A 57671-nucleotide genomic window follows, 5' to 3' on the forward strand; every position below is an offset into this window, starting at 1 on the left:
GGTTGGGGTGGGGTATTAATGGTGGTGTAATTGTATGAGTTGCCATCAAACCCACACTCCTTCCCTTCGTGAGAGGGGAAGGAGCAAAATCGCGCAGTGTTTGCCGGGGAAGGAGTAAAGCAAAACCTTTGTCACATGTGTGTGGCAGCTAAAGCACCTTCTCCAGGAAAGCCTGGGTTCTGGCGTGAACCGGCCGTTCCAGCACCTGTTCGGCAGCGCCGCTTTCAACAACGCGACCATCGACCATAAATACCACCTGATCCGCGACCTGGCGCGCGAAGCCGATTTCATGAGTAACGACCACCAGTGTTACGCCTGATTGCGCCAGTTTCTTAATCACATCCAGCACTTCGCCGACCAGTTCAGGGTCGAGGGCCGATGTCGGTTCATCAAACAGCATGACTTTAGGATTCAGCGCCAGCGCGCGGGCAATGGCGATACGTTGTTGCTGTCCGCCGGACAAATGACGCGGCCAGGCGTGGGCTTTCTCACGCAGGCCGACGGTGTCGAGCAGTTCACCGGCGCGGATGATGGCGTCTTTGCGACTCATCAGGCCGTGAACTACCGGCGCTTCGATGATGTTATCCAGCACCGTCATATGCGGGAATAAATTGAAATTCTGGAATACATAACCGACGTGTCTGCGTTGCCTGAGGATGGCGCGCTCTTTCAGCTCATACAGTGTATCGCCTTTGCGGCGGTAACCAATGTAGTCACCATCGATCTGAATAAAACCTTCGTCGACGCGCTCAAGATGATTAATCGTGCGCAACAGTGTCGATTTTCCCGAACCGGACGGGCCGAGGATCACGGTCACGGTGCCGGGTTCAATGCTCAGACTGACGTTATCCAGCGCTTTGTGCGCGCCGTAGTACTTGCTCAGATTATTGATCTCTATACGCCCGACGGTGGCTGCCTGAGGTTTGCGCGGGAACAGCTGTTCAACCGGGGCTTCCCTTGGGCGGTTAACGAATAAATCAAAGGCTTCAGACATAGTGCTTTCCCTTTATTAAGAACGGGCGACGCGCCACTGACGCAGGCGCTGCAAGGGGGTTGGAGCGACCTGGCGCACAGTGCCGCGGGAGAAATAACGTTCGACGTAATACTGTAAAACCGACAGCACGGTGGTGATCAGCAGATACCAGACGGTAGCGACCATCAGCAACGGGATCACCTGTTGCGTGCGGTTGTAAATCACCTGCACGGTGTAAAACAGTTCCGGCATCGACAGGACGTAAACAATCGATGTGCCTTTCGCCAGGCTGATCACTTCGTTAAAACCGGTTGGCAGAATTGAACGCAAAGCCTGCGGCAAAATAATGCGAAATGTGCGGCGGTAGGCCGGTAATCCCAGCGCGGCGGCGGCTTCGTGCTGGCCGTGTTCTACGCCCAAAATCCCGCCACGAATGATCTCTGCGGTATAGGCTGATTGCACCAGGGAAAGGCCTAGCACGGCGACGGAAAACTGATCCAGCAAATTAACCGTCGGGGTGCTGAAAAAGGAAACCGTGGTGAACGGAATGCCGAGCGAAAGGTTGTCGTAGAGATAGGAAAAGTTGTAGAGAATGATCAGCACCAGCAGCAGCGGCAATGAACGGAACAGCCAGATATACCCCCAGGCCAGCGCATTGAGCAAATAAGATTTAGACAGACGGGCGAGGGCCAGTGCGGTGCCGAAAATCACGCCGAACAGCGTGCCCAGCAGTGTCAGCAACAGGGTTTTTCCAAGCCCGGACAAGATCACCGGATCAAAAAACCACTGGCGAAATACGCCCCATTCCCAGCGGGAATTGGTGGCGATTGACTGGATGATACCTAAGAGAATAAATGCCGAAAATACCGCACCGGCCAGTCGCCACGGATAGCGCGCCGGTACCACTTTCAGCGGCGGATGATTCACAGTTGAAGGGGTATTTTCGCTCATGGAGTTCCCTTGTCGTTATGTCGCAGATGAGGTGACCGGCACCTGCGCTTTCAGTGTTTTGGTAAACGGCAGTCGCCCGTCATACGGCGGCCGGGAATAGACTTCCGGGTCGAGACGGGTATCGAATTGCGGCTGGTAACCGTGTGACAGATACAATCCGACCGCTTCAGGCTGGCGGAATCCGGTGGTCAGAAAGACCCGCCGGTAACCATACGCGGCAGCACGCCGTTCCAGTTCATGCAGGATTTTTTGCGCCAGTCCCTGACGGCGCAGCGCGCGGTGCGTCCAGATGCGTTTTAGCTCGGCGGTCTGTTCGTCGTAGCGTTTATACGCGCCCATCGCAACGGGCTCGCCGTTTCTCAGCAGAACAATGAAGGCACCATCGGGGGCGGAAAAAACACTGTCATCTTCCGGCGGCTGGCTCGAAAAGAAATCGCCGTAGCGTTCACGGTATTCACCGAATAATCCGTCGATGACCGGTGCAATCAGCGGGTCTTCCGGCACGGTCTGAATGAAAATATCTTCGCTCATCGTTTCTGCTCCTGATCAGTCGCCCAGTCCCGGCGGGTTAATTTCAGAGTGATCGATCTTCTCGACGCTTTCACCCCAGCGATCCAGCACTTTGATGTAAGCCCCGCTGGCAATGGCGCTGTTCAGCGACGCCTGTACGGCATCCACCAGACCATTCCCTTTTTTCAGCGTGACGGCGATATTGGCAGTCTTCGGCCAGCCGCCAGGCACGGTGCCGACCAGTTTGGTTTTGCCGGTCAGCAGGGATTTATACGCGCCGGTCACGTTCGGGCCGAACGTCGCGTCAGCCCGGCCGGACTGGATCGCCAGCGTCGCGGCAGCGTCATCGGTGACATACAGCGGTTTCAGCGCCGGTAAGCCTTTGGCCTGATTCTCTTTGTCCCATGCCAGCAACACGGCTTCCTGATTGGTGCCTGAGCCGACAATAATGCGTTTACCGGCGATATCGGGTGCGGATTTAATGGAGGTGATTTTGCTGTCACTTTTCACATAAAAACCGAGGGTATCTTCGCGGTAAGTAGCGAAATCAAATTTGGTTTTGCGATCTTTGGTGACCGTGATGTTGTAGATTGCCGCATCGTATTTGCCGGAAGTCACGCCCAGCGGCCAGTCCTCCCAGGAAGCCGGAACCACTTTAAGTTTCAGGCCTAAACCGTCGGCGACCAGACGGGCAATATCCGCCTCGCTGCCGATCACAGTTTTATTATCACGGGCGTACAGCCCGAACGGCGGTGCGCTGCCGAGCACGGCCAGTGCAACGGTCAGCGTGCCCGGTTCAACAAACTTAAAATTGGCCGGGATTTTCGCCACAGCCTCCGGGCTTTTGGGTGTATTTACCGGCGTTTCATTGGCAACCAGATCAATACCCGGTGCGGCGTATGCGGCTGATGAAAAACTTAATATTGCCGCGATGGCGGTCGCTGTAAGGGTTGCGCTATGCTTCATCATCATTATTATTTTTTATCCTGCAATCTTATTTTATGGAGTGAGAACCGTGAGGTGACGTTTTCACTATTCCCGAGTGTTGCCGGGATGTAAAAGAACAAAATTAAATAATCAAAGAGATAAAATAGAAATGCCTCGCGACGGAAATTTTCCACGGAAAATGCCCGGAATATCCGGGCGTGAGAAAATAAAATCAGGAATGAAATGGTTACTCTCCGGCTAATTCCACCAGCGCTTTTTCCGCCAGTTGCTGGAAATAATTTGCGGCCGGGTAAATAGCCGATTCATCCGGGTTAAATTGCGGATGATGCAAGCCGAAGTGACTGGCAGAGCCGATGCTGACAAACGCACCCGGCACATGATGCAGATAAAAAGCAAAATCTTCTCCGCCCATTTGTGCCTGCGCCACCTGCGCGTCATAGCCAAATTCTGCGGCGGCCTGTAAAGCAAACTCTGCCCAGCGCGGCGTATTCACCACCGCCGGTGGCCCGGCAAACCAGTGCAATTCCGCCTGCGCGCCCAGCGCATCGGCTACGCCGGTGATGACTTTGCGGATGCGCTGTGGAAGGTATTCGCGGATCTCGCTGCTGTAGGTGCGCACCGTGCCTTCCAGTTCGACGGTTTGGGGTAAGACGTTCCAGGTATTGCCGCCTTCAATGCGGGTGACGCTGACCACCGCCGCGTCCTGTGCGCTGACGTTGCGGCTGACCACCGTTTGCAGCGCGGTCACGATATGGCTGGCGGTGACAATGCTGTCGGTGCCTTCTTCCGGATGTGCGGCGTGTGCGCCTTTACCGGTCACGGTTATCTGAAAGCGATCCACGTTGGCATAGAATGCTCCCCCTTTGGTCGCGAAGGTACCGACCGGCAGTTCAGGCGCATTATGTAGGCCAAAAATCGCATCAACGTTTTCCAGCGCACCGGCTTTAATCAGCTGCGATGCACCGCCAAAGCGTTCCTCAGCGGGCTGGAAAAACAGCCGTACGCGTCCGGGTAAGGTCTGTTCACGCGCCTTGAGCAAATATGCCGCACCGAGGATAACTGAGGTATGGAAATCGTGGCCACAGGCGTGCATTACACCGGGTTGCTGCGAACTGAATGTCACGCCGGAGGCTTCTTCAATCGGCAGGGCATCAATGTCCCCGCGCAGGGCCACAACGGGTCCCTGTTCCGGTCCGATTTCAGCCACAACGCCGGTTTTCAGCCCGAGCGATAAAATGCGGATCCCGGCGGCATTCAGCCATTGGGTAATCTTTTGTGTTGTCACAAACTCCTGATTGGATAATTCAGGATGCTGGTGTAATTCACGACGGTAAGCGATGAGTTTTTCTTCTAATCCGGATAATCCGGACGGGGTGCCGGATGAAATATTTTGTGTTTCTTGTGCAAGTGAAATGCTCATGGCGAAATAACCTTATTGTCTGAACAGAGAGAGTTAAACAGATGGAGCCATTCATTTCATGCTAGTCAGGCCAGCGGGAATAACGAAATACTCAGTCGCTATAATTTATAGTCGTTTTGCACAGCGGCCTGCATAGCAAAATACTGACTATAGAAACGTGATTTTATTATTTAGCTTTAACCTTATTTCGTGGAACTCTTTTTTATCACAACGGATAAAAAGGGATGCGCAGGTGAATTACCGACTGAGTTTATTAGATCAAAGCCCGATCAACGACGGGCAGACGGCTGCGCAGGCGCTAGACGCGACGCTGAATTTTGCGCTGGCAGCAGAAAAGCTGGGCTATCACCGCTTATGGGTGTCGGAACACCACGATACTGAAAAACTGGCGGGCAGCTCGCCGGAAGTGCTGATCGCCTGGTTGCTGGCACATACCTCCCGGCTGCGGATAGGTTCAGGCGGGGTGATGCTGCAACATTATAGTCCGTATAAAGTGGCGGAGAATTTTCATCTTTTATCATCGCTGGCGCCGGATCGTGTGGATATCGGCATCGGCAAAGCGCCCGGCGGTTTACCGCTGTCGACCAAAGCGTTGCGCGCCCATGCCCCGGCTGAATCAGCTCCCGGTTTCCCCGCCCAGTTACAACAACTGACGCATTATCTGACCCATCTGGATGACCATCTGGCGGGCACTGAAGCCCGTGCGTTGCCGCGTCCGCCGGTTGCACCGCAGCGGTTTTTACTCGGTGCCAGCAAAGAGAGCGCCCGTCTGGCGGCGTCGCTGGGCTGGAACTTTGTCTTCGCCGGTTTTATCAATGCTTCCGCTGAGGTGATGACAGAATCCGTGCTGGCTTTCCATGAATGTTCGGCCGGACAAGGGCAGGCGCTGGTCAGTCTGGCTGCGCTGGCGGCGGAAACCCGGGAGCAGGCTGCTGAGCGGGTGGCCGGGCGACATAATTTTCGTGTCACGGTGGGCGACCGGCACGTCACGGTCGGTTCCCGCGAACAGGCTGAAGCCTTTGTGCGCCAGTCCGGCGCGACGCAATACCATATCGAACAGCAGCAAATCAGCATACTGCACGGCACACCCGGCGACATCCATCAGCAACTGCGCGATATTCAGCGCCGCCTGTGCGTGAACGAATTTGTCATACACACTCCACTGACTGAAGCCGGTGCGCGGCTGAAGTCCATCGAATTGCTGGCTGGCCAGCGGTAAGGAGATTTCATGAGCCAATCAAAAAGTATCAAGCTGGGTCTGATGTTGCACGGTGCCGGGGGGCATATGAACTCGTGGCGTCATGAAAAAGCGCCGGCAGATGCCAGTGTCAATTTCCCGTATTTCCGTGATTTAGCCCTGCGTGCGGAAGCAGCCGGTTTTGATTTCCTGTTCGTGGCCGACGGCCTGCACATTAACGAAAAATCGCTGCCCCATTTCCTCAACCGTTTCGAACCGGTGGCCTTGCTGTCAGCGCTGGCCTCCGCGACCCACAGCATCGGGCTGGCGGGGACTATTTCGACCTCGTACAGCGATCCGTTTACCGTCGCACGTCAGTTGGCTTCGATAGACAATATCAGTCAGGGGCGGGCGGGCTGGAACGTGGTGACCTCACCGCTGGCCGGTTCGGCGAAAAACTTCGGTAAAGATCATCCTGAACATGCGCTGCGCTACCAGATTGCGGAAGAATATATCAGCGTTGTGCAGGGGCTGTGGGACTCATGGGAAGACGACGCTTTTGTGCGCGACCGTGAAAGCGGTGTGTTTTTCGACGCGGCGAAGCTGCATAGACTGAATCATCAGGGGCAGTTTTTCTCGGTGGAAGGCCCGCTGAATATTCAGCGTTCGCCACAAGGTCAGCCGGTGATTTTCCAGGCCGGCGCGTCGGATGCCGGTATCGCACTGGCCGGTAAATCTGCCGATGCCGTTTTCACTAACGCCCGTACGCTGGAAGAAGCGCAGGAGTATGCGGCAAAATTACAGGAACAGGTCAGCAAAAATGGCCGCCATCCGGTGGGTATTTTCCCGGGGATCAGCCCGGTTGTCGGCAGAACTGAAGAGGAAGCTGAGGCCAAATATCAATATCTGTTGTCACTGTTGTCTCTCGACGATGCGCTGGCCTATCTCGGACGATTCTTCGATCACCATGATTTCAGCCAGTATCCGCCGGACGGCCCGTTCCCTGAACTGGGTGATTTAGGGCAAAACACCTTCCGCTCCACCACCGACAGCATCAAGAAACTGGCGCGTGAGGAAAACCTGACGTTGCGGGAAATCGCGTATCAGACCACCTTGCCGCGTGGTGAATTCTTTGGCACGCCGGAACAGGTCGCCGACCGTCTGATCCGCTGGGTGGAAGAGGGCGGTGCCAGCGGATTTATCATCAGCGGGCCGGTACTGACCGAAGCGCTGGATGACATTACCCGTCTGGTATTGCCGGTGCTGGAAGCGCGGGGTTACTGGCATCCCTCACAGGCTCCGACGCTGCGCGAGCGTCTGAATATTCCGTTCCCGGCCAACCGTTACAGCGTGCATGAAACCCGGCGTGAAACAGTGAGCGAAAAATAGTTACAACATACTAAGGTTTTTCCCAGGCCCGCCACGGTAGCCCCGAGCGGGCTTTTTGCTTTGCAGGGCTGACGGACGGGCAGGTTTTTACGGTTCGGCAACCGCGGCAGGCTTGCCGGCATAAAAAATTAGGCGTAGGCTTTTCGCAATTAAAAAACGATCGGTCTAAATTATGTGTAGTGCGTTTTCCCCTGTACCTGAGGTGCCACTCAAACCGCGCCGCGGACGTCCGCCGAGAACGGCCCGGGAGTTTGAGGATACGCGCGAAGCCCTTATCCGTTCGGGGCTGGAAGTGATCACAGAAACGGGTTACCTGTCGGCAGGCATCGAGGCGGTGATCAAAAACATCGCCGTGCCGAAAGGCTCGTTCTATCACTATTTCAAAAATAAGCAGGATTTCGGCATGGCCGTGCTGACGGCTTACGGCGCTTTTTTCGCCCACAAACTCGACAAGTTTCTGCTCAGCACTGAATTGTCACCGCTGCAACGCATTGACGCATTTGTGACGCATGCCGGTCAGGCAATGGCGAAGTTTGAGTTCAGGCGTGGCTGTCTGGTCGGTAATTTATTGCAGGAATCCCCGCAGCTGCCGGATGATTTTTTGCAGAAACTCAAAACGATTTTGTATGACTGGGAAAGTCGTATCGCCCTCTGCCTGGAAGAAGCCCGTCAGGCGGGCGATATCGTATCAACCATGCCGACCGCGTCACTGGCACAGATTTTCTGGTCCGGCTGGGAAGGGGCGGTGATGCGGGCAAAACTGTTTCGCTCGGCCGGGCCGCTGGATCAGTTCTGGGCGTATTTCCGTCATACCCTTGTGTCACCTGTTCAATCCTGAATCTAAAAATAGCACCTGCAATCATTACGTGAGTCATCGCATACCTCACGACAAAAAACTCAAATCACCTGAAATATAAAGGGAAGAAAATGAAAGCATTGGTCCTGGAACAACAAGATAAGGCCACGCTGGCCGAAGTGAAAGAGATTGCGCTGCCGGATATGGCGGCAGGCGATGTGCGGGTGGATATCAGCTGGTCAGGGCTGAATTACAAAGATGCCCTGGCCATCACCGGTAAAGGTAAAATCATCCGGCAGTTTCCGATGGTGCCGGGTATTGATTTCGCTGGCCATGTCAGCCGCAGCAACGACCCGCGTTTCTCCGTCGGACAATCTGTCATTCTGACCGGCTGGGGCGTCGGCGAAACGCACTGGGGCGGTCTGGCTGAGCAGGCTTGTGTTAAAGGTGACTGGCTGGTCGCCCTGCCGGAAGGTCTGGCTGCGCGCAATGCCATGATCATCGGCACCGCCGGGTTTACCGCCATGCTGTGCGTCATGGCGCTGGAAGAGGCGGGCGTGACACCGGAAAGCGGCACCGTAGTGGTGACCGGTGCCAGCGGCGGCGTCGGCAGTACGGCGGTGGCCTTGTTGCATACGCTCGGTTACACCGTGGCGGCCGTGACGGGGCGTGGATCTACACATGATTATCTGCGTAAACTGGGTGCCGGCGAAATCCTCTCCCGTGATGATTTTGCCGAAACCCGTCCGCTGGAAAAACAACTCTGGGCCGGCGCGGTGGATACCGTCGGCGACAAGGTGCTGGCAAAACTGCTGGCGCAAACCAATTACGGCGGCTGCGTGGCGGCCTGCGGTCTGGCGGGGGGCTTCAACCTGCCGACCACCGTGATGCCGTTTATTCTGCGCAATGTGCGTTTGCAGGGGGTGGATTCGGTTTCAGTTCCCGCTGAACGTCGCGCTGCCGTCTGGGAGCGTTTACTGAATACGCTGCCGGACGATTTTTATCAGCAGGCTGCGACGGAAATTACGCTGGAACAAGCTCCGGCTGTTGCAGCCGATTTCCTGAACAATAAAATCCAGGGCCGGACGCTGGTGAAAATCGGCGGCTGACCGTTCCTGCCCGGTATTTTCGTGATACCGGGTGCTTTACTTCAATTTTTTCCCCGCTATAAAGAATTACCCCTGACCGGCCGATAAAAAGAACGTCCCTCTGAGAACAAAGAGAATGGAATTCCTTATTTTCCGAATGACGCACCGCGCGAACACAATCAAAAACGAATAACGACAGGCATGGGGAAAGTATGGATAATTTTCAGAAAGAAATTGATGAGAGAACCAATCTCACTTCATCAAACCGGTTTGAGCTTTTGCTGTTCCGTCTGGGGACATCGCCGGATGACGAGCAATCTGAGCTTTTTGGTATCAACGTCTTTAAATTGCGCGAAATCGTGCCGATGCCCACGCTGACTAAAGCGGCGGGTATGGCCTCCCCGATGATGGGTATGGCCAACATCCGTGGCGAAATCATTCCGGTCATCGACCTGCCTGCTGTGGTCGGTTGTGTGCCCAAAACCGGCCTGAACATTCTGCTGGTCACCGAATATGCACGCAGTACTCAGGCGTTTGCGGTGGAATCCGTTGATGACATTGTGCGTCTTGAATGGAGTCAGGTGCTGGCTGCCGAGGCGGGTGTGAAAAGCCGTAACATCACCAGTATTGCGCGTCTGGATAACGATAAATCCAGTAACCGTCTGGCGCTGGTGCTCGACGTTGAACAAATCCTCCATGACATTATTCCGAACAGTAATATCGACATGGATAAAAAGAAAACCAGCGCATTTAAACTCAAGCCGGGCACGGTGGCGATCGTGGCCGAAGATTCTAAAGTCGCCCGTCAGATGCTGGAGAAAGGGCTTAACATGATGGAAATCCCGGCGCAGATGCATGTCACCGGTCTGGAAGCCTGGAATAAAATCCGTAAAATGGCTGAAGAATGCAAAGCCCAGGGACTGCCCATTGCCGATAAAATTTCCTTCGTATTAACGGATCTGGAAATGCCGGAAATGGACGGCTTTACCCTGACGCTCAATATCAAGCGTGATGAATTCCTGAAAAATATCCCGGTCATTATTCATTCCTCCTTATCCGGCAGCGCCAATGAAGATCACGTGCGTAAAGTGGGTGCTGACGGTTATGTGGCGAAGTTCGAAATCAACGAGCTGGAAGCGGCTATTCATAAAGCGCTGGAGGCGAAGAAAATCGCACATGTGTAATCCGCCCCTGAGCCTGTAACTGCCAAAGCCCGCCCGTTGTGCGGGTTTTTTTATGGACAGAATTAATCATCAGGAACTGCCGCTTAAATTTTTACGCGCGCGGGCTTTAAGCACACCCATTGAAATAGCTGCCCCGAAGTCCTTACACATTTCAAAATTAATATTATCCGCCTCGTATCTACAATTTCGATAGTCGCATCGAAATTATCCATTAGAGCAAAGATAGCAATTGTTCTATTAATAACGTTAGCAGCGTGTTTAAGGTTTGCCATCGTAACGGGAAAGTTTATTTCCATGAAGCTGAAAAAGAATAGGGAGTATTAAATGTTTATCCGGCCACTTAAATTAACTCAGCACGTCGATGTGCAGGGTTCAGAAAAAGCGCCTGCGTTGGTACTTCTGCATTCTTTGGGAACGGATTTGCACTTGTGGGATTTGCAAATGCCGCGTCTGACGGAACGTTATCGTGTGATCCGCCTGGATATCCGCGGGCACGGATTAAGCGCGGTCGATTCTTTGCGATTTACCATGGCAGATTTGGCCGACGATGTCGTGGCGGCGCTCGATCATCTCCAAATCGATCAGTTCTATGTTGCCGGGGTTTCAATCGGCGGAACAATTGCGCAATGGATTGGATTCAAGATACCCAAACGAGTACAGGGAATGATTATTGTCGATACGGCACTGGTGAATGCCGCTCCGCCTTCGCTCTGGCGGGCACGGGCTGAAGATGTCTTTCACCACGGTGTTGAACACCTCGAGATGGGGATTTTAAGTAAATGGGTGACACCGAAATTTATCGATACGCCAGACGCAGACGGCCTGAAGCAGATGTTGCGTCGGACAACGGTTGAAGCTTTCGCAGGTTGTTCCTACGCCATCGCTGATACCGATCTGACAGATATGGATATTCCGGGGGTAAGGGCTGTGGTGGTGAGAGGGAGTGAAGATCAGCTTACGCCCCAGGACTACGCGCAACGTCTGGCTGAAAAGCGCAACGCCCCATTGCATATCATACCCGGCGCAGCCCATTTACCGAATTTTGAGCAACCCGAAGCGCTCACTGATGAAATCATCTCGTTCATTGAGAACAAGAATACGCATTAACACCCGGAGCAGGTATTCAGCGCGGGTCAGGGGGGCACGGGCGTCGTTAATGAGTCAATTTTGCAGGGCAGATGATGAAAAAATCTGAAGCGCAAACGGAGTAAATCCTATGAATCGTCGGTTATTTATTGGTGGAAGCCTGGGGTTGTGCGCAGGTGCTGTAATACTTCCGGCTGCGTTAAAAGGGGTTATGGCACAGAGGGATGTTATCGAGATGCAACTGGCGAATGGAACAGTGAGCATCCGTTTATTTCCTGATTTGGCACCCGGGCATGTTGAACGCATAAAATCGCTGGTAGAGGCCAGATTTTATGACGGCATGCCGTTTAGCCGGGTTATAGAAGGTTTTATGGCACAAACGGGTGACCCGATAAAAGATCCTGGTCTGGATTACCGGAGATTACCGGCGCTGGCCGCAGAGTTTAACCGCATGCCTTTTGAACGCGGTACCCTCGGCATGGCCAGATCACGGTATCCGCACAGTGCCAGCCATCAGTTTTTCATTACCTCCGCCAGAGCAGGTTTTTTAGACCAGAACTACACGGCTTTTGGGAAGGTCACGAGTGGCATAGAGTTAATTGATCAACTCCGCCGGGGGGCTTCGGACACGGGCACGGTGGCTAATCCCGATGTCATAAAAAGCATGCGATTATCCCCTGTCAGAACAGTATAAGGCTCTCTGACTGCCTAAATAACTCGCCGAAGGAGTCGATGTCATATGCCCAGCATTACTCTCTATACCTCAGCCAGTCACCGGTTAGATGCCGGGGTTTTTGCTGAATTTTCAACCACCTTAACCCGTCTTGCCAAAGAGATTCTGAAAGCGAAAGAAAATAATATTCACATCAGCTACCTCACCGCAGAGATAGGTTTCGGTACGCCGGTCTATTTTGAAGCAAAACTAAGGCAGGAAGTTTTCCGAACCGTGCCCGTGTTGGATGAATTCATGCATCAGGTTGATTTATTAATTAAGGAGAAAACAGGAGTCACAGCAAGAATTCGCTGTTTCTCTTTTGAAGCAGGTAATATTTATGCAAAGAACTAAGGAACAGATTATGAATGTTAGTTTTCCAACAAGAGATCTCGGCGATATATCGGTTACTGCGGTTAGCGATGGCTATCTGCACGTCGACTTCGGGATGCTTTCAAATGTGGACGAGGAAGAGTGCAAAACCATTCAGCGCAGTGCGAAAATCAGTGAACTCAATGCGGTTCATATTAATACCTTCTTAATCCGCCGGCAGGATAAAAATATTCTTATTGATAGCGGAGCAGGGGGAGTTAAGGGATGGGGGGGCAGGCTGATTGCCAATCTGGACCGGTTGGGGATACAACCTGACAATATTGACGCTGTACTTCTCACCCATGCCCATCCCGATCATATCGGTGGATTGCTCACCGCAGAAGGCGACGCTGTATTTGTTAATGCTGAACTGGTGATAAACAGCGATGAATTCAATTATCTGCAAGACGATGAGAATTTCGCAGCCGTCAGTGACCGCGTAAAAGGTAATTTCCTGCTGGCGCGAAGTATATTCAAAAAGTATCAGAAAAATCTTCGTCTCATCGATCATGGCGAGGTATTTCCTGGTGTTTTTGCGATCCCGCTGAAGGGACATACGCCGGGGCATACGGGTTACCGGATTGAGGGTAGCAAAGGTAGCGTATTAATCTGGGGGGACATTGTTCATTTCCCCCATATTCAACTGCTAAAACCGGAAGTTGCGATCGCCTTTGACTACGATCCTCACATGGCGGCAGAGATCCGTTCCCACATGCTGGAGAAGGTGAGCTCGGAAAGAATTCTTGTCGGCGGTATGCATTTTGGCGAGCAAGGATTCGGTTATATTGAAAAACGTGAATCCGGATATAGGATCGTCGGTTTCAATTAATTAAAAGCTATTATCAGAACATTCTGCTCTGTAAATAATGTATTTCCTGACCGGCAGCGCAACGATTAAATGGGGCAACCTGTCTGGCTCTGCTTAAGTTGCTTTGCCGTTATTAATTTTTTTACTGTGTAACATTGTCGCTATGCTACTGAATAAATTCTCAGGTTTAAAATACTATCCTCGGGGGGGAGCAAAATGAATCCTGCAATCAACAGAGAAATAAATATTGATGCTATTCGCACTGATGTAAATGAACAGGATGGGAGTCAGTCGGTCACGGCGGAGAAATTACCCTCCCAGCCCAAACTTCCATCGCTTACCGGAAGCAGATTCTGGGCTGCTTTATTAGTCTTTTTATTTCACTCATCATTACCCAGCGATCTCGCACCCTTTTCAGACCCCACCATACAGCATATTTTTACGGTTATCGTAGGCAAAGCAGGTTGGCTTGGCGTTTCTTATTTCTTCATACTCAGCGGATTCATCATGGTGTGGTCTGCAAAAGATAACGACACCGTGGGGGATTTTTACCTGCGGCGTTTTGCGAAGATTTATCCCACGCACTGTCTGACCTGGGCCGTGGCGTTCGTTATTGGTGCTATGAGCATATATCAATATAAATTATGGTCATCAAACCTTCTGTTACTGAATACCTGGGTTGATGATGTGCATTATTTTTTTGTGGGTAACAGACCCAGTTGGTCTCTGTGTATAGAAGCGATGTTTTATCTTTCTTTCCCTTATCTTTTTAGAGTAATGAAGACAATACCTAAAAAATTCGATCTGCTCGGTTTAACGATTGTAACGGCAGGATCCTTGTTGGTTCAAACGTACATTTACCTGTGGGTTGAGCCGAATAAGATGATGGGGGCATTTCCGATTTCGCAGCAACATTTTTGGGTTTCATATATTTTTCCTCCCTCACGCATATTTGAATTTCTGGCCGGTATGTTTGCAGCGCGGCTTATGATGCACGGACGCATACTGGTGCTGTCGAAAACGGCTTCGTTTGCCCTGCTTGCCGCCAGTTATCTCGGATCTATGTATATCCCATACCAGTTTAGTATGAGTGTGGTATTCATTATCCCCGTTAGCTTGTTAATCGTTTCAATTGCGGGTGATGATTTAAAAAACCGAAATACATGGTTGAACACTAAAATGTCTGTATGGTTAGGGGAGATATCTTATTCATTTTATATGGTTCATTTTTTAGTGCTTTTTTATTTTTTGAACCTCACGGCAGGAAGAAAGTTTAGCTTGCCGGAAGGGATTGCACTTATCGCCGTTGCGCTAGTGTTATCTGTCTCCTGTGCCTCCTTTTTATATAAATACTTTGAAGTACCCATGATGAAGTTAATTCTGGAGAAATGTCGCACCAGGTCGTTAGTCGTTCTGCGTAAATCTGCATAACGTAAATAGAGTATGTTTCCTTTCGTTGTCAGAACAGGATGCGTCGGGAAATTCTGCTTACTGAATGGGAGAGCATATATCAGTCATATGCTCTCCCGATTGTATTTGATGAGGGGTTTTACTGAAAAGGGGAACGCCTAAGGGCTTGCTACACATGCCTTAATAACGGATGCCTTAATAGCCGATGTTGTGCAGCCGGGGATCCTGAAAAAGTGAGGTCATTATGCCCCGGAATTTTGTGCTATCCAGATAAGGTGAATCTGTACGATAAACAAGCTCTATCTTGAAATCATTGAACTGACCACTGAGTTCGTGAATTTTAATCTTATTTTGTACCTCGCCACTGATCGAACAGCGTAAAACTAAAGATACGCCTTTACCGGCGGCAATGCTGGAGAACAGCACGGGATATGATCCGCATTCCACAACCCGTTTGGGTGTGATATTCCCTTCATTAAAAAGAGTATTATAATTGCGGGTCGTGGTTGCACATTTTTTACTGCTGAGCAAAAAAACTTCGCCGTCAAGGCTGGAGATATCTTTAATGGTTGGATAATCTTTTTCGGTAATAATAACCAGTTCGCTGGAGAGTAATATCGAGCGTGAATGCTGGGTGTTTGAAAAACCCGCACCGATTATTACTGCATCGAATTCATTTTGGTCAAAGGCATTGAGTAAGCTGAGAGTATTACCTATCGAAATGTCTATGTTCCAGCCCAAATCATGCCCCAGATCGATGAGCGAGCTGACAATATAGGGGGGTAAACATTCAATTATGCCAATACGTATATTCAGCTGGCTATTTTTGGAGTGGGAAAGGTTGTTTTTACAATCATCCGCCAGGTTCAATATTTTAAGGGCGTAGTCATAAAGTATCTGACCTTGTGCCGTCAGTGAGCAACCATCAGTTTTCCGGTCTAACAGGGTGACATCCAGATTATCCTCCAGGCTCCTGATCCGGTGGGAAATACTCGATTGCACGCGATTCAGACGCTCGGCTGCCTGGGTTATGTTCCCTGTCTCCACGACTGTCACGAACGCAAGAAGTTCACTTAGCTTCATTTGAGACCTCATGCTAAAAATTAGTTCACCGTCACAACAATTATTTATATTCTGTATTAATGATTTTGTCACTATGTTTTAAACACCCGCGCGCCGGGATACCACCACAGGCTCTGTCTGGCCAGTTCAGGAGACGTGTCAGTATTATTACCCTCCGGGCAGACATTAATTCTGAATTACGAATTACAACAACAGACTGTGCTTATTTTTCTGCTCTGTAACTCATGCACATTTCCCCGAACAATCAGTCATCCGCAACAGGCATTTTTTCAGGGTATCAATACTTTCGATGAGTGCCTCGATTTTATTCGCTGGTCTTTTATTGTCATGCCAATTACGATTTTAGAAGTGAAGTCATGTAACTTCATATAAATCAACTGCTTGTCTATTTCTATTATTTGAATATATATATTACCCAATCTCAGCTGGGTGTATTTAAGAAAATTCATTTTAGTTTCCGGAGGGTGAAATATGGCGCACGCAGAGTTTGATAAAGTAATGACTGAACTGGTTGACTACGCCTATGAGCAGGCAACCTTTGATAATGAGACTTTACGTCTGGCACGTTTTTGCCTGTTGGATTCGATAGGTTGCGCCATTGCCGCCTCTGCTGACCATGATTGTATGAGGCTAATGGGCAGCGCTCAGTTCAGCAAGAGTCGGGAGGGGGTTCCGGTTGCCGGTACCGGGCTCAGACTGGGACCGATAGAGGCGGCCTTTCATCTGGGTTCGATGATTCGCTGGCTGGAGTTCAATGATACCTGGCTCGCGCAAGAGTGGGGGCACCCGTCCGATAATCTGGGGGCTATTCTGGCAGCGGCGGCATGGCACAGTCTGCGTGGTGGTAATCAGACACCCACGGATATGAACGCCGTCCTGAATACAATGATTCGTGCCTACGAGATCCACGGTGTGTTGTGCCTGTCGAACTGTTTCAACGAGCTGGGTATTGACCATGTCGTGTTGGTTAAAGTGGCTTCTGCCATCGCCTCAGCTCAGCTCCTGGGCCTGTCAAAAGACCAGGCTCTGAGTGCGCTGTCCAACGCGATTATCGACGGTCATTCTCTCAGAACCTACCGGCATGCGCCCAATGCGGGGACGCGTAAATCATGGGCCGCGGGGGATGCGACGGCGCGTGGTCTGCAGCTGGCACTGTTCGCGCAAACCGGCGAGATGGGATATCCCACGGCGCTGACGGTCAGCCGGTGGGGATTCAATGATGCTGTTTTGAGAGGCAAACCCTTCAATCTGTCGCGTAATCTGTCAGATTTTGTCATTAAGAATATCCTGTTCAAAGTCCCCAATCCTGCGGAGTACCATGCCCAGACGGCTGTCGAAGCGGCCATTAACCTCCGGGAACGGATACTGGCCGCCGGGTTTACACCTGAGAGTATCGAGTATGTGCGGGTCGAAACAACCCGACCGGCGATGCAGATCATTGATAAATCAGGGCCGCTTAATAACGCCGCCGATCGTGATCACTGTCTCCAGTACATGGTTGCGGTAGGCCTCCAGACCGGAAACCTGACCATTAAGGATTTCCACGAACCGCTCGCCAGCGATCCTCAGCTTGATGCGCTGCGATTGAAAATTACCTGCACTGAACGTCCTTCCTTTACCGGGAGCTACTACGACCCGGATAAACGCGCCATCCCTAATACGCTCTTTGTGAAGTGCCATGGAATGAGCGAAGAAATCGTTGAAACCATTGAATATCCGCTGGGCCATGTTCGTCGCCGTGAAGAGTGTTTCGAAGCACTGCTGACGAAATTCCATCTGAATCTTTCGCAGAGTCCGCTGCGTGACCGGTCCCGTATTCTGGCCGACACCCTGATTTCGGAGTCGAAGCTTGATGTTATGTCCGTCACTGACCTCCTGAAAATGTTCTCCTGGGATTAGGTCGCATCAAAAAACACTTACCTATATTCATTTAATGCGAGGTGATGAAGTGAAAAAAGCAATATTGGTGGGCTGCGGAGCGGAAATTGGTGCGAATTTGCTGATTCAGAACGATCCGGCGAAGGATGGTTTTATCATTCAGACTGTCGTCACGAATCCTCCTTCTTTAGATAAACATTATCCTGAACTGCGTCCGATAGATGGCATCGTTGCTCGTCTGGCGATGGCGCTCCCTGGTGTGCAGGCCCATATCCAGATTATCAACAGCGATACCCTGCAAATTGACGGCCGCGAGGTCCGCTTTTTCTTTGGCGATCTTGCCCGGGAGCTTCCCCCGCAGGCTGGCCGTTTTGACATGGGTTTTATCGCGACCAGCAAGCTGGATATGGACAAGAACAGCCCTGTAGCACGCAATATGCAAGAACTCGCTGATGTGGTGCTGGGGGTTGCAGAGGCAAACGAGTTGCCGAGTATCTATGGTTGTCTGGAGGATCTGACCCGTGATGATATCAGTACCCTACATCGTCAGGTGGTCGATTCTGGCCTGTATTGCCTCGGGTCCTGTCAGACCAACGGGATGCATGCTTCATTGCGCGTATTAACCGAAGCACTGAGAACCATCAGTTGCAACACCTCGCATATTCTGTCGGTTGAAACCGATATCGTGCATCCCGATACGCCAAACGGCGTACTTGGCACCCGCTCGTTTGAGGGCCGTCTGCAGGATGCACGCGACAATCTCCGCCCGAGCTTCTCACAAATAGCCATGAGTCAGGACAAGGTTATGCCCTGGGCACCGTTAGTGAATACCGTTTCATTACGTGCCCCTGTGCACGCACCTGGCTATCAGATTAACCGTTTCATCGTCCGGGATGAGGGGGCATTAACCCCGGATATCATTGAGGCGGCAATTGAGAGGGTGAGCGGGACCCACCCTCATGTTGTCAGGGCATCCCGGTCGCCTCTGGGAAGCCGGGCGTATGCTTTCGAGCGCAGGTGCTCAACGATTCTCTCTGATCACAATCACTTGCTTATTCTCCGGCCGGCCTACCTGGCGGGCCAGGGGTTGAGTGAGGTCATCATCCAGTCGTTTGTTAACAACACCGTCGGCTATAGCGCTGTTGTGCGTGCCGTCGCGCGTAGCATCGCGCTTGGCCTGCCATTGGCAACTTTCCAGGGGATTGAAAAATGACAAGCTCTCATACAGTGGATTTTCTGAGTTCAGGCTTTGTGGTGAAGACGGCTATGTCCGAAATGTTCAATGGCAAACTGAAAGCTGAAGTCGATCAGATACGCGCATTGCATGATATTTACCCGGAACTGATGGTCCCGGTCTTACATGACGGGCTGGCTGCCGGGCGGCAATTTTATATTCTTGAGAAGATGGATTCCCTGCCGTTGTCCAAAATTGTCTTTGACGACCAGCGGTCGCTTGCTGAACGCAGGGTGATCGTGAGAAACGCACTGGAAAACGTACAGAAAGCGATCAGCCTGGAATCAGAGACCCCGTCGGCGATGACCCACGATATGCCAGCCCGGCTCCTGGAAGAGTGGGAAGGCACGCGTTTCGCACATGAACTGTTTGAAAAACCTGTTTTGCTTAACGGCGCACCCTTTAGCATTACCGCACGGGAAGTGTTTGAAAAGTCGCTGGCGCTGGCCCGGACCGAAGAGTTCAAATCAGTTGAAAAAGCCCATTTCAATTTCCACTTTGGTAATGTGCTTTATAACGAAGAACATGCTCAGACCCGCTTTATTGACCCTGATTTCTCGGTACGGGGACTCGATCCGCTTTTCGGTTTTTCCCGCTTTGCCTTTTCGTTTTGGCATGAGCTTGCGGCAGAGGTAAAGGATGCTGTGAAAATAGTACCGATGCCTGATGCCCTGATGTTCGTGCTGGCGAAGTCAGACTATGGCAGCATTCTTAGCGAGATCCCGGAGTTAGGCGGTATTTCCGGTCTGCTGCCGCTGATGGGAGAAAGTATGCGCAACCGCTTCTATGTTCTCACGACCTATTGTTTCCTGCGAAGTATCCGTATTAACGGCAGTAAACAACCCTGGAAAGTCCCGCGGTCTCCCGTCGTAGCCAGCCCGGAAGAAGTGCTGATGCTGGGTTTGCTGGCCTACCTCGAAGGGCCGGATGCCGGGGCTGAAAGCCTCTGCGCGTAATTCCCATTCACTATAGGACGTTAAGGATATGTCATTGGTAAGCAGTAGTCCCTTAGAACAAGGATTTGAGACCCCGAGGCGCTATCTGGCGGCTGCGGCCATTTTAATTGGCGTGATTATGGCGGCGCTGGACAGTTCCATCGTCAATATCTCCTTGCCCTCTATTGCCGGGGCTTTACAGGTAGATTCAGCATCTATCATCTGGGTTACCAACGGCTATCAGGTGGCCAGCGCTGCAACCATGTTGATCTGTGCATCGCTGGGTTCGAGGATAGGGGAGCGGCGCTTTTACACCGCAGGCATGGTGCTGTTTACGCTGGCATCGCTGGGTTGTAGCCTCTCCCCGACCTTCGGCATGCTGGTTACCATGCGTATACTCCAGGGAGTGAGTTATGCGGTTATGATAAGCGTCGGACTGGGTCTTTACCGGGTTATCTTTCCGCCACATGCGCTGGGAACTATTTTAGGGCTGAATGCACTGGCATTTGCGGTGGGTACGGCGATTGGCCCTGCGTTAGGCGGCCTGATCATCTCTTATCTGGACTGGCCGTGGCTGTTCTACATTAATCTCCCGCTGGGCGCACTGGCCATTGTGTTCTCGCTTATCTCTTTGGGCGTTGATACGGAGAAAGAAAAAGGCTTCGACTGGGGAGGTGCTGTCACCTCAGCCGCAGCCCTGGGTCTGATGGTTATCGCTGTCGATCAAATCGGGCGCTGGGACAGCCGCCTGCTGATGCTTTGCGGCGTCGCATCAGTGGTGCTGCTGGCCATCTTCGTCAACGTGCAGACGCGTTCAAAGAGCCCGTTGCTGCCTCCCGATATATTCCGTTCCCGGCGGTATACCTTCGCGGTGATCTCTTCCGTTTCAATGTTTGTGGCACAGGGAATGGCGTTGGTGGGGTTGCCTTTTGTACTGCAGCACGCCTATCACTATTCGGTATTGGAATCGGCGTTTATCTTTACACCCTGGCCGGTGGCCGTTGCAATCTGTGCCCCGGTGGCTGGCCGGTTGTCCAATCGTTTAAATCCTACCCAGATATCGACAGTCGGCGTGGTGATTTTTAGCCTGGGATTAGGTTCTCTGGCTCTGTTACCGGAGGCTGCGACGGTGAATGATTTTCTCTGGCGTGTGGCAGTGTGCGGGATAGGTTATGGATTATTCCTGCCGCCGAACAACAAAGAGATGTTCTCGAATGTGGCATCGAACCGAACGGTAACCGCCTCGGGTGTCTTGTCCACCGCCAGAACAGCGGGGCAATCTATTGGCGCGGCACTGGTCGCCATGGTTATTGCCCTGTTGAACGGACTGACGGGACATGCGGGGGCACAGTTCGCCGTCTATGTCTTCGGGCTGGCCTGTCTTATCTCTGCGCTATCGTCTGTCTCCAGTATGCTCCGCCTGCACCGTTAATATCCCGGGCAGAGAAGATGCGTTATCCGGCGGCAGGATGAATGCCATCCTGCTGCCGGTTTTTCTGACAAATGTGTTATCCCGATATTCACCGGTCAGAAGACAACAGCGCGATACGCTCTGTTTCCACATCCGCAGGCTTTGTCGGGGTGATGGCGATACTGGCGGTCATACCGGCCACTAATTCGACCCCTGCTGGCAGTTTATCAATATGGATGCGCACCGGCACACGCTGGGCAAGCCGCACCCAACTGAATGTGGGCTCTACGTCGGGAAGGCCCTGATTGCCGGGCGCGTCATTGCTATCATCTATTCCGCGCCCCAGGCTTTCCACGTGGCCTGTCAGTGCAGGTTTATATCCCATCAGCACGATTTTTGCCGCGCTACCCACATGAATATGCTGCATTTTGGTTTCCTCAAAATAGCCCACAACCCAGAAGCTGCTGGCATCAATAACGGCAACTTTTGTGACTCCTGCGCTGGCATAATCTCCGGGCCGCAGTCTCAGATGCGTGACGTAACCGTCGGCCGGAGAACGAATGGTCGCGCGGGAAAGATTGAGCTGCGCCAGTTCCAGCGCGGCCAGTGCTCCCTGATATTCAGCCGTCGCTACGCCCGCCGCACTGCGAGTATTTTGTATATCCTCTTTAGAGATAACCCCGCTAATCTGACTGCGCCGTCTGGCCGCATCCTGACGCATCTGCATTTCATTTCGCTTCGCGTCAACCTCAGCCTGTGCGCTGATCACCGCCAGTTTTAACCATTGCGGATCGATGGAGTAAAGAATATCTCCGCGGTTAACCCGTTGATTATCGGTTACGGCGACATGGCTTACCGGCCCGGACACATCCGGCGTGATTTGCACCACCTCTGCCCGTACACGACCATCACGCGTCCAGGGGGTTTGTGCATAATGTTTCCACATCATGAACGCAATAATGGCTGCGGCAATGACGGCGCTTAAGGTAAACACATAACGGGCTAAGAGAGAAAAAAATGGCTTCATACTAATAATCCTAACGCGTTCAGAGCCTGCATTAACAAGGCAAAAATAATGATAAAAGTCGTAAAATCAATGAGCGGCCGGCAGGGCAAACGCCGGTAAAACCGGCTGAAAGCTAAAAAAGGAGTGATTAAAATCGTGCCGGAGAATGCCACCAAAGCCATGACTAATAAGCCAGGTAAAAAGACGCCACCAATATTAATATCAGTCATCATGTGCCTGTTCCTTATCCCTCTCTTGCGTAAAGTTTTTTAACGCACAGTGCAGGTCAATAATATGTTCAATAAGCGCGTGCGGTGGTTGATGTGAAACCTGAGCGTTCATGGCGAGTATCTTGCTAATACTGTTTTGCAATTCACTGGGTTGTGCACCACGGGCCAGCAGGTTGAGAAGGTGGTTCACCTGTAAGGCGGTTTCCCCTTCCAGCTGATTCAGTGAGCGTCTTAAATACGTCACCGCAAGGCCGATATTGAGGTAATTCAGCAGACGGTTAAGCACCTGGTCGGCCGCCTGATTACTACGCCGCAGCCGGGGCAGGATCAGTGCGGTCCGATCTATCATCAGGTTCACCCAGGCCACATCATGAACGGATGACAGACCTTTTGCGCGGGACCGGATATCCCGTCGACATCGGTCCAGCAGGCGACGGATAGCAGAATCCGCCTGTACGGTCTGAAATAAACTCATGCTGATCACGGCATAACCGGTTGCGGCAAATAAGGCGACCGATGTGTTTATTGCAGCGGCAAAATCACCACTGTAGCGGGCGCCTAATTCAGACAATACAGGCAGCGTTAAGGTAATGCCCATGGCCATGAATGTGGTGGGTGGCCTGGCCTGCAGGGAACCGGCCAGCAAATAGGCAGGGGCAAGTACGGCAACCAGCACAGTAAACCCGGTCACCTGAGGGAGCAGGACGAAGCTATAAAGCAGGCTGATAATGACCCCGTAGACGGAGCCTGCAATATACTTAACGATATGAGGCACCGGGGTGTCGAAGCTGCCAAATAATGTGCAGCAGACGCCGAGAATTGATACGGCTGTGGCGCCGTCGGGCCATGCGGAATAAATCCACAGCAGACAGCCGCTGAAGATGATTGCAAATGCCCCCAGCGCGGCGCGCGCGGCGGTAAAGTGATCCCGGTGATAAACGTAACCTTTGGCATTCCGGGCGTCATCAGCCAGGTGCTCAGACTTCGCGGAAAGGATGGCACGAGAAAGCTGTTCGCATTGCTGCAAAAGCATGATGGTCTCGTGCAGGCGGTTGACAAAATTAACGTGAAGTTCTGTTTCTACCTTTAATTCGTCCGTACATGACCGTTGTTGCAACGACACGCAACGTTGCAGTAGCGTTTCGGCACCGGCTTTACGTGCGGCGGGATCGTCACAGGTGAGCCACGCCGTGATCTCACTGACCAGTGTCGTAATCTCTTCAGGTAAGGTTTTTAATACCTGCAGGTAATCATGCAGTTGGTTACTGAGGACCAAAAGCCGCGACAATCTGTCATGTATTAACTGGCGGGCTTTACGGGATGGTTTTGAGATAGCGAAGTCATAGGGCAGATGGTGACCCACCCCCTCAAGAGACTGTAACGTCAGCGCAAGTTGAAGCTGTTTTTCTTTCCCGCCTGATGCTCTTTGCAGCGTTTCAGCCACCAGCCGGCGGGCATCACGCTGCGTTGCCGAGAGTGTGCTGTTAAAAAGACCGGTAATGCGTTTTGGTATGACATACCGGTGGATCACACTGGCGCACAGTATCCCGATCATGATCTCCTGTACCCGGGTGATGGCGATGTCAAAAATTGCACCGGGCCCGAACACGGCAGGAAAGCCGATAAGGCTCGCCGTGTAGCCTGCCAGCACAAAGGCATAAGCGCGGGGTGTGCGATCAAGCTGCGAAAAATAAAGACAAATTGTTATCCAGCCGGTGAGGACCAGGCTGCAAATTATCGGGGTGTTGACAAAAACAGGCACAATCACCACCGTCATCGTTGCTCCGGCTATCGTCCCGGCCAGGCGATAAATGCTCCGGCTAAGTGAGGCGCCGACAGAGGTCTGCGAAACAATATAGACAGTAATAATGGACCAGGAAGGCCTTTCCAGACCGATAGACAACGCGATGTAATATGCCAGCATGGCGGCGGTAAACGTCTTGGCTGAATATAACAACGCATTCGCATCGTTAAGAAGAGAGGAGGAGGGGAAGACCCTGCGTAACGGGTTGAACATGAGAGTAATGGTCCCTGGCAAGCGGTGGTGGCAAAAAATTCATTTGCGCATACCGGCAATTATTGCCAGATTACTCAGCAGAGGAAATGCAGTATACTGCCAAAAAATACCTAAATCCTGCCAATATGAATGCTTCCCGTGATGTGACTTCTCTTTTTGATCCCGATTCCACTCGCTGTGCGGCAGTAGCACGCCTGCTTGATTTTACCGAGTACGAAGCGGAGGTGCCGGTTCATACGCATCGCAAAGGACAGTTAATTCTTGCCCTCTACGGCGCGGTAACGTGCCGGGCCGAAAATGAGATATGGATTGTGCCGCCTCACTGCGGCGTATGGATCCCCGGCGGCATTGCGCATAGTGCGAGAGCAACCTGGAATGCGCACCTGAGCTATTTGTTTATTGAGCCGGGCGCGGCCACACTGCCGGAGCAATGCTGCACATTTGCTGTTTCACCCCTTATCCGCGAACTGATGAATCGTCTGGTCAGGGAAGATAATGACTATCCGCCGGACAGCCATGCCGCGAGGCTGGCCCGGGTCACGCTTGATGAACTGGTTAATATGCCCCGGCAGAATTTTAATTTGCCGGTCTCTGCACATTCCAAAATACAGGTGATGGCCGAAACGCTGGTCAGTCATCCGCAGGACCGGAGTACGCTCAATGAGTGGGCCAGACGTCTGGCATTAAGTGAACGATCCCTGGCGCGACTGATGGTGCGTGAAACCGGCCTTTCGTTCGGACGCTGGCGTCAGCAACTTCATTTGATTATTGCGCTGCGGGGGCTTGCCAGCGGTGAGTCCGTGCAAAATGTGGCTCATGAATTAGGCTATGAGTCAGTCAATGCGTTTATCACCATGTTTAAGAAATCTGTCGGCTGTACCCCTGCGCTCTATTTTAGTGAAAGGAAATAAACCTGTTGTGTGTTCCCGGTAATGCACATTACGCCGCCCCGTTGAGGGATTTTTTTCATGTCCAGATCCGCAATGCTTCCTAATTGTTAATCAAATAAACTGAATCTTTATGTTAAACAAATGATATTTATTCTCATCCTGAGTCGCGTAAAGTAAACCCATCACAACGCCTTGTCCCGCATGACAGAGACAGCGCACAGGTTCACGGATTATGAGGATGAAGACGCGATGAAAAAGATTGGATTTTTATCATTTGGACACTGGACACCGTCACCCCAGTCGGGCACGCGCTCGGCGGCTGATGCCTTATTGCAATCTATCGATCTGGCGGTCGCTGCCGAAGAACTGGGCGCCGATGGTGCGTATTTCCGGGTGCATCATTTTGCGCGCCAGCTGGCATCGCCTTTTCCGTTGCTGGCCGCCATCGGCGCGAAAACCCGCAAGATTGAGATCGGTACCGGCGTTATCGATATGCGTTATGAAAATCCGCTGTATATGGCGGAAAGCGCCAGCGCGGCGGATCTGATTTCCGGGGGGCGTTTACAACTGGGTATCAGCCGTGGCTCTCCGGAGCAGGTCATTGACGGCTGGCGCTATTTTGGTTATCAGCCGGAAGAAGGCGAAACGGAAGCCGATATGGCGCGCCGTCATACAGAAAAACTGCTGGATGTACTGCGTGGCGAAGGTTTTGCGAAACCGAATCCGCAACCGATGTTTGCCAATCCGCCGGGTCTGTTACGCCCTGAGCCGTATTCAGAAGGGCTGCGTGAACGTATCTGGTGGGGCGCGGGGTCGAATGCCACCGCAGTCTGGGCGGCGAAACTGGGCATGAACCTGCAAAGTTCCACGCTGAAAGATGATGAAACCGGCGAGGCGTTCCATATTCAGCAGGCGCAGCAAATTCGTGCTTACCGCAAGGCCTGGGCGGAGGCGGGACATCAGCGCACACCGCGTGTCTCCGTCAGTCGCAGTATTTTTGCCCTGATGGATGACCGCGACCGCGCGTATTTTGGTGGCAGTGGCGATGACGGCGATAAAGTCGGGTTTCTCGATGAGAAAACCCGCGCTGTTTTCGGCCGCAGCTATGCTGCGACACCGGACCGGCTGATCACACTGCTGAAACAGGATGAAGCGATCGCCGAAGCCGATACCTTATTGCTGACCGTTCCTAATCAGCTTGGTGTGGATTACAACGTGCATGTGATTGAGTCGATCCTCAAATATGTCGCCCCTGAAATGGGCTGGCGTGACTGACCGCTGAAAATAGTGAAGATAGTTTAGCAATCCACAAGCCCGTCTGAGGAAACTCCGGCGGGCTTTTTGCATTTTGAGATCCAGGCAGATAAACCCCTGTTATGACATGGCTACCCTATCATCAGGGATGAAATAATGTTGTTATGAAAACGCGCAGAAATAGCGCCGGATTCCGAAGGGAACAACTATCAAAGATATAGGGTGATACAGATGTGACGGTTTTTAATCTGCGTATAGAGTAGCAATGAGACTACATAACAGGAGTGTGAGCATGAGCAGTTCTATTGATGAAGAAGCAAAAGACGCAAAGCCGATTGTTGAAGCAAACAGAGAAGCCGGTGCTGGCAAATGCCCTTTTCATGAAGGCAACACCAATAAAGCGTCAGGTGGCGGGACAAATAATCGTGACTGGTGGCCCAACCAGCTCAGGGTTGACCTGCTGAATCAGCACTCAAATCGCTCAAACCCGTTGGGCGAATCCTTTGATTATCGTAAAGAATTTGCCAAATTAGATTACTCCTCACTGAAAGCCGACCTCAAAGGGGTGCTCACGGCGTCACAGCCCTGGTGGCCAGCCGACTGGGGCAGCTATATCGGTCTTTTCATCCGTCTGGCGTGGCACAGCGCCGGAACGTATCGCTCCGTTGACGGACGCGGCGGTTCAGGCCGCGGCCAGCAACGTTTCGCACCACTCAACTCCTGGCCGGACAACGTCAGTCTGGATAAAGCGCGTCGCCTGTTATGGCCGGTGAAACAAAAATACGGCCAGAAAATTTCCTGGGCCGACTTGTATATTCTGGCGGGGAACGTCGCGCTGGAAAACGCCGGTTTCCGCACCTTTGGTTTTGGCGCCGGGCGTGAAGACGTCTGGGAACCGGATCTGGACATCAACTGGGGTGACGAAACCACCTGGCTGGAACACCGTCATCCTGAAGAACTGGCTAAATCGCCGCTGGGCGCAACGGAAATGGGGCTGATTTACGTTAACCCCGAAGGTCCGAATCACAGTGGTGATCCGGCGTCGGCGGCCCCGGCCATCCGTGCCACTTTCGGCAATATGGGCATGAACGATGAAGAGATTGTCGCGTTAATCGCCGGGGGGCACACGCTGGGTAAAACCCACGGCGCAGCCGATGCCAGCAATGTGGGCGTTGACCCTGAAACTGCACCGATTGAATCACAAGGTCTGGGTTGGGCAAACCGTCACGGGACCGGTGCCGGTGCGGATGCCATCACCTCAGGTCTGGAGGTGATCTGGTCGCAAACCCCGACGCAGTGGAGCAATTACTTCTTCGAAAACCTGTTCAAATATGAATGGGTGCAGACCCGCAGCCCGGCCGGAGCGATTCAGTTTGAAGCTGCCGATGCGCCGGATATTATTCCTGACCCGTTCGACGCGACGAAAAAACGCAAACCGACCATGCTGGTGACCGATCTGACCCTGCGTTTTGATCCGGAGTTTGAAAAAATATCGCGTCGTTTCCACGGTGATCCGCAGGCCTTCAACGAAGCCTTTGCCCGTGCATGGTATAAGCTGACCCACCGCGATATGGGGCCGAAAGCGCGTTATATCGGCCCGGAAGTGCCAAAAGAAGATTTAATCTGGCAGGATCCGCTGCCGGTTCCGGTATATCACCCGACGGTTGCCGATATCGCGCAGCTGAAAGAAAAAATCGCCGCTTCCGGCCTGAGCGTCAGCGAACTGGTCTCGGTGGCGTGGGCGTCGGCGTCTACCTTCCGTGGCGGTGACAAACGCGGCGGCGCGAACGGTGCGCGTCTGGCACTGCGGCCACAAAGAGACTGGGAGGTTAACGCCATTGCCGCCCGCGTATTGCCTGCACTGGAATCCATCCAGCAGTCATTGCAGAAAATGTCTCTGGCGGATGTGATCGTTCTGGCCGGTGTGGTGGGTGTTGAAAAGGCGGCGAAAGCTGCAAATATTGATATTGAAGTGCCTTTCACGCCGGGCCGGGTGGATGCGCGTCAGGATCAGACGGACAGTGAGTCGTTCGAATTGCTGAAGCCGAAAGCAGACGGTTTCCGCAACTACCGCAGTGATTCAGCCAATGCATCGACTGAAAATCTGCTGATCGACAAGGCGCAACAACTGACCCTGACGGTGCCGGAATTAACGGTGCTGGTCGGCGGATTACGTGCGCTGGGGGCAAACTACGACGGCAGTAATCTCGGGGTCTTCTCTGAAAAAACCGGTGAACTGAACACCGATTTCTTCGTGAATCTTCTGGATATGCGCACCGAATGGAAAGCCACTGACGGATCCGGTGAACGTTTCGAAGGGCGGGATCGTGTCAGCGGAGAAGTCAGGTTTGCTGCCACGCGTGCCGATCTGGTGTTTGGCTCGAATGCCGTATTACGTGCCAACGCTGAGGTTTACGCCAGCAGTGACGCCAAAGAGAAATTCGTGAAAGACTTTGTCGCGGCCTGGAGCAAAGTGATGGATCTCGACAGATTCGAGCTCTGATCTGACTTCTGATGTGAACTGGCAGTTTGAAAGCAAATAGCCCGCCTGAGTCTTCTCCGGCGGGCTTTTCTTTGATGTATGCGGGAACTGATGTGTCGTTAAAAATCGTATTCCAGCGCCAGTCGGTTCTGCCAGAAGTCTTTGCCGGAGGTAGACGTCGTCTGCACACCGGCAAAATCTGTTATGCTCAGGCCTTTCAGCACACCGCCAAAGTTATACGTGCCGTACACCAGATATTCAGACTGATTGCTGCTCGATGCGCCTTTGGCTGGCGTGAGATCCATAAACGAGTAACGGCTGCCCAGCGAGATGCTGTCCGTGGCGCTCCAGTTCAGGTCGGTGGAATAGGCGTTACCGCTGCCCAGATCCTGCGTGCTGGTGAAGAACGGTTGCGCAAAGTACGGGCCGGAAGAGGTATTGTGCGCGTAAGGCGTCACCAGTGCGCCGTTGCCGTAAGCATCGCCATTGGCCGCGATATGGTTGTAATTGAGCGACCATTTTAATGCCTGCGTGAAATTCATCGCGAACTGCCCGCCGTAGCTGGTGCTGTTCACATCGCCCGCCAGCGCTTTGCCTTCGCTGACACCACGAATAAATTGAATGCCGATTTTCGGCTGGGAAGGGCTGTCAGTCCACGACAGGAAACTGTCCGCGTACACCATTTTGGTGTAGTTGTGATACTCCTCGTACCACAACTGACTGTTCAGTTTTTGATTATCAAACTTAAGGGCACGACCGCCGCCAATCCCCCACATGCCGTTGGTGGTGCCGTCGGCGTCGGTATAAGCGGTGGTGTTAAGGAACTGGTCGTCGCCCCAGGGTTTGTAACGGGTAATTTTGGTGGCGTGCAGGAAGTTGTCACTGTCACCGTAGCTGCTGTCGATACCCCGGAACAGGATCGGCGTAATGCGCCAGTCATAGTCGCCGATGAACGGAATATTAATACGCTGATCCCCGGCGGTGATGCGGAAGTCCTGATAGTGGTAACTCAGATAAGCTTCGCCCACGCCGGTCTGGTTAGAGCCCAGTTCGGTGATCAGATGGTCGTCGTTGTGTGAAATTCCACGCTGAAGAATACCGCTGACGCCCAGACTCAGGCCGTAATATTCCGCCGTGGCATATTTCACGCTGCCGCCGTAGCTCACCGTGTCCTGAGAATAGCCCGGTACGAAGTACGCATTGTGAGTGGAATAATACAAGGTACGCAGGCTGCCGCTGACCGATCCGCAGGTGAACATTTCGGTCAGGGAATCCGCCGCGTCTGTGCTGCAGTCACTCGTGACCGGTATGGCCGCAACAGCGTGGTTTATTAGCAGCGCTTGTGAAATGACAATAGCGCTCAGCTTCAGCGCAAAGCTGAATGTGTTATTTTTCATTAATGCCATCCTGTCAAAATGTAATAGATTTTGTCCGGCAGAAAAACTGCCGGTAATGGTTTTTATGAGGGCGCACGCAACGGTTGCCACTCCGTCTGTTTACAGGCCGGGTGGCTAATAGTTATTTTTACCGGTCAGTCAATAAAAGAGGATTGTTATCTAATGTCAGAGTGTCGCGGACATCCCAGCCACGCAGCTTGCCGGGGTTGAGTAATCCATTAGGATCAAGGCAGTTTTTAACCGAAACGACGTCAGGTTTAATTTCGCCTTGTTTGCCATCTTCAATGTGATAAACATGTGGGTTATTTATTTTTACGTCATTATTACGGAAGATTGTCATTATTTCGTTCAATCTTTCTTCGGTGGAATAACGTACTAATTGTAAACCGCTGGCGGTGATATTTCCGTCATTGTCACGCAGGAACTCAATATGCGAAATAACTTCATCGCCAAATAAATTCGCCATGTCGATAATCTGCTGGCGATAATTCGAATAATTAAACGCCGTCTGCAAATAGGTCAGGGTGCTGTCGATTTTCAGCGCATGAAGTGTGGTGTGGTTCCAGCAATATTCCATCAGAGACGCATTAGCCTCGCGGGCTTCACCGGCGGACTGGCGCACGGCGCTGTGGCCGCGGTACTTCTTCAGCAGATGGGCACAAAAACCTTCGCTTTCCTGCGCAATCACGCTGATCACCGCGTGCTGGCTGGCCCGATAATGTCCGTTCAGATGGCTGAAGTATGACGGGATTGGCGCGGCAAAAAGCGCCAGCTGGCGTTTGACCAGCCCCGGTGAGCGGGCAAAGGCGTTGGCGTAATCCAGCGCATCGGTAAAATCGTCGAACACGTCCAGCCGTTCGATCCACTGATGAACCGGTGCCAGCGCCAGTTCCACCTCGAGTACAATGCCGTTGCTGCCGTAAGCGTGATGCAGCAGCAGCGCCTGCGGCGCAGGGACGTGCAGAATGCGCGGTTCGGCTTCCATGGTCATGACTTTAACGCTGAGCACATTGCCCGGCGCGCCGAGCGGGCCGTAGTTGATTGAGCCGATACCGCCGAAACCGCCGCCATACAACCCGCCCAGACTGGCGAGCCGGTACGTTGACGGCATGCAGCGCAGTTCCCAGCCTGCCGGACGGGTCAGGGTTTCAATTTCAGCCAGACGGATCCCTGCCTGGGCACGCACCACGCCGTTACCCAGTTCACAGACCTGATTAAAGCCGGTCATATCCACCAGAATTCCGCCTTCCAGCGGTACCAGCTGGCCGTAGTTACCGGTCGCGCCGCCGCGCAAAATCAGCGGTAACCGGTGCCTGACACAGGCTTTTACCAGTAAACGCAGCTCTTCTTCGCTGCGCGGCCTGACCACGGCATCAGCCTGTTTGTCTTCCAGTTGCCGCTTCAGCACCGGACTGAACCAGTGAAAATCGCGCGAAAGGCGTTTGACCTTGGGGGCCTGCAACGTCCAGTCGAGATCAGGGAGCGCCTGCTGAATCAGGGCAAGCGCATTCTGACGTTGTTCATTGTCCATATTCTTCCTGCCTAAAAATGAATGAGGTTAATGAGATTGCACGGCTTCGCTTTCATGCCAGGCGCTCAGGGCTCGTCTCGAAATCCACGACATCACGCCAAACAGCGCAATTCCGGTAAGCGAAATGAGCAGCAGGGCGGCAAACATCAGCGGGATATCCAGCTGGTATCCTGCCTGTAATATCTGGTAGGCCAGCCCGGTGTTATTGCCACCGGTGCCGGCGACAAATTCCGCGACCACCGCGCCAATCAGCGACAGGCCGCTGGAAATGCGCAGCGCACCGAAAAAATACGGCAGGGCAGAAGGAATGCGTAAACGGATCAGGATTTGTAAACGGCTGGCGCGGTTCAGCTGAAAATAACTCAGCAAACCCGGTGACACGCTGCGCAACCCCTGCGTGGTATTGGAAATGATCGGGAATACCGCCATCAGCGTCGAACACACCACCAGCGACAGCGTGGTGTCTTTGACCCAGATGATGATCAGCGGCGCAATAGCCACAATCGGCGTCACCTGCAGGAACACGATGTATGGGAACAGCGCGGTTTCAACAAAGCGGTTTTGCACCAGCACGAACGCCACCGCCGCGCCGATCACTATCGACAGTAGAAACGAGATCAGGGTGATTTTCAGCGTAAACAGCAGCGACATCGTCAGCGAGCCGAAATTAGTCCACAGGCTTTCCAGCATCACCACTGGCGAAGGCACCAGAAACTGCGGGATTTTGAAATAACTCACCCAGCCCTGCCACAGCATAATCACCACGACGGCCACGACAGCCGGATACAGGACTTTACGAAATGTTGGGTTATTGATCCACGGAGTGGATTTTTGAGTTTGCATACTGTTACTCCATACCCGATTGGCTGGCTTGCAGCAGACTGTCCTGCAACTGTTTCGCATAGCGTGAAAACGCGGGGCTGACGCGGAAATCTTCGTTGCGCGGGAAGGGTTCGGTAATGGCGATATCTTCTACCACGCGTCCCGGCCGGGCGGCCATCATGATCACCCGCTGCGACAGAAATACCGCTTCATGAATCGAGTGCGTGACAAACACCACCGTCAGACCCTGTTCCCGCCACAGGCGCAGCAGGTCGCTGTCGAGCTTGTTGCGGGTGATTTCGTCGAGCGCGCCAAAGGGTTCATCCATCAGCAGCAGTTTCGGACGCGTCACCAGCCCGCGGGCAATCGAAACGCGCATCTGCATGCCGCCCGACAACTCGCGCGGCAGAACGTGGGCAAATTTACCCAGTCCCACCAGTTCCAGCGCTTCACTGACGCGGGTATTGGCTTCGGCACGCGGCACGCCCGCGAGATCCAGCGGCAGGCGCACGTTGTTCTGCACATTGCTCCAGGGCATCAGTGTGGCTTCCTGGAAGACAAAAGACAGCGGCACTTGGGTTTTTTCACGACTGTCGCGCCGCCACAGCATCAGTTTTCCGTCGCTGGGTTCCGTCAGTCCGGCAACCATTTTCAACAGCGTACTTTTGCCACAGCCCGACGGACCGAGCAGGGTGACGAATTCACCCTCATTAATGGTCAGATTGACCGGTAAAAGGGCGCGCGTGCCGTTGCTGTAGATTTTCTCCGCCGACAGCACGTCAATGGCGGGTACAGGCGGAGGATTGGCTGAGCGGACATCGCTCATCACGGTCAGTTTAGGGGCTGAATTCATGGCATAACCTTCGCGTCTTTGATCATATCGAGGGTAAACGTCTGCTCAAACGGCACTTTATCCGCGTCAATCAGCTTGTTTTTCACCAGCATGTCCCAGGTTTTTTTCAGCCGTGGTTCAGTGATGATACCGATACCGCCGGTTTGTGCATCGCCGCCGGTCACCAGCTCATATTTCTTCATTTGTGCAATGCCGAAGGCAATCTGGTCGGCACCCATGCGCGGATTGGCCTGGGTGATCAGTGCATTACCTGCAGTCGGATCCTGCAAATAGTCTTTCCAGCCCTGCATCGAGGCTTTCACGAAAGCAGCCACCGCAGCCGGGCGTTTTTTAACAGTGTCGGCCATACAGATAACAGAGTTGCCGTACGGCGGATAACCCCAGTCGCTGAGCATGTAGACGTAAAACGGTTTGCCGCCTTTTTCAACGGAGAAAGGCTCGGAGGTGACATAACCCTGTTGCACCAGATTATTGTCCGCGAGGAAGGGCTGTACGCTAAAGGTGTACGGACGGATTTTTGCGCTGGCCAGTCCCAGTTCACTCTTCGCCCACGGCCAGAAAGAGGTATAAGCCTCGGTGGCCAGCAGGAAAGTTTTGTCTTTCAGTTCCTGACCTTTTTCCACTTTGTCATGGCTGATAAACACCGTCGGCGAGTGCTGGAACACCGTCGCTACCGTCACCGCATGCACCCCGGCCTGCCAGGTTTCCAGCGCCTGACCGTTGTCGCCGAGTGTGCAGTCAGCCTGTCCGGCGGCCATCAGTTGCATGACGTTGACCTGCGGGCCGCCCATTTTAATGCTGACATCCAGACCGGCGGTTTTGTACAACCCTTTGGCCTGCGCCTCGTAAAAACCGCCGTGCTCCGCCTGCGCGTACCAGTTCGTCAGGAAGGTGAATTTTTCTTCCGCCATGACTGAAGCGGAAACTCCGGCCAGCAACAGGGCCAGCAGGGTGTAAGCCGGTTTACGCCGTATTTTCATCATAAGAATTCCCTTATTTAGAGACACAAGAAGACGAAGGAGGGGTGAAGCTGGTTTGCACAAAACCGTTCCAGTGGTGTTTTCCCCAGGTCGGTTCGCTGCGGACTTTCCATTGCATGTGGTGGATTTCGGTGATTGCCTGCGCCCAGCTTGCCGCCAGTGAATCGAGAATGGCCTGACCCTGTTCAGCGGTCGCGCCGGTCGGATCGCCAATGACGCCACTCGGACCAAAATCATAAGAAGCCCAGGCAGCGGCAGGGCGACCTGATGACAGTGTCGGACACGGGAACTCCGGCGGATAATTGGCGACCGCCTGTTCGAGGTGGACGCATTCCGGTGCCAGCGCCAGCATGACTGCGGTTTCGCTGTGACCGGCATGCATCGCCATCTTCTGCTCCTGTGCGCTGAGGAACTGATTTTCCACGCTGGGTACGCGGAACACATCGTGAGGGATCATGATCATGTCGCCGTGACGCAGACGCATTTCCCGCGATGCCATTTGCAACACCTGTGGTTGGCCGCCGTGACCGTTGATCATTAAGAGTTTGCGGAATCCGGCGCGGTAAAGGGATTCGGCAATTTCTAAAATGGTTTGCAAAAGTGTGTCACCGGTCAGGGTCAGGGTACCGGGGAAATTCAGATGTTCGTCAGATTTGCCATACGTGACGGGAGGAATAGCATAAGCCGGGATCGTCTCTGGCAGCCGCGCCAGCGCATGACCTGCCACGCCGGAGGAGATGACACTGTCAACCGAACACGGCAGATGCGGACCGTGTTGCTCGATTGCACCGGTTGGCAAGACGATCACGGTATTGGCTTTGTCGGGCAGGGCAGCAATCGCCGTCCAGCTCAGGAAAGGAAGAAAACGTGCTGCGGGAATATAACCGTTAATCATGCTGTACCTCTGAGTCGGAAATTATGGGGTTAGCGGGACAGGGGCAACCAGGCGGTAGCTTCCACTTCAATCAGCACGTCGGCGTTTGGCAGCATTTCACTGACCTGCACCACGGTGGAGACCGGCGGTTCCCCGGTGTAAAAGAGTTTTCTCACCCGGCTGTAATACGGGAAGTGATCGAGATTGCGAAAATATTGCACCAGCTTGATCACATCGCTCATTTGCCCGCCAGCCTCTTCAATCGTGTGGCGGATGCTTTCGAGCACATACCAGCTCTGCGCCAGAACCGGCCCCTGTTTGGCATCGGTCGAGAATTCGCCGGTTTCGCCCAGCAGCAGGCGTGCTTCGGCGGGGATATCCTGAAAACCGCGCACGATGGTCGCCGTCTGTGGATTGACGGGAATAATGCCGGATAGAAAGATGAAATCGCCGGCACGACGCCATGCGGCATATCTGGCGAGCGGTTTGCCCGCTCCCGCGTCAAGACTCATGGGATAACTCCTGATTCCAGGTGCGCTGATGGGTTAGCCTGCCGTGGCGGATAACCAGGCGGGCCGGACTGTGTAAAGGCCAGGTGATGCTGTCGCTGCCCGGGAAGAGCACCAGACTGGCATCGCTGCCGGGTGCGAGTGGCAGATCCGGCTGAATATCACCGGTCAGTGCGGCGATATCACAAATCAGCCGTGACTGCTGGTCAAAGACGTTTTCCAGCTGAAGCGCGAACAGGGCGCAGCTCAGCGTATCCAGCGGGTCATAGCTGCCTGCCGGACAAAAAGCGTCCTGCACGTTATCGCAGCCGAGCAGCAGCGGAATGCCCGAGGCTTGCGCTTCTTTAATCAGGGTGATGCCGCGCTGGCGCGGCGTGCGGCCCGTAACGGCGTCCTGTAACAGCAGATTGGTCATCGGCAGTGCAATCAGCGTGACGCGCTGCGCCGCCAGCAAACTCAGCACATCCTGCGCCTGTTGGTCACTGCCCGAGGCCAGTGCGCAGCCGTGGCTGCAACAGATATGGCCGCTGAAGGCATGCTCTGATAATTCATTATCTGAAAGGTAACGCGCCAGCCAGCTCAGGCCATGCGCCACCGGCGAAAGCTCCTCATCAATATGTAAATCCAGATTCAGTTGCCAGCGTGAGGCACTGCGCATCAGGTTGGTCATCGCCGCCGGATCCCAGTTTGAAGAGTGGATAAATCCGCCCAGCAGGCAGTCTTTTCCGCTTTGTGCAACCGCGCAGGCAATGCGGTCAGCCGCTTCGGCATCCGCGAAAAAGCTCAGCGGTACCAGCGCCACCCGTTCCAGCGTGATATCCGCAGGGGCCATCCCGGCCAGCTCAAGCCAGGCCAGCGGGGGAACCACCTCGAACCAGTCAATGTGGGTGCGCAAACGGGTCACACCGTTTGCGGCCGCCCAGGCCAGCCCCTTGCCGGCACGCCGGCGAAGGTCTGCCGCCGTCCAGTGCTGACGATCCTGATGCAGGGTTTCAATGGCTGCCAGCAGACCGGGTTTTGCCGGGCGGCTGCGGGCAAGGGTGAAGGTTTTATCGAGATGCGCATGGGGTTCAATCAGCCCCGGTAACGCCAGCGTACCGTGCACATTCCACAGATCGTCCTGAGACGGAGCGGCGGGCATCAGTGATGTAATTTTGCCCGCCTGAAAGCGCATATCTGCCGTGACCGGCTCGCCATTTTTCACAGGCCAGTTCCCCGGCAGCAGCCATGCGGGGAGGCGAACGTTGGCAATACCGTTAAGTGCCGAAGCGGGAGGGGGAATATGCATCATAAGGCTCCGCGTTAACATTACAGGTCGAGGATCAGAACAGGACTTTTGGCACGCGAACAGCACAGTGTTATCTGCGTGTTCTCCGCTTTCTCCTCTTCAGTCAGTACGCAGTCACGGTGATCGGGAATACCGTCGATCACGTCAGTAATACAGGAACCGCAAATACCCTGTTCGCACGACAGCATAATATCGACGCCGGCGCTTAATAAGACTTCCGCAATGGTCTGTCGCGGGCCGACTAAATAACGCGGCCCGCCGGAACCCAGCTGAATATGAAATGGCTGACTGTCTGTTTCATTATTCAGATTCGTATTACTGAAACGCTCAAAAGATAATTGATTTTCCTGCCAGTGATGCGTGCGCATAATATCTTTAAGGCGCTCAATAAAGCCGTCCGGGCCGCAGGCCAGCACTTGCGTATTCTCTTCCGGATGACACAAACTCAGCGGCGTATTGTGGCGCAGGGAATCGTTTGCGCTGCTGTCATGCAAAAATACATGCTGTGCTAATGCAGGCCGGGTTAAGCGCGGCAAAAACGCCGCCTTTTCAGTGTCGGAGAGATAATAATGCAGTTCAAATTCAATCTGTTGCTGCGCGATTTTTTCCGCCATTGCCAGCAGTGGGGTGATGCCGATCCCGCCGGCAAACAGTAAATATCGCCCGGCCTGTGGCAGCGGGAAATGATTGCGCGGTGCCGAAATTGTCAGGTGATCACCGGGGGCGAAATGATGATGAATAAAGTGCGAACCGCCGGTGGAAGGTTCCGCCAGTTTTACGCAGATCTCATAATATTCCCCGTCATTGTGTTCACTGCATAAAGAATATTGTCGCGGCCCCAGTTGCGGAATAAAAACGTCAATGTGAGCGCCCGGTAAATAAGCCGGTAACCGGCTTCCTTGCTGCGCAACCAGGTGTAAGGACATATTCCCGACACCGTTGACATCGACAGTTTTAATGGTAACAGGGATTAATCCGGCATCTTTCATCGTCATTTACCGTACTTGTGCTGATGGATCATTGATAAAAAAACGGCGTCAATGTGTTCGCCGCATCATCCGCTGCCTGATGCGCATTGCCGCACCGGGTCAGGCGGATAAGCAGTGAAACGATTGTTCCCGTTGCAATGAAAGCTACGTTATTGTTATAAAGCTGTTGCGTCCAGCGCTTTGATTCGCACGTCCCGTTGCATAAAAGAGAGCACTCCTTATGTTCGCATTCTCCCGGTTTTTGCTGTACTTCACTGAGGTTGCCCGCCAGGGATCGTTCCGTAAGGCATCCGAAACCTTGCATGTTGCCGCATCGTCGATTGACCGGCAGATATTGCGGGTTGAAAAAGAATTAGCCATGCCGTTGTTTGAGCGTCATCCCACCGGATTGCGGCTGACGGCGGCCGGTGAGCTGTTGCTGCATGCGGCCAATAACTGGAAAAAAGATTTCTCCCGCGTCTGCGAACAGCTCGACGACTTGCGGGGATTACGGCGGGGCCATGTGCGGATTGCCACCATCGATGCCATTAACCGGCAGTTTTTCTCATCGATGCTGAAAAAGGTCCATCTCGATTATCCGAACATCTCCTTCACACTGACGACCATGAACAACGTGGATATTCAGCAGGCGCTGATGTCAGGTGATGCCGACTTCGGACTGATGCTGAATCCGCAAAGTTCCCGTGAGTTGCAGGTGCGGGCTTTTGCCGAAATCGATTTGGGCGTAGTGGTGCCGAAAGGGCATCCGCTCGGGGGCAGAAGCGGTATACGGTTTAATCAGTGCATGGAATATCCGTTTATCCTGCCCTCAGCGCCGCTGATGCTGGCTGAGCCGGTTCAGGCGCTGATGAATATCAATGGCGATAGGGTCCATGAAGTTGCGGTATCGAATAACATCCATATGATCCGCTCGCTGATAAAAGAAAAAATCGGCATCGGTATCCTGTGCTGGCTCGATATTATGGATGAGGTGCACAGCCACGAGTTGCAGTTTATTCCGCTGACCGATCCTCAGTTAAAAGCTTTCACGCTCTCCTTGTGCGTTGCGCCGGCCAGACAACTTTCCCTGGCCGCCTCAATGATGCTCAAACAGCTGGAGATGTTGTTCAGTCAGATCCAGACCCCGGGGCGCAACCGGCAATGATATGCACTGTTCTGGTGCTCCGCGCTCTGCGATGAATCAAAGGTTGCAGGCTCCGCAGGCCCGATCCCCTCACAAAGCCTCGGGGAAGCGCACCGGCGAAGTTGGCATCCTTTTTGTATAGATCAATGTGAGTAGAAGCGGTCAGCGCAGGCAACGGCGCGGGACATTGCTCAGCAACCATTTCGCGGTTTATTTTGAGCCGGTCAGGGGGGCTGAGCCGCATGTGCTTATCCTCCCTCCGGCGATGATTAGGAGAGGAGCAATGAAGTCTATATCCCGCATTCCCCTGTCTTGCTGTGTACTGAGCACGCTGATTCTGGGATCATTTTCCCTGGCGGCACAGGCAGATGAGAAAATCGCCTTACTGACCTCCTGGTACGCCCAGGCCGAGCAGGGCGGATATTATCAGGCGCTGGCGACCGGTCTCTACAAACGTTACGGGCTGGATGTCAGTATTCAGTCAGGCGGCCCGCAGATCAACGGCATGCAGCTTCTGTTGTCGAAACGCGCTGATGTGATCATCGGTTATGACCTCCAGTTGCTCGAATCCGTGCAGCGCGGTTTTCAGGCCAAAGCCATCGCTGCTCCCTTTCAGTACGACCCGCAGGGTTTACTGACCCATGCCTCCGTCACCTCCCTTGATGGCCTGAAAGATAAAACCATTCTGGTGTCCAGTTCCGGTCAATCCACCTGGTGGCCGTGGCTCAGGGCGCGCTATCAGCTCAGCGATGCGCAGGTTCGCCCCTATACCTTCAATATTCAGCCGTTTGTCGCCGACGAAAATGTGGCACAGCAGGCGTATGTCAGCTCTGAAGTTTTCCAGGCGCAGAAGGCCGGGGTGAAATCCAATTTCTTCCTTTTCTCGGAGCACGGCTATCCGCCTTACGGCGGGATTCTGATCACCCGTCCGGACCTCATCAGTAGCCGTAAAGACGCGATGGCGAAATTTGTGCGCGCCTCGATGGAAGGCTGGGTGAGTTATCTGCAAAACCCGGCACCGGGCAATGCGCTGATCAAAAAAGACAATCCGAAAATGACCGACGACCTGCTGGCCTGGGGCGTTGAGCAAATCAAAGCACATCACCTGATTGACGGTGGTGATGCGACGACACAGGGCTGGGGCACCATGACACAGGCCCGCTGGCAAAAAACCCGTGATTTCATGGTGAGTGCCAAACTGCTGAATGCGGATACCGACTGGAAGCAGGCGTATACCACTGAGTTTGTTGAGCACATGCAGGTTAAACCTTGAGGAGCGTTGCGATGTCATCCTGTTCATTGCTGATTAAAAATGCGCACGCCATCCTGACCGGTCTGCCGGGAGAAGACGCGCGTCACGCCGGACCGGATATCCGTGTCCGTAATGGCGTGATCCAGGCGATCGGTACTCTGACCCCGTTGCCCGACGAACGGCTGATTGAGGCGCGTGACTGCGTGGTCTATCCGGCCTGGGTCAATACTCACCATCATCTGTTTCAGTCATTGCTCAAAGGCGAGCCGCAGGGGCTGAACAAAAGTCTGACCGCGTGGTTAAGTGCCACGCCTTACCGTTTTCGCGCCACGTTTGACGAATCCACCTTTCGCCTCGCCGTGCGTATCGGCCTGACCGAACTGCTGCGTTCAGGCTGCACCACCGTGGCGGATCACAATTATCTCTACTGGCCTGATATGCCGTTTGATACCTCGGACATTTTGTTCAGTGAGGGAGAGGCGCTGGGCATGCGCATTGTATTGTGCCGGGGCGGGGCAACGCAGGGGCGGGCGATTGAGCAGGATTTGCCGCAGGCATTGCGTCCGGAAAGCTTCGACCATTACATGGCGGACATGGAGCGGCTGGTTGACCGCTATCACGACCCTGAACCGGCATCGCTGCGCCGCGTGGTGATGGCACCGACCACGTTGCTGCATTCGGCACCCGGTGCGCAGTTGCGCGAAATGGCGAAACTGGCACGCCGTTTAGGTATCCGGCTGCACAGTCATTTGTCAGAAACCGTGGATTATCTCGATGCGGCACACGAGAAATTCAACATGACGCCGGTACAGTTTTGCGCGGAACATGACTGGCTGGGCGATGACGTGTGGTTCGCGCATCTGGTGAAGTTATTGCCGCAGGAGATTACGCTGCTGGGACAAACCCGCACCGGTATTGCGCATTGTCCGCAAAGCAACGGGCGTCTGGGCAGCGGCATTGCTGACCTGCTGGCGCTGGAACAGGCGGGTGTTCCGGTTTCGCTGGGGGTGGACGGCGCGGCATCAAACGAGGCCGCAGATATGCAAAGTGAAGCACATGCTGCGTGGCTTTTACAGCGCGCCAGAAAAGGCATGCTGGCGAAACCGCGCTATGACGGCGGAACGTTTGAGGGGGGCGGTGACGCCGCTTCCATTGAAGACGTGGTGCGCTGGGGCAGCGCGGGCGGGGCACAAATCCTCGGACTGCAACGGAGCGGCACCGTGCAGGTGGGCATGCAGGCTGATATCGCCATTTACCGGCTGGATGACCCGCGTTACTTCGGCCTGCATGACATGGCCATCGGGCCGGTGGCCTGCGGCGGCCGGGCGTCCCTTAAGGCGCTGATGGTCAACGGCCGCGTTATCGTCGAAAACGATGTCATCCCCGGGCTTGACCTGGAGGCAATGCGCCATGAGGCCATGTCTGCCGTTCGTATCCTGCAACAGCGTGCTGCGGGCTAACCTTATTGATTCAGAAGGATAAAAATCATGACACAATCCACATCAACATCAGGCTATGCCTTACAGGAACTGGAAAAAGAAGCGGGAATGGGCGCGATGGGCGAAGAGACGTTTGCCCGTGAAGTTCGCTGCATTGATCTTGCAGATTTCGAAAACCGGAAAAGCGAAATTGCCGATGAACTCTGGCTGGCCGCCGTGGAAATCGGTTTCTTTCAGGTGAGTAATCACGGTATCGCACTGGACGATATCCGCCAGGCATTCAGCATGACAGAGGATTTTTTTGCGCTGCCTGAGGACGTGAAAGCTCAGTATCCTCTGGCGCGTAACGCCGGTTGGGAAAATAAATCTCAGGTGCGTCCGTCAACCAAAACGCCGGATCAAAAGGAATCTTATCAGATTACCCGGCCGCTGATGGCCTCGCTGTGGCCAGACGAACAGGAACTGCCTGCGTTTAAACATACCATGCTGAGTTTTGAATCACAGTGCTGGCAACTGGGCATGAAATTGCTGTCTTGTTTTGCGCTGAGGCTGGGTTTCCCGGAGCACTTTTTCGAACAGGCACACGATCCTTATCAGCCAACCTATCAGAGTACACTGCGCATGCTGCATTACTACGCTACTGAACAATCAGAGCAGGGGATGTGGCGTGCCGGTGCGCACACCGATTTCGACTGCCTGACGCTGCTCTTTCAGCGTCCCGGTCAGGGCGGCTTGCAGGTGTGTCCGGGCAAGGATCGCGAAAGCCAGCAGTGGACCAGTATCGAACCGCGTGAAGACGTGATCACCTGCAATATCGGCGATATGCTGATGCGCTGGAGCGACGATCAGTTGCCGTCAAATTTCCACCGGGTCAGAAGTCCGCTGCCCGGTGAATATCAGGGCGCGCGCTACAGCCTGGCGTTTTTCTGCCAGGCCAACAAAGATGTCGAAATTCTGGGGCCGCAGGCCAAATATCCGGCCATCAGCGCTGAAGATTATCTGCAACAGCGTATTCAGGCCAATTTCGCGAAGGGATAAAGGCATATAAAAGCAATAAGCCCGCCTGGTGTGCTCCGGCGGGCTTTTTTATTGGGCAAAGTTCAACAACCGATCGCCGGTCAGGCAGTGGTATTGATATTGCGTCCGATCGCCGGGTTAGCAGGCAACTGCGGGATCGAATCAATCATACTGGCTACCGCCGTCTGCTGAGTATCCAGTGACTTTTTTAGCAGGATATTGTTCACCTGATTACTGGTATCCAGGCTATTGAGGCTGGTTGCCAGCGATGCAATTTGCGATACATCCATTTTGCTCTCCTGTTCGGTACAACATAAAAGGAACTGATCGGGGCGTAGAACTGAAAAGGTATCGGCAATTTCCGGCATAACTTGAGAGAAAAATAAGACTGACGCCGCCACCGAAAGACTCGCCGACGTCCGGCCGGAAGATGAAAAGGTGCTGTAACCTGTATAGCCTCAGGAATTACGGTTATAATCCCCCGCATTATTCAACCGGTTTAGAAACGAAAATGACAAAACTCTCCTTACAAGAACAACTGCTGAAAGCGGGATTAGTGACCAGTAAAAAAATGGCCAAAGTCCAGAGAACGGCGAAAAAATCACGTGTTCAGGCGCGTGAGGCAAGAGAAGCGGTGGAAGAAAATAAAAAAGCGCAGATGGAGCGTGATAAGCAACTGAGCGAACAACAAAAACAGGCCGCGTTATCGAAAGAATATAAAGCTCAGGTGAAGCAACTGATTGAAATGAATAAAATTCTCATTCCAAAAGGGAATATAGATTTTAACTTTACCGATAATAACCTGATTAAAAAAATGGTGGTGGATAAGGCCACGCAGTCTCAGCTGATTAGCGGCCGTCTCGCCATCGCGCGTCTGGTTGCTGATGGCAGCGGCGAGAGTCAGTACGCCATTATTCCTGCCAGCGTGGCGGATAAGATTGCCCAGCGCGATGCCAGCAGTATTGTATTAAACAGTGCGCTGAGTCAGGAAGAGCAGGATGAAGAAGATCCTTATGCTGATTTCAAAGTGCCTGATGATTTGATGTGGTAGTTTCGTTTTCCCCGGCAGTTCAAAAAGGATCACATCGGTAACTGGGACAAGATGGATAATTACAATCAGCTACTGGCATTCATATGGGCCTATGAATACGGCAACTTTTCTGCCGCTGCGCGGGCAAACGGGCTGACCCCTTCAGCGATGAGCAAACTCATCAGACGGCTGGAGACCCGGTTGCAGGTCAGACTTTTCTTTCGTGGAACGAGGACGTTAACACTGACAGAAGAGGGGCAGGTTTATCTGAAGAGTGCCCGTGCCGTGGTGGATGCAATGGCCGAGGCGGACTCGCTGGCTGAGAACATGCCAAACCGTATCCGCGGGCAACTTAAAATCCGGACCATGAACACCTTTGCCCGCTATCAGATACTGCCGTGGTTGCCTGCTTTTATAGAGGCTTACCCGGCTTTACGCGTAGATATTGAAACGGGGCCGGTTTACCGTGACGACTTTGATAAAGGTCTGGATCTGGCCATATATGGGGGAGTGTTGGCCAGTTCTTCCCGCATTGCCCGTCGTATCGGTGAGAGCCAGTGGGTTATCTGAGCGTCGCCTGCCTATATTGAAAAATACGGCGCACCTGCTCATCCGCGCGAACTGATCGACCACCGCTGTTTTCACTTTAATTTTGAAAGCCACTGGAATCACTGGGTGTTCGCCGAAGGCCAGCAAAGTCTTATCTTCCCGGTCAAACCCGTTGCCTCACTGTCGCAGGGTGATTTGCTTCGTGATCTGGCCATCCGGGGGGAAGGAATCGTCCGGCTGGCAGACTTTCATATCCACCAGGATGTGAAAGAGGGGCGGTTAATTCCGCTTCTGGAGGCATTCCGGTCTCCGCTCAGGGAACCTCTTTATGTCATTTACGCGCAAAGGCAGCATCTCAGCCCGCGTATCCGCTGTTTTATTGAATTCATGGAAAAACAGATAGCCCGGCATCCCTGGCGTCTCTGAGGAACCTGCCGGTCCGCCTGGCATTCGTTGTTTCTCCCTCTTCCTTTGTCTCCTGTGAACCGGATTCACAGTGGGTTTGCCTGCGCCCCGAATCCCCTGCCTGAGGGTTTATGGTACCGTTTTGTTCACTTTCACAGAATGTATCCATTCATCACAAATAGCAGAAATTACTATGTCAGACAGACAATCATCACGGGCAGGGCTGGCACTGACGCTGGCCTTTTTTTCCGGCATGCTCAGCAGCAGTTTGCCTACTCCTCTGTATCCCGTATACATTCGTTTATATGGATTCAGCGCGTCACAAATAATGACAGTATTTGGCGTATACGCCGCCGGCGTTCTGTTCGCATTATTATTGACGGCTAAAGTTAATATCAGGGCTGAGTTATATACCAGGCCGATATATGCGGGTTTGGGGTGTGTACTGCTTTCAGCGATTCTTATGATGTTTGCAGATAATATTCTCATGCTTATTTCTGCCAGATTTATAACCGGATTGGGTTCCGGTATTCTAATGGCATATATTAACCGGTCATTGATTAAAATATTCGATACGGAGGTCAGTAACACGGCGGCACTGACTGCCGCAGCTTCATTAATTTTGGGGCAGGCTATCGGACCATTAGTCACAGGGAATATTATACATCATCATTTTTGTACCCTTGAAGCCCCTTACATTATCCTTCTTATTCTGGTGGTAATGTCTGTGGCCGGAGTCTGGAATAATCGTTTACAGATAAATAAAAGCCTCCCCCCCGTACTGAATGTATCGAAAAAAATCACGGTTCAGACACCGGGGCTTACTTTGCGAGACGTTACCGTGTGCTGCATGGCCATATTTCTTTCATGGGCCATGGCCTCTACGTTTATGTCCCAGGGCCCCACGCTGGCACATAGCTATTTCCATATTACCAGCGTGCAACGGGTGAGCTACTCACTCTCTGCGTTTCTGGTTGTGGCGGGTATCACCCAGTTAATAATGAGAAAGAGGCACCACTATTCATCGCTAAGAACAGGCGTTACTGCCCAGCTTGCAGCTGTCTTACTCGCACTTATGAGTGTTTATGCAATAAGTCCCGGGCTTTTGTTCATTTCAGTCATGCTGGAAGGCTTCGCCTACGGGGCCATACTGGTCGGTGCGGCAACCATCGTCAATAGGGTGGCCAGACAGCGTCAGCGGGCACACATAATAAATCTGCTCTATATCGTGGGGTATGTCGGTAACTGGCTCCCGTTCTCCCTGAGCGTAATGATGGATCATGGGTCTCTGGAGAAGGCGCTGACGGGTTATCTGATAATATGTTGTTTATTAGGGGGCGGTATTTATTTATCCACGTATGTTTCATCAAGAAAGCATTGTAAAGCGCCGGGCGGCGAATAATCAGTTCCAACATGAATATAAAGTAAAACGGAGCGTTTATAGCATGAAACGGGATGGTTCAATTATCCAGATGGGGGTGTATCAGTATCTCAAACCATGAATGGAAGACAGCCAGCCTCCGGGAGCGCTGACGGCGATGCGGATAGATAAAGGATACCGGCATGGAAGCCGCCCGGTAATCTGGCATGACCTCCACCAAATCCCCGGTCGCCAGCAGATGTTGCACATCGAAGCGGGGGATTTGTATCAGCCCAAGACCTGCCAGGCAGCAGGCAATATAGCTTTCTGCAGTGTTCACCGTAACCTGGTTGGGGATACTGACACTGTGTATGTGGCCGTCCTTTGACTGATACTCCCATAGCAACTCTTTACCCGTTTTGGATGAAATATAACCGATTGCCTGATGCCCTCCGGCAAGATCGTCCGGCTGGGAGGGGAGTCCGTGCTCGCTCAGATAGGCAGGGCTGGCGCAGTTGATGAGGGTGATGTGTCCCAGGGTACGAACGACCAGGCTGCTGTCATGCAATACGCCCACACGAATGGCGCAATCCACACCATCCTGGACCAGATCGATTGCCTTGTCCGATGACCCGAGGACCAGTTGTAACCGGGGGTGGCATCGCAATAATTCCGGCAGAGCCGGAGCAATCAGGCGTCGGGCAATGCGGCTCGGCACATCGATGGTAAGCTTCCCTGAAACCTGGTGCTGACTGAGCTGAAATGACTGGTCGATATCCTCCACTTCTGCCAGTAAAGGGCGTATACGTTCGAGTAACAGCTCCCCGTCAGCCGTCAGCCGCACCGTGCGGGTGGTACGGTGCAACAGTCTTACCCCCAGTTGCGACTCTAATTGCTGGATGGCGGCAGAAACGGAGGCTCGCGGCACAGAGAGTGCGCCGGCGGCCCGGACAAAGCTTCCCATGTCTGCTACCTGCGCGAAGATGCGATATTGGTTGAACCTGTCCATCTTTCCTGTCTCGTTGTTTTATAGGCTAAAAATCGCTATTGCTGTGTATCCCCGGCAGAGGGGGGATATTCCCTGATCCACGGAATATCCCCCTCTTTGTTTCAGTACGATATGCGCATGCCACCGGCTATTTAGTGGTGTAGCCGCCGTTAATCAATATTGTCTGGCCGGTGATCCACCATCCTTCGCTCACCAGATGACGGATAAAAGGCACCACATCTTCAATACCGGTCAGTCCCGTTTTGCTGAAAGGAGAGAGCGCGGCTGCAGTTTTATGATATGCCACAGCATCAGCGCCTTCTGCAGGATAAAAGAAAGGTGTATCCATCGGGCCCGGTCCTACTGCCGTGACCGAAATACCACGCTCGCCAAATTCTTTGGAAGCCGCCCGTGTGTAATGCTCTACCGGGGCTTTCGTGCCCGCGTAAGCGGCATAATACGGCGTATAGGCACCAAGAAGCGAGGTGACGACCGTGCAGATTTTACCGTTATCGTTGAGATTTTTACCGGCTTCTTTGAGGAAGAAGAAGGCGGTTTTCGCGTTTACGGCTGCCATTTCGTCGTATTCAGTTTCGCTTATTTCCGCTATGGGTTTTTTGAGAACTTTGCCCACGGTGTTGATCGCGATATCCGGCTTGCCAATGGCGGCAATGGTATCGGCAAAGAGTTTTTCGACGGCGGTAGCGGTCGTCAGATCGGCCTGAAATGCCACAGCCTGCGCACCTGCCGCTTCGATGGCGGCCAGTGTTTCATCGGCATCTGTCTTTGAGGAGGTGCTGTTATAATGAATGGCGATGGCTTTCGCCCCCTGAGCGGCTAAGTCGCGGGCGATCAGTCCGCCGAGATTCTTAGCCCCGCCCGCGATGATCACAATTTTGCCTTTGATAGAATGGTCTGCCATGGTGTGCTCCTTAGGTTTCTGTCAGAAAGCTGAGTCTAGACATTAATCCCCTTGAAATAAGCACCCCAACGCCGAATAGACAATCCAGAAAATCCGACTAATTAAAGGCAGTCCGGCTCAGAGACTTTCCGCATCCTTCAGGGAGGAAGGATCGCGGCTGGCATAGATGCTGGCCATTTCTTCACTATTCGCCGTTCCCCAGGCACACAGCGGCATGATGGCTTCGGCCAGACTGCGACCGAGCGGGGTCAGTGCGTAGTCAACGCGCGGCGGGATTTCCTGATAATCAGTCCTTGCCAGTACCTGATCAGCCTCAAGATCCTTCAGTTGCTGGATCAGCACCTTATTGCTGACGCCGGCTATCAATCGCCTGAGCTCACCATAACGCTTCGGCCCGTCGCGCAGAAAAAAAAGAACCAGCGGCTTCCACTTGCCCGAGATGATACGCAGTGTTGTGTTCAGCCCGCAGCCGGTGCCGCAAATTTCAGTTTGAAATTGTGTTGTCATTTTAGGTGGTTACCAAAAGGTGCATACTTGACCACAGGTTACCACGGTCGCACACTGGCTCGCAAGCAAGCTGCTTACTGCTTGCGTACCACTCACCAGAAGGATTCATGACATGAACAGACTGAATGGAAAAACTGCCGTGATCACCGGCGGCGCGACCGGCATCGGCTTTGCCGCAGCAAAACGCTTCATTGAAGAGGGCGCTTTCGTCTTCATCTTCGGCCGCCGGCAGGAAAAGCTTGACGCCGCAGTGGCGGAACTTGGCAGTCATGCCCGCGGGGTGAAAGGCTCGGTTTCCGATGAGGCTGACCTTGATCGGCTTTATGCCGCCGTGCGGGCCGAACGCGGAACGCTCGACATTGTTTTCGCCAATGCCGGTGCAGGAGGACCGCTTCCGCTTGGCCAGCTCACCGCGGAGCATATTGACGAAACCTTCGAGACTAACGTCAAGGGTACGATCTTTACGGTACAGAAGGCACTGCCGCTGATGGGCCCGGGGGGTTCAGTTATCCTGACCGGTTCAAGCGCCGGCACCACCGGTGCCCCGGCATTCAGCGCCTACAGCGCGAGCAAGGCGGCGGTACGAAACCTCGCGCGGAGCTGGGCGGAAGATCTGAAGGGAACCGGTATCCGGGTAAATGTACTCTCACCAGGCGCCACCGCGACCGAACTTGCCAGGGACGCACTGGGAGAGGAGGGGCAGAAAGCGTTCGCCGCGATGACGCCGCTCCAGCGCATGGCCGAACCTGCAGAGATCGGCGCGGTGGCGGCCTTTCTTGCCTCGCCGGACAGCAGTTTCATGACAGCCAGCGAGGTCGCCGTTGATGGCGGCCTGGCGCAACTCTGATATACCACGCCTGGCTGTTCGATTCGATCAACCGGAGCGGGCCAGACTGTATTCACCAAAGGAGTAAATATGACATACGCCATTATTGGCTTCGGCCAGATTGGACAGGCCCTTGCCAGGGCATTTGCCCGCAGCGGTATCGACGTATCCGTGGCGACCACACGCGACCCTGAAAGTTTTGCAGCCGATGCCGCCGCGATCGGACCGGGGATCATTGCCCAAAAATTGACGGACGCCGTCAGGGCAGACATCCTCTTTTTGGCTGTCCGTTTCGAGTCTCACCCGGATGTCGCGAAGGTGCTAGCGGACTGGAAGGGAAAGATCATCATTGATGTCACCAATGCCTACGGCATTCCTCCTGAGCAACTGGGTGACCAGCCTTCCTCCTGCGTAGTCGCGCAGGCTTTCACGGGAGGAAAACTGGTCAAGGGCTTTAATCATTTGGGCGCAGGTGTCCTCGGCCAGGATCCGGCGGTACAGGGTGGCAGACGAGTCGTTTTTCTGGCGAGCGACGATGAGGATGCAGCTGATAAAGTGGGTGTGCTTGCCGAAACTCTCGGATTCTCACCGGTCAAACTGGGCGGTCTTTCACAGGGCGGATTGCTTGTACAGGCACGCGGAAAGCACTGGGGGCAGCTGATTTTTAAGGACATGGTCAGGTTTGACTGACATATCCTGATTTGCCGCCGGTGCCCGGTTTCAATCGTGAAAGCAAAAAGCCCGCTCAGATGTCTGTAAGCGGGCTTTTCTGTCTTGAGTTCTTCTGACCGGGATGGCCTTCTGCCCGTCATGGGTTGATAAATAAGCAACCTGATGAACCCTTATCTGTTAACCGGGCGGCTGCCAGCCCCCGCCGAGCGCCCTGAACGTCGCGACAGCGGCGCGTGCGGATTCTGTCTGGGCCTGCGCTCTGGCATCGGAAGCCTGTAACAGGGTCTCATCATTGTGAAGGACGTCCATCAGGCTGGCCGTTCCCTGCCGGTAAGCGATAAAAGATGACTGGCGGGCGCTGGCCAGGGCAGATTCTCCCCGGGTCAGCGTGGCTGTCTGTGTTTCACGATTGACCAGGGCGGAGAAGGCATTCTCGACATCTTCAGTCGCGCGTAATACCGACAGGCGATAGGCCGCGAGCGCCTCCTGTTCCTGGCCCTTCGCCTGCTCTATCTGAGCATTGATGCGACCAAAATCAAAGAGCCGCCAGCGCAGCCCCAGCACGCCGGCCGACTGGCTGGCACCGCCGGAGAACAGGTTGCTGCCTGAGACTGCCGTTGCACTGCCGAGCAGTGCCGTGAGTGAAAACTTCGGATAATACTCACTGACGGCCACGCCGATACGCGCACTTGAGGCGGCGAGATGACGTTCCGCCACGATAATATCGGGTCTGCGGCGCAACAGGTCGGCGGGTGTACCCGTTGAGGTTATCTGGGGTACCTGCGGTATGGCCCCCGGCAACGCTAACTCAGCCCGGTGGGTGCCGGGCGGCGTGCCGAGCATAACGTCTAATGCATTCATGGCCGCATCTATCCCCGTGCGCAGAACCGGTACGGTGGCCTCAACCTGTGCCAGTTCCCCTTCGGTCTGGCGAACCTGATACGCCGGCGCGAGTCCTTTAGCGTTCAGGAGCTGTACCTTTTCCAGCAGTGCCTGTTGCGTGCTGACCTGTTTATCCGCGATGGCCAGACGGGCCTGTAATCCGCGCAGGGTAATATAGATATCGGCAGTCTGAGCGGCGACAGCAAGGCGGGTCGCGGCGACGCCCGCTTCAGAGGCCTGATAGTCAGCCAGCGCAGCCTGGCGACCGCGTCGCAGCCCGCCAAAAACATCAATCTCCCAGCTTGCGTTAAGATCGGTTTCATAGCTATTGCCGTAGCGATTATAATCCGGCGTTGCGCTGAGAACCTGACCCAGCGGGGTTTCGGCTGACTGATACGCGCGTGCCGCTTGTCCGCTGATGTTCCCTGAGGGCAACAGCGCTGCTGTGGCCGCGCCAAGTCCGGCGCGGGACTGGTTCATCCGGGCAGTGGCCTGCGCCAGATCGAGATTCTGCGCGAGGGCGTCCGAAACGAACTGACTCAGCAGGGGATCGCCAAAGCCGTTCCACCAGACGGTAAAACTGGCGGGTGGGGATACGCTTCTCTCCCGGAGGGCAGGCTGAGTCTGATAGTGTTCCGGAAGTGGCACCGCCGGGCGATGATAATCCGGACCGACGGCGCAACCCGCCAGCAAGCCGGTGCTCACCACCAGCGCAAGAGTACGTAGGGGGAACATTGATATACCTTGAGTGAGTTTTGAAGTGTGACTACATTACCAAATGGTCACTCGTTGTCAATCAGGGCTCAATTGAGCTAAGCTGGAAAAATGACTAAACAGACAAATGTACATCCCCCGCGGGGGCCTTCGGATCACAGCGTCCGCGATCAGGTTGTTGATGCGGCCACCGAGCATTTCGGGCATTTTGGTTATGAGAAAACCACGGTGTCCGAACTGGCTAAATCTATAGGATTTTCAAAATCTTATATCTACAAATTTTTCGACTCTAAGCAGGCGATCGGTGAGGTGATCTGCAGCAACCGGCTGGCGATGATCATGGCGATTGTCAATTCAGCGATTGCAGATGCCCCGTCGGCCTCCGAAAAATTGCGGCGTTTATTCCGGGCACTGACGGAAGCCGGCAGTGATTTGTTTTTTCACGATCGCAGGCTTTACGACATTGCCGCCGTCGCGGCGCGTGATAAGTGGCCGTCGGCAGAAGCCCATGAAGAACGGTTGCGACAGCTGATTGAGGACATCATTGTTGAAGGGCGGCAGAGCGGGGAGTTTGAGCGAAAAACGCCGCTGGACGAGGCGGCGCATGCGATATATCTGGTCATGCGACCTTACATCAGTCCGGTGCAGTTGCAATACAATCTGGAAACGGCACCGGCAGCGGCTGCGCTTCTGTCCTCGCTGATACTGAGAAGTCTGTCACCCTGAATGGTGACTATTGACATTATTGGTCACTAGTCTGAGAATGCGGTTACTGTCCTGTTAAATCAATAAGGGAACCCATGCTCAGGCTTAATCCTGCCACCTTTGCTGTTTGCCTGTTGCCGCTTGCCCTTGCGGGCTGCGGTGACTCTTCCGGTACCGACGATCCCCGTACTCAGCCTCCTCTGGTCAGGTCTGCGACCGTAGTCAGTGCTGCCGGTGCCTCCCGCGCATTTACCGGCGTTGTTGTCGCCCGGATTCAAAGCGACCTGGGTTTCAGAGTGCAGGGCAAAATTCTTGAACGTCTGGTCGACACCGGTCAGACCGTCAAACGCGGCCAGCCATTGATGCGTCTGGATCCGGTTGACCTGAGCCTGCAGGCGCAGGCTCAGCAACAGGCCGTCGCGGCTGCGCGGGCCCGTGCAAAACAAACGACTGACGACGAGGTGCGCTATCGCGGTCTGGTCGCGGCCGGCGCCGTATCGGCATCGGCTTACGATCAGATAAAGGCCGCCGCCGACACGGCCAAAGCTGAACTCAGCGCGGCTCAGGCACAGGCCAATGTGGCGCAAAATGCGACGGGTTACGCCGTACTGCTGGCCGATGCCGACGGCGTGGTCATGGAGACGCTGGCTGAACCCGGTCAGGTGGTCAGTGCCGGGCAGCCTGTGGTCCGGCTGGCCAGGGCAGGGCTGCGCGAAGCCATCGTGCAGTTGCCCGAGACGTTACGCCCGGCGGCCGGAAGCGAGGCGCAGGCCACGTTGTACGGTACCGGTAAGCAGACAGTCCCTGCGAAACTGCGGCTCCTTTCCGATGCGGCGGATCCGGTAACACGCACCTTCGAGGCGAGATATGTGCTTGAGGGCGCACTGGCAAATGCGCCGCTGGGATCCACCGTTACGCTGCATATTGCAGACGATAAATTACCGGATCAGGTGATGCAGGTGCCTTTAGCGGCCCTCTACGATCCTGGCAAGGGGCCGGGTGTCTGGGAGATTTCGGGTAAGCCCGCCAAAGTGTCATGGCGGTCCGTTCAGGTACAGGGATTGGGTGACGATGCGGCGAGGGTGACCGGTTCCCTCAAGCCGGGTGAACAGGTGGTCGCGCTGGGTGCGCATCTGCTGCATGAAGGTGAGACCGTACGCATGGCTGAACAGAGCGATGCCAGCGTCGCCGGGAGCCAGCCATGAGCGGGGGGCGGTTCAACCTTTCAGCGCTTGCCGTGCGCGAGCGCTCAATCACCCTGTTTCTTATTATCCTGATTACGGTCGCGGGCATTCTCTCCTTTTTCGAACTGGGGCGGGCTGAAGACCCGCCGTTTACCGTCAAGCAGATGACGATTATTTCCGCCTGGCCGGGTGCCACCGCGCAGGAGATGCAGGATCAGGTGGCTGAACCGCTTGAAAAGCGTATGCAGGAACTAAAGTGGTATGACCGGAGTGAGACCTACACGCGTCCCGGACTGGCTTTTACCATGCTGTCACTGCAGGACAGTACGCCACCTTCACAGGTGCAGGAAGAATTCTATCAGGCGCGTAAAAAGCTGGGCGATGAGGCTAAAAACCTGCCCGCAGGCGTCATCGGGCCGATGGTCAATGATGAATTCTCCGACGTGACCTTTGCGCTCTTTGCGCTGAAGGCGAAAGGGGAGCCACAGCGGCTGCTGGTGCGCGATGCGGAAGCGTTGCGCCAGCAAATTCTGCATGTGCCGGGGGTCAAGAAAGTCAATATCATCGGTGAACAGGCTGAACGTATCTTTGTCTCGTTCTCACATGACCGGCTGACCACGCTGGGCATTTCGCCTCAGGATATTTTCTCCGCCCTTAACAGCCAGAACGTCCTGACGCCTGCCGGTTCGATTGATACCCACGGGCCGCAGGTCTTTATCCGCCTGGACGGCGCCTTCGACAAACTGGAGAAAATCCGCCAAACGCCCATCGTTGTTCAGGGCAGAACCCTGCAGCTTTCTGACATCGCAACGGTTGAACGTGGTTATGAGGACCCGGCGACCTTCATGATCCGCAATCAGGGTGAACCGGCGCTGCTGCTGGGCATCGTTATGCGGGACGGCTGGAACGGTCTGGATCTGGGTAAGGCGCTGGATGCGGAAACGGCCAAAATCAATGAGGGTATGCCGCTGGGCATGACCCTGACCAAGGTCACGGATCAGTCAGTCAATATCAGCTCCGCCGTTGATGAGTTCATGATCAAATTCTTTGTCGCGCTGCTGGTGGTGATGGTGGTCTGCTTCGTCAGTATGGGGTGGCGCGTGGGCGTGGTGGTGGCCGCAGCGGTGCCTTTAACGCTGGCGATCGTCTTCGTGGTGATGGAGGCTTCCGGCAAAAACTTTGACCGCATTACCCTGGGCTCGCTGATCCTGGCGCTCGGGTTGCTGGTTGATGATGCCATCATCGCCATCGAAATGATGGTGGTGAAAATGGAAGAGGGCTACGACCGCATCAAAGCCTCCGCCTATGCCTGGAGTCACACGGCGGCACCGATGCTCGCCGGTACGCTGGTCACCGCCGTCGGTTTTATGCCCAACGGTTTTGCCCAGTCCACCGCCGGTGAATACACCAGCAATATGTTCTGGATTGTCGGTATTGCCCTGATTGCTTCCTGGGTCGTGGCGGTGGTGTTTACGCCTTATCTCGGCGTGAAAATGCTGCCGAAAATCAAAACGGTAGAGGGCGGGCATGCGGCGATTTACAACACCCGTCATTACAACCGTTTTCGCCGGCTACTGACCCGTGTCATCGCGCGCAAGTGGATAGTCGCCGGTACCGTTATTGCCATATTTACGGTCGCTATCCTTGGCATGGGGCTGGTGAAAAAACAATTTTTCCCGACCTCCGACCGCCCGGAGGTACTGGTTGAAGTGCAGATGCCTTATGGCACCGCGATTGAGCAGACCAGTGCCACCACGGCCAAAATTGAAGCCTGGCTGAGAAAGCAGAAAGAGGCAAAAATCATTACGTCCTACATCGGGCAAGGGTCACCACGTTTTTATCTGGCCATGGCGCCTGAGCTGCCCGATCCGTCGTTTGCGAAAATTGTCGTGCTGACGGACAGTCAGGAAGCCCGCGAGGCGCTCAAGTTCAGACTGCGTGAAGCGGCGGCCGGTGGTCTGGCACCGGAGGCGCGCGTGCGCGTGACCCAGCTGGTGTTTGGTCCGTATTCTCCTTATCCGGTGGCCTACCGGGTCATGGGACCGGATCCCACCAGACTGCGTGAAATTGCAGACCAGGTCGAAAAGGTGATGCAGGCCAGCCCGATGATGAGGACCGTCAACACCGACTGGGGACCACGGGTACCGGCGCTGCATTTCACGCTCAATCAGGACCGCCTGCAGGCGGTGGGGCTGACATCGAATGCGGTCGCGCAGCAGCTCCAGTTCCTGCTTTCAGGCGTTCCGATCACCTCGGTGCGTGAAGATATCCGTTCGGTGCAGGTCATGGGGCGCGCGGCGGGAGATATCCGGCTCGACCCGGCAAAAATAGCGGGCTTTACCTTAGTAGGTTCTTCCGGTCAGCGCATTCCGTTGTCTCAGATCGGTGAAGTTGAGGTGCAAATGGAAGATCCTGTTCTGCGCCGTCGCGATCGTACGCCGACCATTACCGTGCGGGGGGATATTGCCGAAAATCTGCAGCCGCCGGATGTCTCCACTGCAATGACCAAAGCCTTGCAGCCGGTTATTGATAAGCTTCCGGCGGGTTACCGCATTGAGCAGGCGGGGTCGATTGAAGAATCCGGAAAAGCCACCCAGGCGATGGCACCGCTGTTTCCTATCATGATTGCCATGACGTTGTTGATCATTATTCTGCAGGTACGGTCGATGTCGGCCATGGTGATGGTATTCCTCACCGCGCCACTGGGGCTGGTTGGCGTGGTGCCCACGCTGCTGCTTTTCAACCAGCCGTTTGGCATCAATGCGCTGGTAGGCTTAATCGCGCTGTCGGGCATTCTGATGCGTAACACCCTGATTCTGATAGGGCAGATCCATCACAATGAACAGGAAGGGCTGGCGCCATTCGATGCGGTGGTAGAGGCGACGGTGCAGCGGGCCCGACCGGTGTTGCTGACGGCGATGGCAGCTATTCTGGCCTTTATCCCGCTGACGCACTCGGTATTCTGGGGCACGCTGGCCTATACCCTGATTGGCGGGACGTTTGGCGGCACCATCATTACACTGGTGTTCCTGCCGGCAATGTATGCCATCTGGTTCAGGATACGTCCTGACAATCAGCCATCTCAGTAAAGGCAGGTACTGGTATAAGCATCTGCGGATGAGAATCAGCGGATCGATAAGGTGAAGAAAAACGGGAGTAAAATACCCATTTTTCTTCAACCTTACTGAGATGATTTTTTAATCACGAAGGCAGAGTCCGCTCAGTTTTTTGACGATGAAAGTGGGTGAGTTTACGCCATTTAGTTCTGTACTAAGCTTGTAATTGATTATCCGGATAACGACGGGAAAGGAATATGCATAACACCGATCCGCAATTGATTATACTGCTCTGGTTCATTCTGCCTGTCTGGCTGGCGGCTGGTTTTTGCGACTGGCTATGTCACCGTGCGACGGGGATCGAGCGAACAACGGGTGTAAAAGAAACCTGGATTCATATTCTGATGTTTCTGGAGATGGGTTTACCCCTGCTCGCCGCTTTATTCCTCGACGTCAATGCGCTGATCATTGCCTTTATGATAGTGATGTTTTTTCTGCATGAAATAACCGCTTTGTGGGATGTAAGTTATGCGGTCAGCGCCCGTAAGGTTAC

General features: G+C 53.8%; 52 protein-coding genes and 1 pseudogene (1 of these 53 running past the window's edge). 30 read left to right on the top strand and 23 right to left on the bottom strand.

Features of this window, described 5'->3' with window-relative positions; genetic code table 11:
- Positions 1-148: 148 nt before the first annotated feature.
- The 5 genes from ETV65_RS23360 to ETV65_RS23380 all read right to left on the bottom strand — a co-directional run bounded on the left by ETV65_RS23360 (position 149) and on the right by ETV65_RS23380 (position 4802).
- Positions 149-994 (bottom strand): amino acid ABC transporter ATP-binding protein, encoded by an 846-nt coding sequence (locus tag ETV65_RS23360; RefSeq protein WP_235173987.1) that lies wholly within the window; start codon positions 992-994, stop codon positions 149-151.
- 15 nt (positions 995-1009) lie between these two features.
- Positions 1010-1924 carry an amino acid ABC transporter permease gene (locus ETV65_RS23365; RefSeq protein WP_129955481.1) on the bottom strand — a complete coding sequence of 305 codons (915 nt, stop codon included), beginning with the start codon at positions 1922-1924 and terminating at the stop codon, positions 1010-1012.
- A gap of 15 nt (positions 1925-1939) precedes the next feature.
- Positions 1940-2455, bottom strand: coding sequence for a GNAT family N-acetyltransferase (locus ETV65_RS23370; protein WP_129955482.1), 516 nt, complete (start codon positions 2453-2455; stop codon positions 1940-1942).
- Positions 2456-2470: 15 nt separating this feature from the next.
- Positions 2471-3400: an ABC transporter substrate-binding protein gene (locus tag ETV65_RS23375; RefSeq protein WP_205951635.1), complete on the bottom strand. Its 930-nt coding sequence runs from the start codon at positions 3398-3400 to the stop codon at positions 2471-2473.
- 208 nt (positions 3401-3608) lie between these two features.
- The gene (locus ETV65_RS23380) at positions 3609-4802 is read right to left on the bottom strand and encodes an amidohydrolase (protein WP_129955483.1); all 1194 of its coding nucleotides are present in this window, start codon (positions 4800-4802) and stop codon (positions 3609-3611) included.
- A gap of 232 nt (positions 4803-5034) precedes the next feature.
- Here ETV65_RS23380 and ETV65_RS23385 point away from each other — a divergent pair, with 232 nt between their 5' ends.
- The 10 genes from ETV65_RS23385 to ETV65_RS23430 all read left to right on the top strand — a co-directional run bounded on the left by ETV65_RS23385 (position 5035) and on the right by ETV65_RS23430 (position 14845).
- Complete coding sequence (locus tag ETV65_RS23385) at positions 5035-6021, top strand: MsnO8 family LLM class oxidoreductase (protein WP_129955484.1); 987 nt, start codon at positions 5035-5037, stop codon at positions 6019-6021.
- A gap of 9 nt (positions 6022-6030) precedes the next feature.
- On the top strand, positions 6031-7368 hold the full coding sequence (locus ETV65_RS23390; protein WP_129955485.1) for an LLM class flavin-dependent oxidoreductase: 1338 nt from the start codon (positions 6031-6033) through the stop codon (positions 7366-7368).
- Between the two features lie 172 nt (positions 7369-7540).
- The gene (locus ETV65_RS23395; RefSeq protein WP_129955486.1) at positions 7541-8206 is read left to right on the top strand and encodes a TetR/AcrR family transcriptional regulator; all 666 of its coding nucleotides are present in this window, start codon (positions 7541-7543) and stop codon (positions 8204-8206) included.
- Positions 8207-8295: 89 nt separating this feature from the next.
- Positions 8296-9273: an oxidoreductase gene (locus tag ETV65_RS23400; protein ID WP_129955487.1), complete on the top strand. Its 978-nt coding sequence runs from the start codon at positions 8296-8298 to the stop codon at positions 9271-9273.
- Positions 9274-9464: 191 nt separating this feature from the next.
- Positions 9465-10436: a chemotaxis protein gene (locus tag ETV65_RS23405; protein ID WP_129955488.1), complete on the top strand. Its 972-nt coding sequence runs from the start codon at positions 9465-9467 to the stop codon at positions 10434-10436.
- Between the two features lie 324 nt (positions 10437-10760).
- Complete coding sequence (locus tag ETV65_RS23410; RefSeq protein WP_129955489.1) at positions 10761-11543, top strand: alpha/beta fold hydrolase; 783 nt, start codon at positions 10761-10763, stop codon at positions 11541-11543.
- 109 nt (positions 11544-11652) lie between these two features.
- Positions 11653-12216, top strand: coding sequence for a peptidylprolyl isomerase (locus tag ETV65_RS23415; protein WP_129955490.1), 564 nt, complete (start codon positions 11653-11655; stop codon positions 12214-12216).
- A gap of 45 nt (positions 12217-12261) precedes the next feature.
- Positions 12262-12588 (top strand): hypothetical protein, encoded by a 327-nt coding sequence (locus ETV65_RS23420; RefSeq protein WP_129955491.1) that lies wholly within the window; start codon positions 12262-12264, stop codon positions 12586-12588.
- Positions 12589-12598: 10 nt separating this feature from the next.
- On the top strand, positions 12599-13435 hold the full coding sequence (locus ETV65_RS23425; protein WP_129955562.1) for an MBL fold metallo-hydrolase: 837 nt from the start codon (positions 12599-12601) through the stop codon (positions 13433-13435).
- A gap of 195 nt (positions 13436-13630) precedes the next feature.
- Entirely contained in the window at positions 13631-14845 is a 1215-nt protein-coding gene (locus ETV65_RS23430) for an acyltransferase (RefSeq protein WP_129955492.1), read from the top strand.
- Positions 14846-15019: 174 nt separating this feature from the next.
- On the opposite strand, the gene ETV65_RS23435 is transcribed toward ETV65_RS23430, so the two are convergent.
- The gene (locus ETV65_RS23435) at positions 15020-15907 is read right to left on the bottom strand and encodes a LysR family transcriptional regulator (RefSeq protein ID WP_129955493.1); all 888 of its coding nucleotides are present in this window, start codon (positions 15905-15907) and stop codon (positions 15020-15022) included.
- A 471-nt stretch (positions 15908-16378) separates the two neighbouring features.
- Here ETV65_RS23435 and ETV65_RS23440 point away from each other — a divergent pair, with 471 nt between their 5' ends.
- The 4 genes from ETV65_RS23440 (at position 16379) to ETV65_RS23455 (ending at position 21386) form a co-directional block, all read left to right on the top strand.
- Entirely contained in the window at positions 16379-17806 is a 1428-nt protein-coding gene (locus ETV65_RS23440; protein WP_129955494.1) for a bifunctional 2-methylcitrate dehydratase/aconitate hydratase, read from the top strand.
- Positions 17807-17873: 67 nt separating this feature from the next.
- On the top strand, positions 17874-18998 hold the full coding sequence (locus tag ETV65_RS23445; RefSeq protein ID WP_235173990.1) for a hypothetical protein: 1125 nt from the start codon (positions 17874-17876) through the stop codon (positions 18996-18998).
- Positions 18995-19975 carry a hypothetical protein gene (locus ETV65_RS23450; protein WP_129955496.1) on the top strand — a complete coding sequence of 327 codons (981 nt, stop codon included), beginning with the start codon at positions 18995-18997 and terminating at the stop codon, positions 19973-19975. Before ETV65_RS23445 ends, ETV65_RS23450 begins: the two co-directional genes overlap by 4 nt.
- Before the next feature lie 28 nt (positions 19976-20003).
- Positions 20004-21386, top strand: coding sequence for a DHA2 family efflux MFS transporter permease subunit (locus ETV65_RS23455; protein WP_129955497.1), 1383 nt, complete (start codon positions 20004-20006; stop codon positions 21384-21386).
- An 88-nt stretch (positions 21387-21474) separates the two neighbouring features.
- Here ETV65_RS23455 and ETV65_RS23460 read toward each other — a convergent pair whose 3' ends face one another.
- The 3 genes from ETV65_RS23460 to ETV65_RS23470 are packed head-to-tail and all read right to left on the bottom strand — an operon-like array spanning position 21475 to position 24618.
- Positions 21475-22392 carry an HlyD family secretion protein gene (locus ETV65_RS23460; protein WP_129955498.1) on the bottom strand — a complete coding sequence of 306 codons (918 nt, stop codon included), beginning with the start codon at positions 22390-22392 and terminating at the stop codon, positions 21475-21477.
- The gene (locus tag ETV65_RS23465) at positions 22389-22604 is read right to left on the bottom strand and encodes a DUF1656 domain-containing protein (RefSeq protein ID WP_129955499.1); all 216 of its coding nucleotides are present in this window, start codon (positions 22602-22604) and stop codon (positions 22389-22391) included. The genes ETV65_RS23460 and ETV65_RS23465 overlap by 4 nt, the downstream gene beginning before the upstream one ends.
- Positions 22594-24618: an FUSC family protein gene (locus ETV65_RS23470; protein ID WP_129955500.1), complete on the bottom strand. Its 2025-nt coding sequence runs from the start codon at positions 24616-24618 to the stop codon at positions 22594-22596. Before ETV65_RS23470 ends, ETV65_RS23465 begins: the two co-directional genes overlap by 11 nt.
- A 125-nt stretch (positions 24619-24743) precedes the next feature.
- Between ETV65_RS23470 and ETV65_RS23475 the strand changes: the two genes are divergently transcribed.
- The 3 genes from ETV65_RS23475 to katG all read left to right on the top strand — a co-directional run bounded on the left by ETV65_RS23475 (position 24744) and on the right by katG (position 29265).
- Positions 24744-25529 (top strand): helix-turn-helix transcriptional regulator, encoded by a 786-nt coding sequence (locus ETV65_RS23475; protein ID WP_129955563.1) that lies wholly within the window; start codon positions 24744-24746, stop codon positions 25527-25529.
- A gap of 228 nt (positions 25530-25757) precedes the next feature.
- Positions 25758-26783, top strand: a complete 1026-nt coding sequence (locus ETV65_RS23480; protein ID WP_129955501.1) for an LLM class flavin-dependent oxidoreductase — start codon at positions 25758-25760, stop codon at positions 26781-26783.
- 271 nt (positions 26784-27054) lie between these two features.
- Positions 27055-29265 (top strand): catalase/peroxidase HPI, encoded by a 2211-nt coding sequence (katG, locus tag ETV65_RS23485; RefSeq protein ID WP_235173994.1) that lies wholly within the window; start codon positions 27055-27057, stop codon positions 29263-29265.
- A 98-nt stretch (positions 29266-29363) separates the two neighbouring features.
- On the opposite strand, the gene ETV65_RS23490 is transcribed toward katG, so the two are convergent.
- The 9 genes from ETV65_RS23490 to ETV65_RS23530 all read right to left on the bottom strand — a co-directional run bounded on the left by ETV65_RS23490 (position 29364) and on the right by ETV65_RS23530 (position 38493).
- Positions 29364-30641 (bottom strand): TonB-dependent receptor, encoded by a 1278-nt coding sequence (locus ETV65_RS23490; protein ID WP_129955502.1) that lies wholly within the window; start codon positions 30639-30641, stop codon positions 29364-29366.
- Positions 30642-30768: 127 nt separating this feature from the next.
- Complete coding sequence (locus tag ETV65_RS23495) at positions 30769-32172, bottom strand: FAD-binding oxidoreductase (protein WP_129955503.1); 1404 nt, start codon at positions 32170-32172, stop codon at positions 30769-30771.
- Between the two features lie 27 nt (positions 32173-32199).
- On the bottom strand, positions 32200-33015 hold the full coding sequence (locus tag ETV65_RS23500; RefSeq protein ID WP_129955504.1) for an ABC transporter permease: 816 nt from the start codon (positions 33013-33015) through the stop codon (positions 32200-32202).
- 4 nt (positions 33016-33019) lie between these two features.
- The gene (locus ETV65_RS23505) at positions 33020-33847 is read right to left on the bottom strand and encodes an ABC transporter ATP-binding protein (protein WP_129955505.1); all 828 of its coding nucleotides are present in this window, start codon (positions 33845-33847) and stop codon (positions 33020-33022) included.
- Positions 33844-34827 (bottom strand): ABC transporter substrate-binding protein, encoded by a 984-nt coding sequence (locus ETV65_RS23510; RefSeq protein WP_129955565.1) that lies wholly within the window; start codon positions 34825-34827, stop codon positions 33844-33846. The genes ETV65_RS23505 and ETV65_RS23510 overlap by 4 nt, the downstream gene beginning before the upstream one ends.
- A gap of 13 nt (positions 34828-34840) precedes the next feature.
- On the bottom strand, positions 34841-35722 hold the full coding sequence (locus ETV65_RS23515; protein WP_129955506.1) for a creatininase family protein: 882 nt from the start codon (positions 35720-35722) through the stop codon (positions 34841-34843).
- Between the two features lie 29 nt (positions 35723-35751).
- Entirely contained in the window at positions 35752-36213 is a 462-nt protein-coding gene (locus ETV65_RS23520; protein ID WP_129955507.1) for a RidA family protein, read from the bottom strand.
- Positions 36203-37498, bottom strand: coding sequence for a cytosine deaminase (locus ETV65_RS23525; protein WP_129955566.1), 1296 nt, complete (start codon positions 37496-37498; stop codon positions 36203-36205). The genes ETV65_RS23520 and ETV65_RS23525 overlap by 11 nt, the downstream gene beginning before the upstream one ends.
- 20 nt (positions 37499-37518) lie before the next feature.
- Complete coding sequence (locus ETV65_RS23530) at positions 37519-38493, bottom strand: PDR/VanB family oxidoreductase (RefSeq protein WP_129955508.1); 975 nt, start codon at positions 38491-38493, stop codon at positions 37519-37521.
- Between the two features lie 214 nt (positions 38494-38707).
- On the opposite strand from ETV65_RS23530, the gene ETV65_RS23535 reads away from it, so the two are divergent.
- From ETV65_RS23535 to ETV65_RS23550, 4 genes are all read left to right on the top strand, one after another.
- The gene (locus ETV65_RS23535) at positions 38708-39631 is read left to right on the top strand and encodes a LysR family transcriptional regulator (protein WP_129955509.1); all 924 of its coding nucleotides are present in this window, start codon (positions 38708-38710) and stop codon (positions 39629-39631) included.
- 262 nt (positions 39632-39893) lie between these two features.
- On the top strand, positions 39894-40883 hold the full coding sequence (locus ETV65_RS23540) for an ABC transporter substrate-binding protein (RefSeq protein WP_129955510.1): 990 nt from the start codon (positions 39894-39896) through the stop codon (positions 40881-40883).
- A gap of 11 nt (positions 40884-40894) precedes the next feature.
- A complete protein-coding gene (locus ETV65_RS23545) occupies positions 40895-42322 on the top strand; it encodes an amidohydrolase family protein (protein WP_129955511.1) in 1428 nt (475 codons plus the stop codon).
- A gap of 27 nt (positions 42323-42349) precedes the next feature.
- Positions 42350-43339 (top strand): 2OG-Fe(II) oxygenase family protein, encoded by a 990-nt coding sequence (locus ETV65_RS23550; protein WP_129955512.1) that lies wholly within the window; start codon positions 42350-42352, stop codon positions 43337-43339.
- Between the two features lie 80 nt (positions 43340-43419).
- Here ETV65_RS23550 and ETV65_RS23555 read toward each other — a convergent pair whose 3' ends face one another.
- Complete coding sequence (locus tag ETV65_RS23555; protein ID WP_129955513.1) at positions 43420-43608, bottom strand: YjfB family protein; 189 nt, start codon at positions 43606-43608, stop codon at positions 43420-43422.
- Positions 43609-43829: 221 nt separating this feature from the next.
- Between ETV65_RS23555 and ETV65_RS23560 the strand changes: the two genes are divergently transcribed.
- The 3 genes and pseudogenes from ETV65_RS23560 (at position 43830) to ETV65_RS23570 (ending at position 46704) form a co-directional block, all read left to right on the top strand.
- A complete protein-coding gene (locus ETV65_RS23560) occupies positions 43830-44369 on the top strand; it encodes a DUF2058 domain-containing protein (protein WP_129955514.1) in 540 nt (179 codons plus the stop codon).
- 51 nt (positions 44370-44420) lie between these two features.
- Positions 44421-45323: pseudogene (locus tag ETV65_RS25275) on the top strand (LysR family transcriptional regulator).
- Between the two features lie 172 nt (positions 45324-45495).
- Positions 45496-46704 (top strand): MFS transporter, encoded by a 1209-nt coding sequence (locus ETV65_RS23570; RefSeq protein WP_129955515.1) that lies wholly within the window; start codon positions 45496-45498, stop codon positions 46702-46704.
- Positions 46705-46762: 58 nt separating this feature from the next.
- On the opposite strand, the gene ETV65_RS23575 is transcribed toward ETV65_RS23570, so the two are convergent.
- From ETV65_RS23575 to ETV65_RS23585, 3 genes are all read right to left on the bottom strand, one after another.
- The gene (locus ETV65_RS23575; protein ID WP_129955516.1) at positions 46763-47671 is read right to left on the bottom strand and encodes a LysR family transcriptional regulator; all 909 of its coding nucleotides are present in this window, start codon (positions 47669-47671) and stop codon (positions 46763-46765) included.
- Positions 47672-47798: 127 nt separating this feature from the next.
- Positions 47799-48572: an SDR family oxidoreductase gene (locus ETV65_RS23580; RefSeq protein ID WP_129955517.1), complete on the bottom strand. Its 774-nt coding sequence runs from the start codon at positions 48570-48572 to the stop codon at positions 47799-47801.
- A gap of 117 nt (positions 48573-48689) precedes the next feature.
- On the bottom strand, positions 48690-49079 hold the full coding sequence (locus ETV65_RS23585) for a helix-turn-helix domain-containing protein (RefSeq protein ID WP_129955518.1): 390 nt from the start codon (positions 49077-49079) through the stop codon (positions 48690-48692).
- 112 nt (positions 49080-49191) lie between these two features.
- On the opposite strand from ETV65_RS23585, the gene ETV65_RS23590 reads away from it, so the two are divergent.
- Entirely contained in the window at positions 49192-49926 is a 735-nt protein-coding gene (locus ETV65_RS23590; RefSeq protein ID WP_129955519.1) for an SDR family oxidoreductase, read from the top strand.
- Between the two features lie 69 nt (positions 49927-49995).
- Entirely contained in the window at positions 49996-50595 is a 600-nt protein-coding gene (locus ETV65_RS23595; protein WP_129955520.1) for an NADPH-dependent F420 reductase, read from the top strand.
- Positions 50596-50754: 159 nt separating this feature from the next.
- On the opposite strand, the gene ETV65_RS23600 is transcribed toward ETV65_RS23595, so the two are convergent.
- Positions 50755-52194: an efflux transporter outer membrane subunit gene (locus ETV65_RS23600; RefSeq protein ID WP_129955521.1), complete on the bottom strand. Its 1440-nt coding sequence runs from the start codon at positions 52192-52194 to the stop codon at positions 50755-50757.
- Positions 52195-52284: 90 nt separating this feature from the next.
- Here ETV65_RS23600 and ETV65_RS23605 point away from each other — a divergent pair, with 90 nt between their 5' ends.
- The 4 genes from ETV65_RS23605 to ETV65_RS23620 form a co-directional block, all read left to right on the top strand.
- Positions 52285-52899 carry a TetR/AcrR family transcriptional regulator gene (locus ETV65_RS23605; RefSeq protein WP_129955522.1) on the top strand — a complete coding sequence of 205 codons (615 nt, stop codon included), beginning with the start codon at positions 52285-52287 and terminating at the stop codon, positions 52897-52899.
- A gap of 74 nt (positions 52900-52973) precedes the next feature.
- Positions 52974-54083 carry an efflux RND transporter periplasmic adaptor subunit gene (locus tag ETV65_RS23610; RefSeq protein WP_129955523.1) on the top strand — a complete coding sequence of 370 codons (1110 nt, stop codon included), beginning with the start codon at positions 52974-52976 and terminating at the stop codon, positions 54081-54083.
- Positions 54080-57151 (top strand): efflux RND transporter permease subunit, encoded by a 3072-nt coding sequence (locus ETV65_RS23615; RefSeq protein WP_129955524.1) that lies wholly within the window; start codon positions 54080-54082, stop codon positions 57149-57151. Before ETV65_RS23610 ends, ETV65_RS23615 begins: the two co-directional genes overlap by 4 nt.
- Positions 57152-57375: 224 nt before the next feature.
- On the top strand, positions 57376-57671 hold the 5' portion of the coding sequence (locus ETV65_RS23620; protein ID WP_129955525.1) for a diguanylate cyclase. It continues 277 nt past the right edge of the window; the window shows 296 of its 573 coding nt (coding positions 1-296); the start codon lies at positions 57376-57378; its stop codon lies beyond the right edge, outside the window.

The organism is Rahnella sp. RFA10(1/100) (assembly GCF_004195115.1).
Lineage (GTDB): Bacteria > Pseudomonadota > Gammaproteobacteria > Enterobacterales > Enterobacteriaceae > Rahnella > Rahnella perminowiae.

Bases quoted from the DNA above. Each gene is read 5' to 3' on its own strand.
- ETV65_RS23415 (WP_129955490.1), top strand. From the start codon at position 11,653: ATGAATCGTCGGTTATTTATTGGTGGAAGCCTGGGGTTGTGCGCAGGT.
- ETV65_RS23400 (WP_129955487.1), top strand. From the start codon at position 8,296: ATGAAAGCATTGGTCCTGGAACAACAAGATAAGGCCACGCTGGCCGAA.
- ETV65_RS23405 (WP_129955488.1), top strand. From the start codon at position 9,465: ATGGATAATTTTCAGAAAGAAATTGATGAGAGAACCAATCTCACTTCA.
- ETV65_RS23500 (WP_129955504.1), bottom strand. From the start codon at position 33,015: ATGCAAACTCAAAAATCCACTCCGTGGATCAATAACCCAACATTTCGT.
- ETV65_RS23495 (WP_129955503.1), bottom strand. From the start codon at position 32,172: ATGGACAATGAACAACGTCAGAATGCGCTTGCCCTGATTCAGCAGGCG.
- ETV65_RS23590 (WP_129955519.1), top strand. From the start codon at position 49,192: ATGAACAGACTGAATGGAAAAACTGCCGTGATCACCGGCGGCGCGACC.
- ETV65_RS23550 (WP_129955512.1), top strand. From the start codon at position 42,350: ATGACACAATCCACATCAACATCAGGCTATGCCTTACAGGAACTGGAA.
- ETV65_RS23515 (WP_129955506.1), bottom strand. From the start codon at position 35,722: ATGATTAACGGTTATATTCCCGCAGCACGTTTTCTTCCTTTCCTGAGC.
- ETV65_RS23375 (WP_205951635.1), bottom strand. From the start codon at position 3,400: ATGAAGCATAGCGCAACCCTTACAGCGACCGCCATCGCGGCAATATTA.
- ETV65_RS23380 (WP_129955483.1), bottom strand. From the start codon at position 4,802: ATGAGCATTTCACTTGCACAAGAAACACAAAATATTTCATCCGGCACC.
- ETV65_RS23395 (WP_129955486.1), top strand. From the start codon at position 7,541: ATGTGTAGTGCGTTTTCCCCTGTACCTGAGGTGCCACTCAAACCGCGC.
- ETV65_RS23440 (WP_129955494.1), top strand. From the start codon at position 16,379: ATGGCGCACGCAGAGTTTGATAAAGTAATGACTGAACTGGTTGACTAC.
- ETV65_RS23365 (WP_129955481.1), bottom strand. From the start codon at position 1,924: ATGAGCGAAAATACCCCTTCAACTGTGAATCATCCGCCGCTGAAAGTG.
- ETV65_RS23435 (WP_129955493.1), bottom strand. From the start codon at position 15,907: ATGAAGCTAAGTGAACTTCTTGCGTTCGTGACAGTCGTGGAGACAGGG.
- ETV65_RS23575 (WP_129955516.1), bottom strand. From the start codon at position 47,671: ATGGACAGGTTCAACCAATATCGCATCTTCGCGCAGGTAGCAGACATG.
- ETV65_RS23530 (WP_129955508.1), bottom strand. From the start codon at position 38,493: ATGACGATGAAAGATGCCGGATTAATCCCTGTTACCATTAAAACTGTC.
- ETV65_RS23545 (WP_129955511.1), top strand. From the start codon at position 40,895: ATGTCATCCTGTTCATTGCTGATTAAAAATGCGCACGCCATCCTGACC.
- ETV65_RS23560 (WP_129955514.1), top strand. From the start codon at position 43,830: ATGACAAAACTCTCCTTACAAGAACAACTGCTGAAAGCGGGATTAGTG.
- ETV65_RS23505 (WP_129955505.1), bottom strand. From the start codon at position 33,847: ATGAATTCAGCCCCTAAACTGACCGTGATGAGCGATGTCCGCTCAGCC.
- ETV65_RS23585 (WP_129955518.1), bottom strand. From the start codon at position 49,079: ATGACAACACAATTTCAAACTGAAATTTGCGGCACCGGCTGCGGGCTG.
- katG (WP_235173994.1), top strand. From the start codon at position 27,055: ATGAGCAGTTCTATTGATGAAGAAGCAAAAGACGCAAAGCCGATTGTT.
- ETV65_RS23465 (WP_129955499.1), bottom strand. From the start codon at position 22,604: ATGATGACTGATATTAATATTGGTGGCGTCTTTTTACCTGGCTTATTA.
- ETV65_RS23430 (WP_129955492.1), top strand. From the start codon at position 13,631: ATGAATCCTGCAATCAACAGAGAAATAAATATTGATGCTATTCGCACT.
- ETV65_RS23460 (WP_129955498.1), bottom strand. From the start codon at position 22,392: ATGAAGCCATTTTTTTCTCTCTTAGCCCGTTATGTGTTTACCTTAAGC.
- ETV65_RS23535 (WP_129955509.1), top strand. From the start codon at position 38,708: ATGTTCGCATTCTCCCGGTTTTTGCTGTACTTCACTGAGGTTGCCCGC.
- ETV65_RS23520 (WP_129955507.1), bottom strand. From the start codon at position 36,213: ATGAGTCTTGACGCGGGAGCGGGCAAACCGCTCGCCAGATATGCCGCA.
- ETV65_RS23390 (WP_129955485.1), top strand. From the start codon at position 6,031: ATGAGCCAATCAAAAAGTATCAAGCTGGGTCTGATGTTGCACGGTGCC.
- ETV65_RS23510 (WP_129955565.1), bottom strand. From the start codon at position 34,827: ATGAAAATACGGCGTAAACCGGCTTACACCCTGCTGGCCCTGTTGCTG.
- ETV65_RS23555 (WP_129955513.1), bottom strand. From the start codon at position 43,608: ATGGATGTATCGCAAATTGCATCGCTGGCAACCAGCCTCAATAGCCTG.
- ETV65_RS23595 (WP_129955520.1), top strand. From the start codon at position 49,996: ATGACATACGCCATTATTGGCTTCGGCCAGATTGGACAGGCCCTTGCC.
- ETV65_RS23455 (WP_129955497.1), top strand. From the start codon at position 20,004: ATGTCATTGGTAAGCAGTAGTCCCTTAGAACAAGGATTTGAGACCCCG.
- ETV65_RS23525 (WP_129955566.1), bottom strand. From the start codon at position 37,498: ATGCATATTCCCCCTCCCGCTTCGGCACTTAACGGTATTGCCAACGTT.
- ETV65_RS23410 (WP_129955489.1), top strand. From the start codon at position 10,761: ATGTTTATCCGGCCACTTAAATTAACTCAGCACGTCGATGTGCAGGGT.
- ETV65_RS23610 (WP_129955523.1), top strand. From the start codon at position 52,974: ATGCTCAGGCTTAATCCTGCCACCTTTGCTGTTTGCCTGTTGCCGCTT.
- ETV65_RS23615 (WP_129955524.1), top strand. From the start codon at position 54,080: ATGAGCGGGGGGCGGTTCAACCTTTCAGCGCTTGCCGTGCGCGAGCGC.
- ETV65_RS23605 (WP_129955522.1), top strand. From the start codon at position 52,285: ATGACTAAACAGACAAATGTACATCCCCCGCGGGGGCCTTCGGATCAC.
- ETV65_RS23580 (WP_129955517.1), bottom strand. From the start codon at position 48,572: ATGGCAGACCATTCTATCAAAGGCAAAATTGTGATCATCGCGGGCGGG.
- ETV65_RS23450 (WP_129955496.1), top strand. From the start codon at position 18,995: ATGACAAGCTCTCATACAGTGGATTTTCTGAGTTCAGGCTTTGTGGTG.
- ETV65_RS23360 (WP_235173987.1), bottom strand. From the start codon at position 994: ATGTCTGAAGCCTTTGATTTATTCGTTAACCGCCCAAGGGAAGCCCCG.
- ETV65_RS23475 (WP_129955563.1), top strand. From the start codon at position 24,744: ATGAATGCTTCCCGTGATGTGACTTCTCTTTTTGATCCCGATTCCACT.
- ETV65_RS23540 (WP_129955510.1), top strand. From the start codon at position 39,894: ATGAAGTCTATATCCCGCATTCCCCTGTCTTGCTGTGTACTGAGCACG.
- ETV65_RS23370 (WP_129955482.1), bottom strand. From the start codon at position 2,455: ATGAGCGAAGATATTTTCATTCAGACCGTGCCGGAAGACCCGCTGATT.
- ETV65_RS23490 (WP_129955502.1), bottom strand. From the start codon at position 30,641: ATGAAAAATAACACATTCAGCTTTGCGCTGAAGCTGAGCGCTATTGTC.
- ETV65_RS23425 (WP_129955562.1), top strand. From the start codon at position 12,599: ATGAATGTTAGTTTTCCAACAAGAGATCTCGGCGATATATCGGTTACT.
- ETV65_RS23600 (WP_129955521.1), bottom strand. From the start codon at position 52,194: ATGTTCCCCCTACGTACTCTTGCGCTGGTGGTGAGCACCGGCTTGCTG.
- ETV65_RS23480 (WP_129955501.1), top strand. From the start codon at position 25,758: ATGAAAAAGATTGGATTTTTATCATTTGGACACTGGACACCGTCACCC.
- ETV65_RS23420 (WP_129955491.1), top strand. From the start codon at position 12,262: ATGCCCAGCATTACTCTCTATACCTCAGCCAGTCACCGGTTAGATGCC.
- ETV65_RS23570 (WP_129955515.1), top strand. From the start codon at position 45,496: ATGTCAGACAGACAATCATCACGGGCAGGGCTGGCACTGACGCTGGCC.
- ETV65_RS23470 (WP_129955500.1), bottom strand. From the start codon at position 24,618: ATGTTCAACCCGTTACGCAGGGTCTTCCCCTCCTCCTCTCTTCTTAAC.